The following is a 57,671-nucleotide window of genomic DNA, read 5'->3' as shown; positions in this document are numbered from 1 at the left end:
CGGCCTGCCAGCCGGCGAAGGCGGCCAGCGACACGACCTCGCGCAGCGCGGGCAGGTCCGGCCGCAGCTCGTCGACCGTGTCCAGGAACTCCTCGTCGTGGAAGAGGACCGTGGTGCCGGAGTCGCGCAGAATGTGGTGGATCTCGCCGGCGCGCAGCCGCCAGTTGACGGGGACCAGCACGGTGCCGGTCTTGGCGCAGGCGAACAGGATGTCGTAGTAGTGCTCCGACTCCTTGCCGAGGTAGGCCACCCGGTCGCCGGCCGCGATCCCGGCGCGGCGCAGGGCGTGCGCCGTCCGGTTGCTCGACCGGTGCAGCTGCGCGTAGGTGACCGTACGGTCCTCGCAGTGCACCGCCGGGTGGTCGGGCCGCTGCCCGGCGTGGAAGGCGATGACGTCGTGCACCGTCCGCAGGTGCGGGTGGTACGCCGTCACCGGCTCGTCCCGTTCGGGACGCCCAGCGTCTCCTCGAGGAACCGCACGATCGCCGGGCCGGACGCGAGGGCGGGCAGCAGGTTCGGGTCGATCTCGATGCCGAACGCGTTCTCGAGCGCCATCATGAGCTGGATCTGGCGCAGCGAGCTCCAGCCCGGCACGGTGTCCGGGTCCAACTGCTCGGGCAGTTCGTCCGGTGCGACTCCGAACACGGAGCCGATCACCTCGCGGACGCGGGTCTCCAACATTGCCACTCCTTATGCTGTCCCGCCGGAGCCGTGCTGGCCCGGGGCGAAGAAACGTTGCGTGATCCGCGAGATGGTGCGGAAGTCGTCCGTGGTGACCTCGTCGAGAGAGATCTCCGTGCCCAGCTCCGCCTCGATCAGGTAGAGCAGTTCGACGAAGTGCATCGAGTTCAGGACGCCGCTGTCCACGAGGTCCTCGTCGACCCCGACCGAGTCGACGTCCGGGCACTTGGCGCGCAGGAACGTGGTGATGAACTCGGGAACCGTGCCGGTCGGACTCATGGCGTCTCCTGGGGGCGCTTCGGTGCGGGGAGGATCTTCGTGGTGACCCGGGCCGCCGTCGGCTCGCCGGCGCACCGGTGTTCGGCCACGGTTCGCCCGACGCTCAGGCCGGTCGGAACGAGGCGGTTGGTGCACAGCGCCACGGCCGGATCGCGCAGCAGCGGGTTGGTGCCGGGTACGGTCGCGGAGAACAGCGCGAAGATCGGGTCGATGACCTTGGTCGCTCCGTCGTCGTCCTCGACCTCGACCCAGGCGTGGACCAGGTCGAGCATGCCGACCACCCAGCCGATCCGGGTGACCGCCGGGACACCGGCCCGGTCGCAGAGCTGGGCCAGGTACCGGCTCGCCGAGGCGCAGCTCGCCACCCCGCGTGTGGTGATCAGTTCGACGTCCTCCTGCATGGCTTCGGGCAGCTTGACCCACCGCAGGTTCATGGCGGCGAACTCGGCGGTGATCGCGCGCAGCTCCGGGGAGCGCAATTGGGCCTGCTCGCCACGGGTGTGCACGGTGGCGGCGACAGCGAGCCCCGGCGCGGCGCGCACGACGGTGTCACCGCCGTCGCCGTCCGGTCCGCCGTCGGCCGGGTCGATCGTCAGGTCGTCGACCGCACCGCCGGAGCGCTCCGGGCGAGGTACGGCGAGCACGCTCGTCGGCCGCGGGCCGCACGTCCCGGCGGCACAGGCGACGCGCAGCTCGAACCGGGAGGCGCGCGGGGCGAGCAGTTCCTCGGTGGACGAGCGCATCCAGCGCAGCGAGTAGGCGAAGGCCTGTTCCGGCACGGTGGTGCCGGTGCCGGAGTACAGCGCCAGGTTGAACAGGTCGCGGGAGTCGAAGTGCTCCGCGCCCGGGGCGCCGCTGGCCGGGAGCCCGCGGTCCAGCAGCATGGACAGCGTACGGTCGTCGCAGGCGAGGATCTGCTTCGCCGAGGCGCGGTCGACGTCGTCGAGGCGGTGCTCCGGCGGAACGGCGAACAGCGTGTCCACCCCGTCGCCCAGTCCGGTAGCGGTCATGACTGCTCCGGGTGGTCGCGCCACATCGTCTTGATGACGCTGCCGGTGCTGAGCACGTACTCGTCGACCGTGGTCCAGCCGAGCATCTCGTTGATCTGCACCTGTTCCGGGCCGGCCGACGTCTCCAGGTAGCCCGGCAGCCCGAGGGCCTCGGCACGCTTCTGGCCGGCGCGGATGAGGAGGTAGCCGGCGCCCACCGAATCGGTCCGGCGGCCGAGCACCGCGAACCACACGTGCGGCCGGCGGGGGCGCATCCGGTCCAGGTCGTTGGAGATCCGGACGGCGCGGACCACGGCCCGCGGCCCGGACAGCAGGCACGCCACGCCGCGCAGTGCCCATCCCCACCACGGTGTGGTGCGTTCGTCCCCGTAGAGGACGAGGACACCTTCGAGCCGGTCCCCACGGTGGGCGGCGAGGATGATGCCCGAGCTCATCAGCTTGGCGGTCAACAGCTCGGCCAGATACAGCGCGGTCAGTGCCAGCCTTCGTTGCCAACGCGGGAGTGAGCCGGCGGCGGCCCAGATGGCGCCGTCCTCGTAGGCTTCGGCCAGCAGTCGCGCGCCGGCCCACAACTGACGCCACCCGAGATCCCGGACCTCGAGTTTGGGCTCCGGGCGCGCGATTAATCTACTGTTCACATTTCACCCCACGTCCAGACGGGAGCCCGTTGACGTGGGCGAATTTATCGGCCGTGGGTAATCGCACGGTAATAGAAAGGGCTCACAGTTTCCGCCATCGAGAAGGGTGTATCGGGCCTCTGCCGGCCGGTCGGTGAGTCGTCCCGCCCGGCCCCGGGCGGTCGCCGGTCCCGGGTGGGTGGCGGGCACGGGTGACGTGCGAAGATCGACCGGTGGACGACGGTCTGACGGTGGCCATCGCGCGCGTCCGCGAGGTGTTCGCCCGGTATCCGCGTCGCGCGGTGCTCGACGGCTGCCCACACTGCCGCGGCCCGGTCACCGTCGACGAGCACGACCTGTTCTCCCTGAGCATCCGGCTCGGCAACACGGTCGGCGACCGCCACGACGTGAAGAGTCTGCTTCCGGTGCTGTTCGAGCGCCTGGTGACGGCCACGGAGCTGGACCCGGGCATCGTCCTGGGCAAGCTGCGCCGCGAGGAGTGGCGCACCTGGCCGGCGACCGAGCAGTCCGCCGTGGACGGCTACCTCGAAGCGGTGTGGAGGTCGTTGCTCGCGGAATACCCGGCCCGGCTCGGCTCGTTCCTCGACGCGTCGACCTTCCTCGGGGCCGCCAGCAGCGCCGGGGAGAGCATCGACCGGTTCCTCGCCGTCTGGGAGGCCACCCAGGGGCCGGCTGCTGATCGCCATCTCGCCGAGGCGGTCGGCGAGATGGCACGTGGGTCGGGCGCCCGTACGCCCTGGCTGCGGCGCGGGGCGGTCCGCGACCGGCTGTGCCGGGCGTTCGAGCGGGACCACGAGGAGAGCTGGGCCGACGACCTCGCCCGAGCCTACGATCTGCTCCTCCCCTGAGTCGGCCCAGCCGGCCGTCGGCGGTGCGCGGGAGCGGGTGGTCCGCTCGGCCGGCGACGCGGCGTGGGGCGGCGGATCAACACTGTCGACAGATTGACATATTGCTATGTAACGTCACGGCCGACCTATGCAACCTCGTTGATACAGGGAGCACGTGATGGATCATCTCGACTCGCCAGGGTGCTGTGGCGGCGACGGCCCCGGCCGGGCCGGCCTCGACCGCCGGACGGTGCTGCTCGGCGGTGCCGCCCTCGGCGCGGGCGCCATCGCCGGGCTGGCCGTCCCGGGCCGGGCCCTCGCCGCGCCCGTGATCTACAACCCCTTCTCCGGATACTCCATCACCGGCACCTGGCAGGACCACCTGAACCGTGGCTCCCTCGGTGGCATCGACTTCGGCATGGGAGTCGGCACCCGGCTGCCGGCCTGCGGCGCGGGCACCATCCAGAACATCCCGGACAACGGCACGGGCGGGCACACCGTCACGATCCACCACGCGGACGGGTACCGCAGCCAGTACATGCACCTGTCGCAGTTCCTGCTGGGCAACGGCACGTCCGTGTCCAGCGGCACCATCGTCGGCCTGTCCGGCGGTGCGGTCGGCGCCCCGGGGTCGGGCTCGTCCACCGGCCCGCACGTGCACTGGCACATGATCAACCCGTCCGGGGTGCGCATCAACCCACTGACCTACATCGGGCAGAACCCCGGGGGACTGCCCAAGACCTCCACCGAGCAGGACGGCATCCCCGGCCCGATCTTCTACAAGCGTATGCAGAACTGGCTGCGGCTCACCGCCGGCTACACCGGCCCGATCGACGGCGCGCCCGGCCCGAACACCTACGCCGCGCTCCAGCGGGCCATGCGGGCCTACGGCTACACCGGCCCGATCGACGGTGCTCCCGGCCCGAACACCTGGCGCGCCGTGCAGCGTCTCGCCTCCGGGTGGGGCTACACCGGGCCGATCGACGGGGTCATGGGCCCGAACTCCTGGCGCGGCTTCGCCCGTTTCCTCAACCAGGATCGGTGGGACTAGGCCGCCGCGTTCCAGAACTCGGGCTCGTCTGATCCGACGTCGGCAGGTCGGTGACCGACAATCGGCGAGGTCTCCGGTGGGTGGTTCGACGAGCAGGAGGAGCCACCACCGGAGACCTCGTGGCCGCCCGGGCGGTGACGCGGCGACGCGACCTGACCGACGGGTCAGGCTCCGGGGCGGTCGCTGGGCGGATTGACCGCGACGCTTGACGAACAGCATGTTATCGCTCACAGTCGATGCTTAGGGTCGGCGGCGCGTGGCTCACCGGGCAAGCCTGCTGGTCGACCCTCGAATCAGGCGTGCGCCAGGCCCGCGGAGACCTTGTTAGCGCTAAACCTCCTGCTGTTCGTGCCCGGTGACGCGTCGCGGTACGCCCATCTTTCGGGTGGACCATCCGGCTCTTCCACCGAGGAGGATCATGTCTGCTCTTGGTACGTCTCCATCTCTCGCACCGAGGCCGCCGCGGCGGCGCGGGTGGCTGCCGCGGGTCGTCGCCGCTGGCGTGGCCCTGGTGGTCGGTGGTGTCGCCGCGGCGGTGGCGTCGTCGGCACCCGCCGCCGCGGCGACTGTCGACACGAGCGCGTGGTACGTGTTGGTCAACCGCAACAGTGGCAAGGCCCTGGACGTGTACAACCTGGCTACGAACGACGGCGCGCGGATCGTGCAGTGGGCGCGTAACGACGGTAGCCAGCAGCAGTGGCAGTTCGTGGACTCCGGCGGTGGCTACTACCGGTTGCGGTCGCGGCTGTCCGGCAAGGTGCTGGACGTCTACAACTTCTCGACGGCCAACGGTGGCAGCATCGTGCAGTGGGCCGACAACAACTCGGTCAACCAGCAGTTCCGGTTGGCCGACTCCGCCGGTGGCTACGTCCGCCTGATCAATCGGAACAGCAGCAAGGTGGTGGAGGTGCAGGGCGCCTCGACCGCCGACGGCGGAAACGTCGTGCAGTACGACGACTGGAACGGCAACAACCAGCAGTGGCAACTCGTCCGTGTCGACGGCGGGGGCAACCCCACCACGCCGCCGCCCGGCACGTGCGCCCTGCCGTCGACGTACCGCTGGACGTCGACCGGCTCGCTGGCGAATCCGAAGGCGGGGTGGGTGTCGCTGAAGGACTTCACGTACGCCCCCTACAACGGCAGGCATCTCGTCTACGCGACGACGCACGACACCGGGACGAGATGGGGTTCGATGAACTTCGGCCTCTTCACGAACTGGTCCGACATGGCCTCGGCCAGCCAGAACACGATGTCCTTCTCCACCGTCGCGCCCACGCTGTTCTACTTCGCCCCGAGGAACATCTGGGTGCTCGCCTACCAGTGGGGTGGGACCGCCTTCTCCTACCGCACGTCGACCGACCCCACCAATCCGAACGGATGGTCGTCGGAGCAGGTGCTCTTCTCCGGCAGCATCTCCGGCTCCGGCACGGGCCCCATCGACCAGGCGGTCATCGGTGACAGCACGAACATGTACCTGTTCTTCGCCGGGGACAACGGCAAGATCTACCGGGCCAGCATGCCCATCGGCAACTTCCCGGGCAGCTTCGGCTCGACCTCGACGGTGATCATGAGCGACACGACCAACAACCTGTTCGAGGCGGTCCAGGTCTACAAGCTCCAGGGCCAGGAGCGGTATCTCATGCTCGTCGAGGCGATCGGCGCGCAGGGCCGCTACTTCCGCTCGTTCACGGCCACCAGCCTGGGCGGTACGTGGACGCCGCAGGCCGCGACCGAGAGCAATCCCTTCGCCGGCAAGGCCAACAGTGGCGCCACCTGGACCAACGACATCAGCCACGGCGAGTTGATTCGGGGCAACGCCGATCAGACCATGACCGTCGATCCCTGCAACCTGCAGTTGCTCTACCAGGGCCGTGCCCCCAACTCCGGCGGCGACTACGGCCTTTTGCCCTACCGGCCGGGTCTGCTGACACTGCAGCGCTGATGGAGTGACACGGGTCCTTCCGGTGGCCGTTGTCGGGCTGGACCTGGCGGTTCTTCCCGCAGTTCCAGTAGGGAGCGACAAGGGCCGGCCCGATCCTGTGCCGAGCGGGCCGGCCCCGTGCCCAGGCGCTGGGCCATGGTGACAGCGGGTGACGGTCTCGTCTCTGTTACGAGACCGAGACGTACGTATTTCCCGACATAGGTTGACGTTGATCTTGTGAGCGCTAACACTCACCGTGAGTGCGCCAGCGCGTTCGCGGCGTACGGAAGGGAGAAAGCTGTGCGCAGACGACTTCTGGCCGCTCTCGCTGGAGCGGCGCTCGCCATCAGCCTGTCCGCCTGCAGTGGCGAGGGCGCCGGTAGCGGTGGCGACACCGGTGGCGACCGGCCCGCTGATCTGACGATCGGCGTCTCGATGCCGACGCAGACCTCGGAACGATGGATCGCCGACGGCAACTCGGTCAAGGAGAAGCTGGAGGCGAAGGGGTACAAGGTCGACCTCCAGTACGCCGGCGACGACATCCCGACCCAGTCCCAGCAGGTCGACCAGATGATCACCCAGGGCGCGGACGTGCTGATCGTCGCGGCGATCGACGGCACCGCGCTCAGTGGTCAGCTCCAGGCGGCGGCGGACGCGAAGATCCCGGTCATCGCGTACGACCGGCTGATCCGGGACAGCCCGAACGTCGACTTCTACGTCAGCTTCGACAACTACAAGGTCGGCGTGGCCCAGGCCGAGGCACTGCTCGTCGGCCTCGGCCTGCGGACCAAGGACGGCGCGAAGGGCAACGCGACCGGGCCGTTCAACGTGGAGCTGTTCGCCGGCTCACTGGACGACAACAACGCCCACTTCTTCTTCAGCGGCGCGATGGACACCCTCAAGCCGTTCGTCGACGCCGGCACCCTGAAGGTCAAGTCCGGGCAGACGAAGATCGAGCAGGCGGCCATCCTGCGCTGGCAGCAGGAGACCGCGCAGAAGCGGATGGAGGACCTGCTCACCTCCAGCTACAACGACGGCAGCAAGGTCGACGGCGTGCTGTCGCCGTACGACGGGCTGTCGCGGGGCGTCATCACCGCGCTGCAGAACGCCGGCTACGGGGCGGCGGCCAAGAAGATGCCGGTGGTGACCGGCCAGGACGCCGAGATCGCGTCGGTCAAGCTCATCGCCGACGGCGTGCAGAGTTCCACGGTGTTCAAGGACACCCGGTTGCTGGCCGAGCAGGCCGTGGTGGCGGGCGAGGCGTTCCTGCAGGACAGGCAGCCGCAGGCCAACGACACCAAGACGTACGACAACGGGGTCAAGGTCGTCCCGTCGTTCCTGCTGCCGGTCCAGACGGTGTACAAGGACGACATCAAGCCGGTGCTCGTCGACTCCGGCTACTGGACGGCCGAGGAGGTCGCCGCCGGGCAGGCCAAGGGCTGACCCCGGCCCGCGGGCCCGGCGGTGGACGGCCACCGCCGGGCCCGCCGGCGTTGCACGTGACGGCCACGAGCAGGACGGTTCCCATGGGCGAGAACATCCTCGAAATGCGCAACATCACGAAGACCTTTCCCGGCGTGGCGGCACTGCAGGACGTCTCGCTCGCCGTGGAACGTGGCGAGATCCACGCGATCTGTGGCGAGAACGGTGCGGGCAAGTCCACCCTGATGAAGGTGCTGTCGGGGGTGTATCCGACCGGCAGCTACGACGGCGAGATCGTCTTCGACGGCGCGCCGGTCCACTTCCGGGGCATCCGGGACAGCGAGTCCCAGGGCATCGTCATCATCCACCAGGAGCTGGCGCTGGTGCCGTACCTGTCGATCGCCGAGAACATCTTCCTCGGCAACGAGCGGCGCGGGCGAAGTGGGCTGATCGACTGGAACCGGACCAACGCCGAGGCCGCCCGCCTGCTGGAGTCGGTGGGGCTGCGCGAGAACCCCGTCACCCCGGTCGTCCAGCTCGGCGTGGGCAAGCAGCAACTGGTGGAGATCGCCAAGGCGCTGTCGAAGAAGGTACGGCTGTTGATCCTGGACGAGCCGACGGCCGCGCTCAACGACGTCGACTCGGCGCACCTGCTGGACCTGATGCGCCGGCTGCGCGGCCAGGGCATCACCTGCATCATGATCTCGCACAAGCTCGGCGAGATCACGTCGATCGCCGACTCGACCACCGTCATCCGCGACGGCCGGACGGTCGAGACGCTCGACATGGCGGACAGCGCGGCCACCCAGGAGCGGATCATCCGTGGCATGGTCGGCCGGGACCTGGCCGCCTTCTACCCGGAGCGTGAGTCGACGCCGGGGGAGGAGGTGCTCCGGATCGAGGACTGGACCGTGCGGCACCCGACCCAGGACCGGCTGGTCGTCGACCGGGCCTGCCTCACCGTCCGGGCCGGCGAGGTCGTCGGCATCGCCGGGCTGATGGGCGCCGGGCGTACGGAGCTGGCGATGAGCGTGTTCGGCCGCTCGTACGGCCGGGACGTCACCGGCCGGTTGTTCGTACGCGGACGCGAGGTCCGGGCCCGCACCGTGGCGGAGGCGATCGAGAACGGCATCGCCTACGCGACCGAGGACCGAAAGCGCTACGGCCTCAACCTGATCGACGACGTCCGGGGCAACATCTCGGCCGCCGCGCTGGGCAAGCTCGCCCGCGGCGGCTGGGTGGACGGCAACGAGGAGATCAGAGTCGCCGAGCGGGGGCGGCGCGAGATGAACATCAAGACGCCGAGTGTCATGTCGGTGGTCGGCAAGCTCTCCGGCGGCAACCAGCAGAAGGTCGTCCTGTCGAAGTGGCTCTTCACGGACCCGGACGTGCTGATCCTGGACGAGCCGACCCGGGGGATCGACGTCGGCGCGAAGTTCGAGATCTACACGATCGTGAACCGCCTGGTGGGCGACGGGAAGGCCGTCGTCATCATCTCCTCCGAGCTGCCCGAACTGCTCGGCATGTGCGACCGCATCTACACCCTCGCGGCCGGCCGGATAACCGGCGAACTGCCGGCGGGTGAGGCCACCCAGGAGAACCTCATGGAACTCATGACGAAGGACAGGGACCCCGTCGGATGACCAGCACGAAACCCCCCAGCACCCCGAAGGGCGGCCCGTCCGACGTGGCCCCCGGCGCGGCCCTGCACGCCGGTACCAGCAGTCCGCGCGCGCTGATCCTCGGCAACCTGCGGCAGAGCGGGATCTACATCGCCCTCGTCGTGATCGTGGGGTTGTTCGCGGTCCTGACCGACGGCGTCTCACTCAGCCCGGGCAACATCACCAACATCGTCCTGCAGTACTCCTACATCCTGGTGCTCGCGATCGGCATGGTCATCGTGATCATCGGGGGCCACATCGACCTGTCCGTGGGATCCGTGGTCGCGCTCACCGGCGCGGTCTCGGCCGTACTCGTCATCCGGGAAGGCCTGCCCTGGTGGGCCGGCATCCTGGCCGCGCTCGCGGTGGGTGTCGCGGTGGGCGCGTGGCACGGTCTCTGGGTCGCGTACGCCGGGATCCCCGCCTTCATCGTCACCCTGGCCGGCATGCTCCTGTTCCGGGGACTCACCCTCCGGGTGCTGGACAACGTCTCGCTGTCGCCGTTCCCGGCCGAGTACCAGCAGGTCGCGGCCGGATTCCTCAACGGACTCCTCGGCGGACAGGGATTCGACGCGTTCACCCTCTTCATCGGTGTGTTCGCGGTGGCCGGCTACGCGGTGAGCGTCTTCCGGACCCGGCTGGGCCGCATCCGCCACGAGCAGCCCGTGGAGTCGTTTCCACTGTTCGTCGCGCGGGTGGCGCTGGTCGGCGCGGTGGTCATGTACTTCGCCTGGCAACTGGCCCACGCGCGGGGCCTGCCGATCGTGCTGATCGTCCTGGCCGTGCTGGTGCTCGTCTACGGCCTGCTCACCCGGCGTTCGGTCTTCGGTCGCCAGGTCTACGCCATCGGCGGCAACCTCCCGGCGGCCATGCTGTCCGGCGTCAAGGTGAAGACCGTCAACTTCTGGATCTTCGTCAACATGGGCTTCCTGTCCGCCGTCGCGGGGGTCATCTACTCGTCGCGGTCCAACGGCGCCCAGCCCGCCGCCGGCAACATGTTCGAGTTGGACGCGATCGCCGCGGCCTTCATCGGCGGCGCGGCGGTCACCGGCGGGGTCGGCACCGTCGTCGGCGCCATGGTCGGTGGCCTGATCATGGCGGTGATGAGCAACGGCATGCAGCTCATGGGCGTCGACCAGTCGATCCAGTCGGTGGTGAAGGGTCTGGTGCTCCTCGTCGCCGTGGCGTTCGACGTCTACAACAAGCGCCGCGCCGCGGGCAACCGCTGACCGACCCCGTCCCACCCCCGCGGCGGCCGGCCCGGGGGTGGGAGAGGGCACGTCCATCCGGCCGGCCGGACCACGGCTGGTGGCCGTCGGTCACGCCCGGCTCCACCGCTGGTTGGTGTTGCCGTGGCAGGACCAGAGGATGACCGTGGTGCCGTTCGCGGTGCCACCGTTGTTGACGTCCAGGCACAGGGACGGGAAGCGGACGTTGCCCACCGTGCCGTTGCCGTTGAATGTCCACTGCTGGTTCGTGCCGCCGTTGCAGTCCCAGAGCTGCACCCGGGTGCCGTTGGCGGCGGTCGTCGGGACGTCCAGGCACTTGCCGAGGACCCGCAGCGTCTGGCCGCTCTGGGTGATCTGCTGGTTGGGGTCGGCGTGGCAGTCCCAGATCAGCGTCCCGGTGCCGTTGGCGGTGTTGGAGTTGTCGACGTCGAGGCACCGCCCGGCCGATTCGCTGCGCAGCCGGAACGTGGTGGGGGGCGGTGGGTCGGTGGTGCCGCCGCCGCTGACCCGGTAGACCACCGTGCCGTGGGCGGGCACGCTCGCGGAGATGGCGCCGGTGGTCGTGGAGGTGGCGTTGGTCCACGCGTCCCGCAGCGTGAACGAGGCGCCGCTCTTGCCGATCGCCGTCGCCGTGGTGGAGACCGTCGTGGCGGAGCTGCCCTGGTTGAACAGGGCGACCGCGACGTCACCGTTGGCCAGCCGCTTGGCCAGGACCCGCCGGGTGCCGTCGTGGGACACCTGGACCGCCTGCCGGCCGAGACCGTCCTGGTTGATGGCGACCAGGTTCTGGTTGCGCAGGATGGTCAGCGTCGCCGCGCTGGCCGAGCGCAGGTCGTTGCCCATCATGAGCGGCGCCGCCATGATCGACCACAGCGCGAAGTGGCTGCGCATCTCGGTGTCCGTCATCCCGCCGTTGCCGACCTCCAGCATGTCGGGGTCGGTGAACCCGCCGGGTGCGGCGTACCCGGCGAGCGGCACGTTGACGTCGACGATGTTCTGGATGCCCATCGGGTAGCCGTTGGTCTGGCCGGTGTTCCACGCGTTGGTGATGTCCTCGGTGGTCCGCCAGAGGTTCGCCACGTCGCTCCAGTTGCGCTGTGGCCCGGTCTTCTCGTGGATGCTGTTCGGGTTGATGCTGTAGACGATCGGCCGGCCGGTGGCGGCCAGCGCGTCCCGCATGATGCCGAACCTGGCGACCTGGTCGTCGATGGTCCCGGTGGGGGAGCACCAGTCGTACTTCAGGTAGTCCACGCCCCAGGCGGCGAACTGTCGGGCGTCCTGGTACTCATGGCCGAGACTGCCGGTCGAGCCGGGAAAGGCGTCGAAGTACTGCGCGCAGGTCTGGTCCAGTGGCGCCTGGTAGAGGCCGAACAGCAGGCCACGCGAGTGCAGATGGTCGCCCAGCGCCTTCATCCCGCTCGGGAAGCGCTGCGGATGCGCCTGGAGGTTGCCCTGCGCGTCCCGGTTCGGATTGAACCAGCAGTCGTCGACGACGACGTACCGGTACCCGAGGTCGCGCAGCCCGTTGACGACGATCGCGTCGGCCATCTGGCGGATGAGCGTCTCGTTGATGTCGCAGCCGAACGTGTTCCAGGTGTTCCAACCCATCGGCGGGGTCCGGGCGACGCCGTTGTTCAGCGCCTGTGCGGGACGGGGCGCGACGGCCCCGTCCGCGACGGTCGCCGCGAGGGCCACCACCAGGACTCCCAGGGCGGCCAGCCACTGCCTCGTTCTGCGCACGCGTTTCCTCCTCGCTACGAGCGGTGAGTGGCGTCGGTGGTCGGGTGCCGGCGCGGGGTCGCGTCGCCACCATCCGTCGTCGCGTCCCCCGTTCGGCCCGGCCCGGTGGCTGTCGGGCATGCCGCGATGATGAGGGCGATGTTATCGCTTACATTCATTTCTGTAAATAACGGGCGGACGCGGATCCGTCCATGTGGCGGTCGGATGCAGGCCGGCGTCGTTCCGGTTGGCCAGCCTTCCAGCGTGCGAGGGGGAGTAGGAATCTCCGGAAGGCGGGCTCGCGTCCGGCTGTCGTCGTTGCGATCGGGAAAGCGTCAAAGAATGGAGAATGTTTTCGCTAACAATCGTTAGGCCGCGCGTCGAAGGCGGGCGATTGTCGTTCCGCGCTCCGGTGGCCCCGCTGAACCGTCAGCGGCACCCCTCCCGGGCAGCGCGCCGCAGGCGGATGGTGACCACGTGTGATGTCTCTGGTCCGGACCGTACGCTCCGCCTATCCTTCCGTTACGGAGCTGTTGCCGATCGGCGTCTTGACGACGTTGGATGTGAGCGTTAACACTATGCCGGTCATCGATCGGAGGTGGACATGAGCAGTGTGGACGGTGCGGGCGAGCGGTACGTGGTCGGAGTCGACTACGGGACCCTCTCCGGGCGGGCGCTGGTGGTGCGGGTCCGCGATGGTGCGGAGGTCGGGACCGCGGTGCACGAGTACCGCCACGGCGTGATCGAAGCCGTGCTCCCCGACGGCGGCCCGGCGTTGCCCCCCGACTGGGCCCTGCAGGACCCGGAGGACTACCGCGACGTCCTGCGACACGCCGTCCCCGCCGCCCTGGCCGAAGCCGGCGTGGACCCGTCGCAGGTCATCGGCGTCGGCACCGACTTCACCGCCTGCACGGTCCTGCCCACACTCGCCGACGGCACCCCCCTGTGCGAGGTGCCGGAGCTGCGGCACCGCCCGCACGCCTGGGTGAAGTTGTGGAAGCACCACGCCGCCCAGCCGCACGCCGACCGCATCAACGCCCTGGCCCACGAGCGGCACGAGCCGTGGATCGGGCGCTACGGCGGCAAGATCTCCGCCGAGTGGCAGTTCGCCAAGGGCCTCCAGATCCTCGAGGAGGATCCGGAGATCTACCGCCGCGCCGAGCGCTTCGTCGAAGCCGCCGACTGGATCGTGTGGCAGTTGTGCGACGAGGAGACCCGCAACGTCTGCACCGCCGGATACAAGGGCATCCGGCAGGACGGCAGGTACCCGTCGACCGACTACCTGGGCGCCCTGCACCCGGACTTCGCCGACTTCGTGACCAAATTGGATGGTCCGCTGCTGGCCCTGGGCGAGCGGGCAGGCACCCTCAGCGCCCGCGCCGCCGCCTGGACCGGGCTGCCGGCGGGCATCGCGGTCGCGGTCGGCAACGTCGACGCCCACGTCACCGCCGCGTCCGCCCAGGCACTGAGCCCCGGCCGGCTGGTGGCCATCATGGGCACCTCCACCTGCCACGTCGTCAACGGCACCCACCCCGCCGAGGTGCCCGGCATGTGCGGTGTCGTCGACGGCGGCATCAGCGCGGGCGCCTGGGGCTACGAGGCCGGGCAGAGCGGAGTCGGCGACATCTTCGGCTGGTTCGTCACGCACGCCGCGCCGGCCGGAATCGCGTCGCACGAGCGGTTGACCGAACTGGCCGCCAGCCAACCGGTCGGGGCCCATGGCCTGATCGCGTTGGACTGGTGGAACGGCAACCGGTCACCGCTGGTCAACCACGACCTCAGCGGTCTGGTCGTCGGCCTGACCCTGGCGACCCGGCCGCAGGACGTCTACCGGGCGCTGCTGGAGTCCACGGCGTTCGGCACCCGGATGATCATCGAGGCCTTCGTCGAGGCCGGGATACCGGTCACCGACCTGGTCGTCGCCGGTGGCCTCGCCGCCAACCGGCTGCTCATGCAGATCTACGCCGACGTCACCAACCGCCCGCTGGGCATCATCGGCTCCGCCCAGGGCCCGGCACTCGGCTCGGCGATCCACGCGGCCGTCGCCGCCGGGGCGTACCCGGACGTCCACCGGGCCTCGGCGGCGATGGGCCGGGTGAACGAGGGCGTGTACCAGCCGGACCCGGAGAACGCGCGGGCGTACGACGCCCTCTACGCCGAGTACCGCGCGCTGCACGACCACTTCGGCCGGGGCGGCAACGACGTCATGCTCCGCCTGCGGGCGATCAGGAACACGGCCCTGGACGCGGCTGCGGCACGGACCGACACGGTTATGGAGGCGATCGGATGAACACCGACGTGGCGCGGCAGGTGAGCGTCCTGCGGGAGACGGTTGCCCGCCTGCACGGCGAGTTGACCCGGTACGCGTTGGTGGCCTGGACCGCCGGCAACGTCTCGGCGCGGGTACCGGGCCAGGACCTCATGGTGATCAAGCCCAGCGGTGTCGACTACGACGCCCTGACGGCGGACACCATGGTCGTGTGCGACCTGAACGGGGCCGTGGTCGACGGGGACGGGGCCCCGTCCAGCGACACCGCCGCACACGCCTACGTCTACCGGGCCATGCCGGAGGTCGGTGGCGTCGTGCACACGCACAGCAGCTACGCCACCGCCTGGGCGGCCCGGGGTGAGTCCATCCCGTGCTGGTTGACCGCCCAGGCCGACGAGTTCGGCGGGGAGATCCCGGTGGGGCCGTTCGCGCTGATCGGTGGTGACGACATCGGCAAGGGGATCGTCAGCACGCTGTCCGGCCACCGCTCGCCCGCGGTGCTCATGCGCAACCACGGGGTGTTCACCATCGGAAAGGACGCCCGTGCGGCGGTCAAGGCCGCGGTGATGTGCGAGGACGTCGCCCGCACCGCGCACCTGGCCCGGGCGCTCGGGCAGCCGCTGCCGATCGCGCAGGCCGACGTCACCTCGCTGTACGACCGGTACCAGAACGTCTACGGCCAGCGCTCGCCGTCCGGCTGACCCGCAGCCCGCGAAGCTCCCGATCGGCGTCACCCATCCGGCACGCCCCCCTTCTCGTACCCACCTCACCACCACACCCGGACACAAGCTCGTGCGCCACGTGTCCGGACCACCCCACCGAGGAGAACGATGAGAACCAGGAGAACGGCACGTACCCTGATCGCAGTCGTCGCCACCGTGCTGCTCACGGGCAGCGTCGCGGCCTGCGGCAACAGCGACACCGGCGGCGGCTCCGCCGACGACGGCAAGATCACGCTGGGCTTCTCGCAGGTCGGCGCGGAAAGTGGCTGGCGGACGGCGAACACCACCTCGATCAAGGAGGCCGCCGCGGCGGCGGGGATCGAGCTCAAGTTCGACGACGCGCAGCAGAAGCAGGAGAACCAGATCAAGGCGATCCGGAACTTCATCCAGCAGAAGGTCGACGTCATCGCCTTCTCGCCGGTGGTGGAGTCCGGCTGGGACACCGTGCTCAAGGAGGCCAAGGACGCCGGCATCCCGGTGATCCTGACCGACCGCTCCGTCGACTCGGCCGACAAGTCCCTCTACAAGACGTTCCTCGGCTCGGACTTCGTCAAGGAGGGCCGGCTGGCCGGCGAGTGGCTGGTGGAACAGACCAAGAGCGCCAGCGGGCCGGTGAACATCGTCGAGCTCCAGGGCACCACCGGCTCGGCGCCGGCCAACGACCGGAAGGAAGGCTTCGCCCAGGCGATCGCGGCGAACCCGAACCTGAAGATCGTCGCCTCGCAGTCGGGCGACTTCAAGCGGGCCGACGGCAAGCAGGTCATGGAGCAGTTCCTCAAGGCCAACCCGAAGATCGACGTGCTGTTCGCGCACAACGACGACATGGGGCTGGGCGCGCTGGAGGCGATCACCGCGGCCGGCAAGGTGCCCGGCAAGGACGTCACCATCATCACCATCGACGCGGTGAAGGACGGCATGCAGGCCCTCGCGGACGGCAAGTTCAACTTCATCGCCGAGTGCAGCCCGCTGCTCGGCCCGCAACTGATGGACCTGGCGAAGAAGGTCGACGCCGGCGAGGAGGTGCCCGCCCGGATCGAGACCGAGGAGACCACCTTCACCCAGGAGCAGGCCAAGGAGGCACTGCCCAACCGCAAGTACTGACCGACGCCGGGGTCGCCGTCCGCTGACGGCGACCCCGGCTCGTCGCCTGCGCTTCTCGTACCGACACTATCCAGAAGAGGTCCGATGGGATGACGGATAGCCGTCCGGTCCTGACCATGACCGGGATCAGCAAGACCTTCCCCGGGGTGCGCGCGCTCCACAACGTCGACTTCCGGCTGTTTCCGGGCGAGGTCCACGCCCTGATGGGCGAGAACGGTGCCGGCAAGTCGACCCTGATCAAGGTGTTGACCGGCGTCTACGCCATCGACGAGGGCACCGTCGTCCTCGACGGGGAGCAGGTTGCCTTCAGCGGCCCGATGCAGGCGTCGGCCTCCGGTGTGAGCACCGTCTACCAGGAGGTCAACCTCTGCACCAACCTGTCCGTAGCGGAGAACATCTTCATCGGCCGGGAACCCCGCCGGTTCGGCGCGATCCGCTGGGGCGAGATGCGCCGGCGGGCGCGGGCACTCCTGGCCCGGCTGGACCTCGACATCGACGTCACCGCGCAGCTCGGCACGTACTCCCTGGCGGTGCAGCAGATGGTCGCCATCGCCCGGGCGATCGACGTACGGGCCCGGGTGCTGATCCTCGACGAGCCGACCTCCAGCCTGGACGCCGGTGAGGTCGCGCAACTGTTCCGGATCATGCGGCAGCTGCGCGACGAGGGCATCGGCATCCTGTTCGTGACGCACTTCCTCGACCAGGTCTACGGCATCGCCGACCGCATCACGGTGCTGCGCAACGGCGCCCTGGTGGGGGAGTACCGGACCGAGGAACTGCCCCAGCTCAGCCTCGTCGAGAAGATGATTGGCAAGGAACTCGACGTGCTGGAGCGCCTCGACGAGCACCAGAAGCGGACCGCCGCCGTCCGGTCCGACGCCGCCCCGCTGGTGGACGCGTCGGAGCTGGGCCGCAAGGGCGGGGTCGCCCCCTTCAGCCTGCGGATCCACGCCGGTGAGGTGGTCGGGCTCGCCGGCCTGCTCGGCTCCGGCCGCACCGAGGTCGCGCGGTTGCTGTTCGGCGCCGACCGCGCCGACCACGGCACCGTCGTCATCGACGGCGGCGGGACGCAGGTGCGCAACCCGGTCCAGGCCATCGGTCGCGGCGTCGGGTTCTGCTCCGAGAACCGCCGCGCGGAGGGCGTCGTCCCCGAGCTGTCGGTGCGGGAGAACATGATCCTCGCGATGCAGGCGGCGCGTGGTTGGCTGCGGCCGATTCCCCGCCGCCGGCAGGACGAGTTGGTCGAGAAGTACATCCAGGCGCTCAGCATCCGGCCCGCGAACCCGGATCTGCCGGTGCGCAACCTCTCCGGCGGCAACCAGCAGAAGGTGCTCCTGGCCCGCTGGCTCATCACCGAGCCGCGGCTGCTGATCCTCGACGAGCCCACCCGCGGGATCGACATCGGCGCGAAGGCCGAGATCCAGAAACTGGTGGTCCAGCTCTCCGACGACGGGATGGCGGTGCTGTTCATCTCCGCCGAGCTGGAGGAGGTGCTGCGGCTGAGCCACCGGGTCGCCGTGATGCGGGACCGGACGATGGTCGCCCAGCTCGACAACGACGACACCCTCGACGCCGACCGCGTCCTGCAGACCATCGCCAGCGGGACCGGCAGCGCGGAGGTGATCCGATGAACGCCGTCGCCGACCGCCTCCGCCCGCTGACCGGGCACCGCCTGTTCTGGCCGGTCCTCGTGCTGGTGGTCATGATCCTGGCCAACACGGTCTACCGGCCCGGCTTCCTCTCCGTCGAGGTCAAGAACGGGCACCTCTACGGCACCCCGGTCGACATCCTCCGGCTCAGCGCACCGTTGATCCTGGTCGCGCTGGGCATGACCCTCGTCATCGCCACCGGCGGCATCGACCTCTCCGTCGGGTCGCTCTGTGCCATCAGCGGCGCCATCGCCTGCCTCCACATCAGCGAGGCACCCGACCAGAACAGCCTCTCGACCGTGTTCACGGCGCTCGCGCTGGCCTTCGGCGCGGCGCTCGCGCTCGGCGCCTGGAACGGGGTGCTGGTCGCCGTGATCGGCATCCAGCCCATCATCGCGACGCTGATCCTCATGGTGGCCGGCCGAGGGCTCGCGCAGTTGGTCACCGAGGGTCAGATCCTCACCATCAACTCCGGTCCGTACCGGGCGATCGGGCTCGGGCACTTCCTGACCCTGCCGCTGGCCATCTTCATCGCCCTCGCGGCGGCCCTGCTCATCGCCGCCTTCACCCGGCGTACCGCGCTCGGCCTGATCGTCGAGTCGGTCGGCGGCAACGCGGAGGCGAGCCGGCTGGCCGGCATCCGGTCCAGCCGCGTCGTCTTCCTCGTGTACGTGGTGAGCGCCGCCTGCGCCGCGATCGCCGGGTTCATGATGACGGCGAACGTGTCCAGCGCCGACGGCAACGCCGCCGGCCTCTGGGTGGAACTCGACGCGATCCTCGCGGTGGTCATCGGCGGCACCTCACTCGCCGGCGGCCGGTTCTCCCTGGGCGGCACCATCCTCGGTGCGCTGATCATCCAGACCCTGACCACCTCGGTCTACGCCATGAACATCTCGCCGCAGACGGCCCTGCTGTTCAAGGCGGTCGTCGTCATCGCCGTGTGCCTCATCCAGTCACCCGCGTTCCGGGCCAGGTTCAGCCGCCGCCGTGGCGGAAGCACCCCCAGGCCCACGGCGCCCCGGCGGGAGAAGGAGCAGGTGCCGGCATGAGCAGCACGTCACTGACCACCGGCCGCGGTTGGCGCCCCGCGGTGCCCCGGCGCCACGTCCCGGTCCTGGCCACCCTCGCCCTGCTGCTGGTCATGTACGGCGTCGGGGTGTCCCAGTACCAGGCGTTCTCCAACGTCCAGGTCGTCTTCAACGTCTTCATCGACAACGGGTTCCTGCTGGTCGTCGCGGTCGGCATGACCTTCGTGATCCTCACCGGCGGCATCGACCTGTCGGTCGGCTCCGTCGTCGCGATGACCGCGATGGTGTCGGCGTCGCTGCTGCAGGCCGGGCTGCCCGCGGCCCTGGTGCTGGTCATCGCGCTGCTGATCGGCCCCACCCTGGGGTTCCTGATGGGCTGTGCGATCCACTTCTTCGAGATCCAGCCGTTCATCGTCACCCTCGCCGGGATGTTCTTCGCCCGGGGCATGTGCACGTTCATCAGCGACGCGTCCATTCCCATCACCGACGGGTTCTGGACGGCCGTGTCGCAGGAGCGCATCGGCGACCCGCGCGGGAACTTCGTGTCGGTCATCGTGCTGATCGCGTTCGCGGTGGTGCTCGTCGCCGCGTACGTGCTGGCCTACACCCGCTTCGGCCGCACCGTGTACGCGATCGGCGGCAACCCCCAGTCGGCGTTGCTGATGGGCCTGCCGGTGGGGCGTACCCGGATCGCCGTCTACACGGTCAGCGGGTTGTGCTCGGCCATCGGCGGCATCCTGCTGTCGTTCTACACGCTCTCCGGCGCGCCGCTGATCGCCGTCGGCATGGAGCTGGACGTGATCGCGGCCGTCGTGATCGGCGGCACCGTGCTCACCGGCGGGTCCGGCTACGTGTTCGGCACCGTGCTGGGCGTGCTGGTGCTGGGCGTGATCCAGACCCTGATCACCTTCGACGGGAGCCTCAACTCCTGGTGGACGAGGATCGTGATCGGTGGCCTGCTCTTCGCCTTCATCCTGCTCCAGCGCCTCATCGGCATCCGCTTCAAGTGACCGCCCATCTCGCGGAAGGCAACTGCATGGCAACGCACCCCGAACCCGAGGTCTGGTTCCTCACCGGAAGCCAGGGCCTGTACGGCGAGGACACCCTCCGGCAGGTCGCCGAGCAGTCCCGGCAGATCGCCGCGCAGCTCGACGACTCGCCGGGGATCCCCGTCCGGGTGGTCTGGAAGCCGGTCCTCACCTCCAGCACCGACATCCTCAAGGCGTGTCGGGACGCCGCCGCGCAGGGTGCCGTCGGGGTGATCGCCTGGATGCACACCTTCTCGCCGGCCAAGATGTGGATCGCCGGCCTGGACGCCCTGCAGACGCCGCTGCTGCACCTGCACACCCAGGCCAACGTCCTGCTGCCCTGGGACGAGATCGACATGGACTTCATGAACCTCAACCAGGCCGCGCACGGCGACCGCGAGTTCGGCTTCATCCAGACCCGGCTCGGCGTCGCCCGCAAGACCGTCGCCGGGCACGTCAGCGACCCCCGGGTGACCGCCCGGATCGGCGCCTGGGCCCGGGCCGCGCTCGGCTACTCGGCGATGCGGTCGCTGCGGCTGGCGCGCTTCGGCGACAACATGCGCGACGTAGCCGTGACCGAGGGCGACAAGGTCGAGGCGGAGCTGCGCTTCGGCGTGTCGGTCAACACGTACGGCGTCAACGACCTCGTCGCGGTCGTCGACCAGGTGGCCGACGCGCAGATCGACGACCTGGTCAAGGAGTACGACGACACCCTCCGGGTCGACCCGCAGCTGCGGCCCGGCGGTGCCCGACACGATTCCCTGCGCTATGCCGCGCGTCTGGAGCTGGGCCTGCGTTCGTTCCTCGACGAGGGTGGCTTCCGGGCCTTCACCACGAACTTCGAGGATCTCGGCGGTCTGCGCCAACTGCCCGGCATCGCCGTCCAGCGGCTCATGGCCGACGGCTACGGCTTCGGCGGTGAGGGCGACTGGAAGACCTCGGTGCTGGTGCACTCGCTGAAGTCGATGGCGGTCGGGGTCGAGGGTGGGACGTCCTTCATGGAGGACTACACCTACGACCTCACGCCCGGAAACGAGCTGGTCCTCGGCGCCCACATGCTCGAGGTGTGCCCGACGATCGCCGTCGACACCCCACGGGTCGAGATCCACCCGCTGGGCATCGGCGGCCGCGAGGACCCGGTCAGGCTGGTGTTCGACGCCGCGCCCGGTCCGGCGGTGGTGCTCGGCCTCGCGGACATGGGGGAGCGCTTCCGGCTGGTGGCCAACGAGGTCGACGTGGTGGCGCCGCCGCAGCCGCTGCCCCGGCTGCCGGTCGCGCGGGCCGTGTGGCGGCCCCGCCCGCACCTGGCCGGCTCGGCGGAGGCCTGGATCACCGCCGGTGCCCCGCACCACACCGTGCTGTCCCAGGCGGTGGGCGTGGAGGAGCTGCACGACCTGGCCGAGATGACCCGGACCGAACTGGTCGTCATCGACGAGCACACCGACACCCGCCGCTTCGCGAACGAGATCCGGTGGAACCAGGCCTACTACCGGCTCGCCCGGGGGCTCTGACCCGCCTGGGAGGGCAACCATCAGCGCACCCTCGACCTGGTCCGCTTGTCGATTCCGTCGGTGATCCCGGGTGGTCCTCCCGTGCCGGGGAGGGCCCCCGTCGGCGTTCCGGGTCGCTGTCCCGTCTCGTGCGTCCCGTCTTGACGAAACGTCATGTTATCGCTCACAGTCGATGGGTGGGGCGGTCGGCCTCCAAGGGCATGCCGGCCGAAGGCCGTCTCTCCGGGCTCGTGCAACTCGTGCGCGGTATGACGACGGCGTGGCTGTGAGCGATCACATTCGAGATGGGCGGTCGCCGCGGTGGCCGCTGGCGCCCGGGTGACGCTCCCCGACGGAATCCGGTTCGTGTCAGCGCTCTCGAAGGAGAATCATGGTTGCCATTGGTGAGCCCTCTGAGCCCTCGCGGGCGGCGCCGCGCCGACGCGGGTGGCTGTCGCGTCTCTCGGCCGCGGTGGTCACGGTGCTCGTGGCGGGCGGGATCGTCGCGGTGTCTCCGGGGCCGGCTTCGGCGGCGACGGTGGACACCGCCGCGTGGTACGTGTTGGTGAACCGCAACAGTGGTAAGGCGTTGGATCTGTACAACATGGCGACGACCGACGGTGCGCGGATCGTGCAGTGGCCGCGTAACGACGGGAACTGGCAGCAGTGGCAGTTCGTGGACTCCGGTGGCGGGTACTACCGCTTGCGGTCGCGGCATTCGGGCAAGGTGCTCGACGTCTCGAATTCGTCGACGGCCAACGGTGCGGGCGTCGTGCAGTGGACTGATCACAACGGGACGAACCAGCAGTTCCGGCTGGCGGACTCGGCGGGTGGATACGTGCGGTTGCTCAACCGCAACTCGAACAGGGTGGTCGAGGTGCAGAACGCCTCCACCGCCGACGGCGGCAGCATCGTGCAGTACGACGACTTCGACGGTGCTCACCAGCAGTGGCAGTTGGTCCGCGTCGGCGACACCGGCAACCCCGGGGGTGCCTTCACCAACCCGGTCGTCTGGCAGGACTTCGCCGACGTCGACATCATCCGGGTCGGCGACGTCTACTACATGTCGGCCTCCACCATGCACTACTCACCCGGCGCCCCCGTGCTGCGGTCGTGGGACCTGGTGAACTGGGAGTTCGCGGGGCACTCGGTGCCCCGGCTGGACTTCGGCACGAAGTACGACCTGACCAACGGCAGCCACGGTTACGTGGACGGCATCTGGGCCTCCACGCTGAACTACCGGCCGAGCAACCGGACCTTCTACTGGGCCGGCTGCATCGACTTCGCCCAGACGCACATCTACACCACGTCCGCCGTCGACGGCACGTGGAGCCGCCACGCCACCATCCCCCACTGCTACTACGACGCCGGGATGCTGATCGACGACAACGACACCATGTACGTCGCGTACGGCAACGGCACGATCAGCGTGGCCCAACTGTCGCCGGACGGGCGCACCCAGGTGCGGGCCCAGCAGGTGTACCAGACACCGTCGAGCATCGGCACCCTGGAGGGGGCGCGCTTCTACAAGCGCAACGGGGCGTACTACATCTGGCTCACCCGCCCGGCCAACGGCCAGTACGTGCTGAAGTCGACAAATGGCCCGTTCGGCCCGTACGAGCAGCGACAGGTGCTGCTCAACATGCCGGGCCCGATCTCCGGCGGTGGGGTGCCGCACCAGGGCGGGCTGGTGCAGACCCAGAACGGCGCCTGGCACTACATGGCGTTCACCGACGCGTACCCCGGTGGTCGGATGCCGACGCTGGCCCCCATCACCTGGACCAGCGACGGTTGGCCCCAGGTGCAGACGGTCAACGGCTCCTGGGGCGTCAACTACCCCAACCCGCTGCCGCCGCGTCCGGTCAAGCCGCTGACCGGGACCGACACCTTCGCCGGCACCACCCTCGGCGTCCAGTACGAGTGGAACCACAACCCGGACAACAGCCGGTGGTCGGTGGAGAACGGACTGCGCCTGCAGGCCGCCTCGGTGACCAACGACCTCTACCGGGCGCGCAACACGTTGACCCACCGGATCCAGGGGCCGACCTCGACGGGCACCGTCGAACTGGACTACTCCACGATGCGCGACGGCGACCGGTCCGGGTTGGCGATGCTGCGTGACACCTCGGCGTGGATCGGCGTCAAGCGAGACAACGGGGCCACGCGGGTGGTCATGACCAACGGTCTGACCATGGGGACCGACAACTGGAACACCACCGGCACCGGAACCGAGATCGCCAGCGCGCCGGTGTCCGGCGGGCGGATCTGGCTGCGCGCCAACGCCGACATCCGGCCCGGCTCAGGCCGTCAGGCGAGGTTCTCGTACAGCACCGACGGGGTCACCTTCGTCCCGCTGGGCAACGCCCTGACCCTCAACAACGCCTGGCAGTTCTTCATGGGATACCGGTTCGGCATCTTCAACTACGCCACCCAGTCGTTGGGCGGCGCGGTGACGGTGCGTCGGTTCAGCCTGACGGCACCGTGACTTCGGTCACCATCCCCGCTGTGTGGCAGCCTGAGAATCGTGCGGCGAATGACTGGGGCGGGGTGCGGAGAATCGTCTGAAACCGCCTCCGCCCCGGGACACATGCCGCCGAAAGTTCCGTTTCTCGCCGGTCCAGGCCCCACGACGCCAACTTTCGGGCACAGGGTCGAGGTTTCCGGCTGGCCCATGAATGCGAACGCCTGCCGCCAATTCGCCGGTGTCCGGCAAGGCCGTGCTGACGTGCCGGCTCAGCCGTACCCTGGCCGGCGGGACGACTGGCGTAGACTGTCGACGTTCCAACCGGTCACCCGGCACCCGTCGCCGTGGCGGAGGCAGCAGCACGATGCCGCTCCCGTCGACGTCGACGTTGACGTCGACGTGCGCGATCACCGACGGGCAGGCGGGGAAAGTGAGGTGGCCGTTGCGCAGCCCCGCGATGACGGACGTGGCCCGCCTCGCCGGAGTCTCCCACCAGACGGTGTCCCGGGTGCTCAACGGGCACCCCAACGTGCGCGAGCAGACCCGACTGCGGGTCCAGGCGGCAATCGCCGAGCTGGGCTACCGGCCCAACCGGGCCGCGCGGGCGCTGGTCACCGGCCGGTCCCAGGTGATCGGTGTGGTCGCGCAGAACACCACCCTCTTCGGCCCGGCGTCGCTGCTGACCGCCCTCGAACAGGCGGCCGCCGAGGCGGGCTTCGCGGTCAGCGTCGGCAGCGTCAGCGATCTCGACCACCAGTCCATCTCCGCGGCGGTGGAGCGGCACCTCGCGCACCGGGTCGCCGGCATCGTCGTGATCGCGCCGGTCGAGTCGGCCGGGGAGGCCCTCGAACGGCTCCCGAAGGACGTGCCCCTGGTCACCGTCGACGGTGACCCGCGGCGGCCGATCCCGCTGGTGACGGTCGACCAGGTCGCCGGTGCCCGCGCCGCCACGCAGCACCTCCTCGACGCCGGGCACCGAACGGTCTGGCACGTGTCCGGCCCGCCGGACTGGTTCGACAGCGCGGGCCGGATCGAGGGGTGGCGGGAGGCCCTGCGGTCGGCGGGCGCCGAGGCGCCGCCGTTGATCCCGGCGGACTGGTCGGCGGCAGCCGGCTACCGGTGCGGGCAGATGCTCGCCCGGATACCGGAGGTCACCGCGGTGTTCACCGCCAACGACCACCTGGCGCTGGGCGTGCTGCGGGCGTTGCACGAGCACGGCCTGCGGGTACCGGACGACATCAGCGTGGTCGGCTTCGACGACGTGCCGGAGGCGGCGTACTTCATTCCGCCGCTGACCACCGTGCGGCCCGACTTCGCCGCGGTCGCCCGGGCGAGCCTGGACCTGCTGCTCGCCCAGATCGAGTCCGACGCCGTCGGCCCGCTGCGCCGGACGATCGCACCGAGCCTGGTCGTCCGCGGCAGCGTCGGCACCCTCTCGCGCTGACCCGGCCGGCCGTCCCCGGCGACGGCTCTCCCGTCGTCGCCTGACCGGACGACGGGGTACGTGGTGCAGGGAGGGCGGGTGCGGAAAGCCAGCCGCTTGACAGGCATGAATGTTAGCGCAAACATCGTAGTCGCCTCGCCGTGCAACTCCACCGTCGTCGTCCCGATTCGCCGGTGCTTCTTCCTGCCGCGAGGGCGCCCCCTCAGTCGCCGCCCGCGGCGATGGCGCAACCCCATGGAGGACACATGCAGCCACCCCACCCACCCCACCGAGCCGCCAGCCGTGCCGGCTGCCGGGCCCCACGGCGCCTGCGGTCGGCGCTGGCCCTGATGTTGGTGATGCTCGCGGTGTCGGCCGGCCTGCCCGTGGCCGGGCCGGCGCATGCCGCGCCGTCCGTGAACTACACCAACCCGCTGGTCAACCAGCGGGCCGATCCCCACATCTTCAAGCACACCGACGGCTACTACTACATGACCGCGACGGTGCCGCAGTACGACCGGATCGTGCTGCGCCGGGCCAGCACGTTGCAGGGGCTGGCCACGGCGGCGGAGACGACGATCTGGCGCCGGCACACCAGCGGGGAGATGGGCGCCCACATCTGGGCGCCGGAGATCCATTTCATCAACAACCGGTGGTACGTCTACTTCGCCGCGGGCCGGACGGACGACGTGTGGCGGATCCGGATGTACGTGCTGGAGAGCGCGAACGCGAACCCGCTGGTCGGCACGTGGACCGAGCGCGGCCGGATCACGACCCCGTGGGACACGTTCAGCCTGGACGCCTCGACCTTCGTGGTCAACGGGGTGCGCTATCTGACCTGGGCGCAGCAGGAGCCCGGTATCTCCACCAACTCGAACGTCTACCTCGCCCGGATGGGCGCCAACCCGTGGCAGATCACGGGCACGGTGACCAGGCTCGTGGTGCCGACGTACGACTGGGAGACCCGCGGGTTCCGGGTGGCCGAGGGGCCGGCCGTCATCCAGCGCGACGGTCGCCTCTTCCTGACCTATTCGGCCAGCGCCACGGACGCGAACTACTGCCTCGGGATGCTGAGCGCCTCCGCCTCCGCCAACCTGCTCGACGCCGCCTCCTGGCGCAAGAGCCCGGTCCCGGTGTTCGCCAGCAACGCGGCCACCGGCCAGTACGGTCCCGGCCACAACTCGTTCACCGTCTCCGAGGACGGGCAGAGCGACATCCTGGTCTACCACGACCGCGACTACCGGGACATCGTGGGCGATCCGCTGAACGATCCGAACCGGCGGACCAGGATCCAGAAGCTGTACTGGAACGCCGACGGCACCCCGAACCTCGGCATCCCGGTGCCCGACGGGGCCACGCCGGTCCGGCTGCGCTCGCACGACCTGACCGCCAGCTACGTCCGACACTACGATCACCGGGCCCGCGTCGAGCCGAACGTGACCAACCTGGCCGACTCGCAGTTCCGTGTCGTCGCCGGCCTGGCGGGTGCCGGGACGGTGTCGCTGGAGTCGACCAACTTCCCGGGCTACTACCTGCGCCACCGTGACTTCGCCCTGTACGTCGAACGGGACGACGGCTCGGCCCTGTTCGACGGCGACGCGAGCTTCCACCGCCGGGCCGGCCTGGCCGCCGGCGCCGGGCTCTCGCTGGAGTCGCAGAACTTCCCGGGACGCTACGTCCGCCACCGTGCCGGCCTGCTCCACGTGGAGGCGGTCAGCTCGGACGCCGACCGGGCCTCCGCCACCTTCCACCTGGAGTAGACGACCCAGGCGCACCCCGGCGCAGCCGACCGGCTGCGCCGGGGTGGAGCGGGAGGCACCTTCGGATCTGCCCGCTCGGTCAGACGAAGCGCCAGCGCCGGTCGGCCGCCCCGCTGTCGTCGGCGAGGACGATCTGCGCACCCTGGCTGCCTGAGCCGCCGCTCACCCCGAGGACCCGACCGCCGTTGGCGCACTGGATGCGGAAGTAGCCGTTACCGCCGTACCGCAGCCGCCACCGGTGGTCGTTCGTGCCGTTGTCGGCCCACTGCACGATCCGGGCGCCGGCGGCGCTGGCAGCGCCCTCGACCCCGAGCACCTTGCCGCTGTGTGTGTTGCGCAGGCGCAGGTAGCCGCCGGTGTCCACGATCGCGGTCCACAGGTGGTCTGCGGTGCCGTTGTCGCCCCACTGGAGGACGAGGCCGCCGTCGGCGGTGGACATGTCCCGCACGCCGAGCACGAGCCCGCTGGCGAGGTTCTGGATCCGGCGGGCGCCGTTGGGCACGAACCGCCACTGGTTGTCCGGGCTGCCGTTGTCCTGGTCCTGCACCGCCTGGGCGCCCTGGGTGGTGGCGCCGCCGGAGATGGCGAGCAGCTTGCCGCTGTGCGCGTTGCGTAGCTTGTGCGTGCCGTCGCCCACGTCGACGGGCGTCCAGTTGTGGTCGGCGGTGCCGTTGTCGGCCCACTGGAGGACGCGGGCGTTGTCGGCGGTGGACATGTTCTCCACGCCGAGCACCTTGCCGCTGTTGACGTTGCGCAACCGGATCGTCGACCCGTCGACCAGGATCCGCCAGTCGTGGTCGGCGGTGCCGGTGTCGCCCCACTGGAGGGCGGGACCGCCGTCGGCCATGGACATGTCCTGGATGCCGAGCACCAGGTTGCTGGCCGCGTTGACCAGGCGGAAGCTCGCGTCGTCGCCGCCAGCGGCGCTCCAGTAGACCGTGTAGTTGTGCCCGTGCGCGTCGTGGAACGGCCCGAGGCGGACCGTGGCGCCGTTGGCGACGGCGGTGAACGCCAGGGCACTGGTGCTGGTCCGGGTGATCGAGCCGGTGCTCAGCGCGGGCAGCCCGCTCAGAGCGGTGTTGCCGTAGTCGCCGGACAGCACCACCGGCCCGTACGTGATCGCCTGCACTGCGGCGTTGTCGTTGGCGGCCGACATGACGACCCGCATCGGCAGCCGGACCGTGACCACGTCGCCGGGAGCCCAGGAGCGGGTGAGACCGGCGTAGCTGCCGGGGGTCGTGGCGACGTTCTGTGGCGTGCCGTTGACGCTGACGCTGGCTCCGCTGGTCCATCCGGGGATCCGGATCCGCATCGTCCACGATCCGCCGGCCGAGCCGGTGACGGTCAGGGTGGTGGTGTCGCCGACCGGATACGAGGTGGTCTGGGTGACCGTGATCCCGCGCTGCGTCCAGTTGAGCACCGACGGCATGAACAGGTTCACCGTCAACGTGGTGCCGTTGTGGAAGTAGATGGAGTCCATCAGCGTGGTGTTGGTCTCCAGGCCGGTGCCCTGGCAGCACCAGAACGAGTCGTAGGCGGTACTCCAGGTGCCCCCGCCCCAGGCCGGACCGACCCCGCGCCGGCCGCCCGGGTTCAACGGCGTGAAGTAGGTGACGTGGCCATGGTCGTCGGCCGGGTTCTGCTGGCCGATCATGTGGTTGAGCAGCGCCCGCTCGTAGAAGTCGAAGTAGGCGGCCCGGTTCGGGTCCAGCAGCCACAGCTCCCGGGTCAGCTTCAGCATGTTGTAGGTGTTGCACGCCTCGCAGGTGTCGGTGCGCAGGTACCCGGCGATGGCGTCGGGGGCGCGGAAGTGCTCGGCCTGGCTGTTGCCGCCGATCACGTAGCTGTGCGCGTCGACGGTGATGTTCCACGCGTTGCTGGCGATGTCCCGGTAGCGGGTGGTGCCGGTGGCCTTGAACTCCCGGGCCGCGCCGATCCACTTCGGCACCTGCGTGTTGGCGTGCAGCCCGTTGAGCTGGTCGGAGTTGGCGGCGAGCGGGTCGAACACGGCGTGGTGGTCGAACCGCTGGGCGGTGGTGAGCCAGCGGGTGGTGCCGGTCTGCTGGTACAGGTCGGTCAGGACCGCGTTCATGCCGCCGAACTCGGTGCCCAGCATGGCCTGCGTCTGGGCGGTGGTGAGCCGGGCGGTGCGCCAGTCGACCCAGCCGGCGAGCGCCAGCAGCACGTCGCGGGCCTGTGTGTTGCCGATGAGGCGCCAGACGTCGAGCAGCCCGGCGAGCGTCTTGTGGACGCAGTAGTACGGGACGTTGCCGTTGCTCAGCGTCCGTGCCTCCAGCGCGGTGAAGTCGGATTCCGGGAAGCCGGACAGGTATCCGGCGTTGAAGCCGGCGGCCGCGTTGTTGGCCTGGCACTTCGCCAGCTCCGCCACCATGCGGTTCGCCTTGTCCCGGCAGGTGGCGTCCCCGAGCACCGCCCAGGCGTGGGCCCAGGCGGTCAGGAAGTGCCCCTGCACGTGGGTGCGGAACGGAAACGTCGGCGCGTCCCAGCCGCCGGTCGGCGCGGCGCCGGCCGTGGAGAGGCGGTGGTTGGCGCGGAAGTTGTAGAGCAGCCGGTCGACGTCGACGAAGCGCAGGTAGTTCAGCGTCCGGCTCTGGTTCTCCTGCCAGCGGCTCGCGGACAGCCGGACCTGGCCGGGCTCGAACGCGTGGGCGGAGACGCCGATGTCGGGCCGGGCCGGGGGCAGGGCGGCGCGGGCCGCGCCGCTGCCGGTGACGGCGCCGAGGGCGGACCCGCCGGTGCTGGCGACGGCGACCACGCCGGCGGACCTGAGCAGGAGTCGTCGGTTGAGGAAGGGAGTGGGCATCGATGCCTCCGGGTTTGGCGGTCGGGGTGCTACGACGTGATCCGGAAGGTGGCGTCCTGCCGGTCGGTGGCGCTGGAGGAGGCGCTCAGCGGGTCGATGCGCAGCAGGTAGCCGGAGTGCCGGAGGTAGCGGTCCGGGAAGTTGTGGGAGCGGAACGACGTCCACGAGGAGTCGGCCAGGCCCGGCGTGCGGTGGAACGTCGCGTCGGCGCGGAACGTGGCGGTGTTGTTGTTCGGTTCGAGCCGGATGGCGTAGCCGCTGTGGCGCAGGAAGTTGCCGGGGCGGTTCACCGACTCGAACGACACCCCGGCGGGGTCGGCCAGGCCGGGCACCAGCCGCCACAGCTGGTCCTGGTACGGGTCGAAGGGGTACGCGTCAAGGCGTCCGACACCGTTGAGGTGCCGCACGAACCGGTCGGGGAAGTTGGTGGACTTCAGCCGTACCCAGTTCGGGGTACCCCATCGGCTGATCGCGCCGGTGTACTCGGCCTCGGTGATGCCGAGGATCGAGCCGTGCTTGCCGTTCAGCGGTGGGGTGTAGTCGCGCTGGTTCAGGACGGTCCACGCGTTGGCGGTGATGTTTCCGCTGGACCAGGCGTAGTAGTCGGCGTTCACCGGGGCGAAGGAATCGCCCCACAGGTACCAGCCGTTGCCGTCGTTGCGCTTGACCAGCAGCGGGGCCTCCATGGCGTCGCCCTGCCGCAGGGCGCTGGTGTAGGTGGTGAAGCTGTTCGGGGCGCCGGTCGACGAGCGGGCGCCGTACAGGTTTCCGTTGGCGAGGTTCTTGTAGTACAGGTAGGTGACCCCGCCGTCGACCACGATGTCGCTGTCCAGGACGCCGAAGCCGGGGCTGAAGAAGACCTGCGGGGAACCGACCGACTGGAAGTCGGACGTGTAGTTGACCAGGAACACGTCCCCGCTGCTGGTGTTGCAGGAGTAGACGATGCCGTACTGCCCGCGGTTGGCGTCCCAGAAGACCGTCGGCGCCCAGGTGTGCGCGTTGTTGTAGGTGTGCATCCGCAGCCGCCGGTACCCGGTGAAGCTGGTCAGGTTCGTCGAGTCCCACACGTGCAGGTACTGGCTGTTCACGCCGAAGTCCGTGCCGCGCAGGTCGGTCGCGATCACGATGAACGTGCCGTCCTGCTTGCGGAAGACGAACGGGTCGCGAAGCCCCAGTTGGCCGGCGGTCGGGGTGGCCACCGGGTTGTTCTGGTTGAGCGGGGTCCAGTTCAGGCCGTCGCGGCTGACGGCGAGGTGCAGGCCGTAGTCCGCGCCGACGAAGTTCGGTGACTCGGTGAAGTAGGTCATCACGTAGCCGGTGTAGGTCGCGGCGAAGGCCGCCCGGGGGGCGATCGTCAGGCCGGCGGCGGTGGCCGCGCCGGTGGCGACCGCGCCCAGGGTGAAGGCTCGTCGGGTCAGGGCCATGGGGGTGACCTTTCTCGGGTGGTGGCGCGGGGGAGCGGCGGTCGGCGGCCCGGCGACGTGACCGGCCCTCCTGGCACGACTCTTCCGAGCGCGGGACGTGGGGCTGGTCGGTGGGGGACGGGGCAGCTGTCGGCGAGCGGGCCGGGCCGGGCGCAGGGCCGGCAGGTCGGCCGGGCGACCGCCGGATGAAGCAGCGAGCAGGATCGATGTTATCGATAACATAGTTTCCGCCTGGCACCCGCGCAAGGCTCCTCCCGTCGCAGGGCCGAGGCCCCGACCGCCGCCCGCCCGTCCGCGGTACGCACAGCGCGCGACGAGGGCTGCCCTCCCGGTACACGGGAGAGCAGCCCTCGTCGGACGGTGTGCGTCAGGCCACCGAGGCGGGGAACCGTTCCCACACCCGGTGCGCGGGCAGCAACCGCGCCACGGCGGCGAGGACCTCGGCCCCGGAGTCACCCGTCACCACGCCGGGGGTGCCGGTCACCCCGGCCCGCCGCAGCACGTCGACACCTGCACCCCACGCGCCGATCGCCTTGGCGTGCCGCCAGCACTCCTCGACCAGCAGCAGCACTCGCGGATCCACGGCCACCGACTCCGCCGCCCCCGCCTTGGCGTCGCGGGCGGGCAGCGCGTCCGGGGCGGGCGCCGCAGCCCCGGCCAGCAGCAGCACGTCGAACTCGACCGAGCGGCCGGTGGCGAAGGCCCGCTGCACGGGCAGGTCGCCCACCGTGCCGCCGTGCGGGGCGATCAGGAGCGGCACCATGCCGGCGTCGAACACGGCCCGGCGCACCTGGTCGACGTCGTCCAGACCGGTGGCGGGGTCGACGACGATCCCGACCGTACGGCCATCGGCGGGCCAACTCCCGCCGACCTGCGAGAGCGCGGGGCTGGGCGCGGGATCGGCGAGCGGCACGGTCGGCTCCGGCGCGGGCAGGCCCAGCCCGGTGGCGACCTCCGCGCAGAGCACCGGGTCGATGTTGGCGAGGCACCGGAGCTGCCGTTCCCTGATCGCCTGGTGGTAGCACTTGCCCAGCTCGAAGGTGTAGGCGCGGATGATGTGTTCCTTCTCCACCGGCGACATGCTCAGCCAGAACAGGCGGGCCTGGCTGAAGTGGTCGTCGAACGAGACCGGGTTGGCGCGTACCTTGGGCGCCTCCGCCACCGTCACCGGCACGTCGACGAACGCGTTGTCGCCGTCGCCGGCCGGGAAGGGGTTGCCGCCGTCGAGCGAGTTCGGCCGGTACGGCGCGACCCCGGCGTGCACGGCCTGCTGGTGGAAGCCGTCGCGCAGCATGTCGTTGACCGGGGCGTGCGGACGGTTGATCGGGATCTGCGAGAAGTTCGGCCCGCCCAGCCGGGTGAGCTGCGTGTCCACGTACGAGAACAGCCGGCCCTGCAACAGGGGGTCGTTCGTCACGTCGATGCCCGGGGGCAGGTGCCCGGGGTGGAAGGCGACCTGCTCTGTCTCGGCGAAGAAGTTCGTCGGCGTCCGGTTGAGGGTCAGCCGCCCGACCGGCTGCACCGGCGCCAACTCCTCCGGCACGAGCTTCGTCGGGTCGAGCAGGTCGATCCCGGCGAAGGTCTCCTCGGGGGTGTCGGGGAAGACCTGCAGCCCGAGCTCCCACTCGGGGAAGGCGCCGGCCTCGATCGCGTCGTAGAGGTCCCGGCGGTGGAAGTCCGGGTCCACCCCGCCGAGCAGTTGCGCCTCCTCCCAGGTCAGGGAGTGCACGCCCAGCTTGGGCTTCCAGTGGAACTTGGCCAGCGCCGTCTCGCCGGCCGCGTTGACGAGCCGGAAGGTGTGGACGCCGAAGCCCTCCATCATGCGGTACGAGCGCGGGATACCCCGGTCGGACATGTTCCACATGGTGTGGTGCTGCGCCTCGGTGTGCAGGGAGACGAAGTCCCAGAAGGTGTCGTGCGCACTCTGCGCCTGCGGGATCTCCCGGTCGGGGTGCGGCTTGCCGGCGTGGATGATGTCGGGGAACTTGACGGCGTCCTGGATGAAGAAGACCGGCATGTTGTTGGCGACGAGGTCGAAGGTGCCCTCGTCGGTGTAGAACTTCGTCGCGAAGCCGCGGGTGTCGCGGACGGTGTCGGCCGAGCCGCGCGAGCCGAGGACGGTGGAGAACCGCACGAAGACGTTTGTCGTCCGTCCCTTGGCCAGGAAGCCGGCCCTGGTCACTCCCCCGGCGGCGCCGTAGCCCTCGAAGACGCCGTGCGCGCCGGCCCCGCGCGCGTGCACGACGCGCTCGGGGATGCGCTCGTGGTCGAAGTGGGTGATCTTCTCGCGCAGGTGGTGGTCCTGGAGCAGGACCGGGCCGCGCGGGCCGGCCTTCAGCGAGTGGTCCGTGTCGCGCAGCCGCGCCCCCTGCGACGTGGTGAGGAAGGCGCCCTGCTGACCGTTCGCGCTCGTCGGCGCGCCGGTCGTCGCGCCGGTCGGCGTACGGGTCTCCGGGGTGCCCTGTTCCTTCTTCGGCGGCAGCGGGTCGTGGGGCGTCGTCGGCTCCCCGACGGTCGGCGGGGCGCTGCCCGGCGCGCCGGGAACATCAGGGGTCAGGACGTCGGCCACCTTCCCGGCGGCAGCCTCCACGACATCCTTGACCGCCTTGGCGGGCTTGCTGGCATCCATCTGATCGATTCCTCCGGACAACGGTGGTGAGCAGGCATCTTGGCCGGTACCCCCGGGCCGGTCGGGAAAACACGGGGACGTTGGCAGCCGGTCACCGGAGGCCGTGGACGCCCGGTTCGCCCGCCGCGGCCCCACGTATCCTGCGCCGGTGAGCGCCGACCTCCTCGCGGACTTCGTGGGGGCGGATCGCGACCGCGCCCTGGGCGTTCACGGCAGCTGCGTGGACCGCGAGGGCCACCCGCCGGTGGAGCACCGCTTCCGGGCGGACGACCGGGTCAACGTGTACTCCGTCGCCAAGACGTTCACGTCCGTGGCGGTGGGGCCCGCCCTCGGCCGGGTGATCGCCCGGGTCACCGGGGCGGACCTGCGGTCGTTCCTGCTGCCGCGCCTGTTCGGGCCGCTGGACCTGCACGACCCGGCCTGGCACGCGTGCCCGCTGGGCCACCCCTTCGCCGAGAGCGACCTCTTCCTCCGCACCAGCGAGCTCGCGCGGTTCGCCCGCCTGCTGGCGCAGGAGGGCCGGTGGAACGGCCGGCAGGTCGTGCCGGCGGCGTACGTGCGGCGGATGACGGCGGAGCGGGTCGACACCAGCGCCGTCACGGACCGCGAACCCTTCACCCACGGGTACGGGCTGGGGGTGTGGATCGACCGGGGCGACACGTACCGGCTCGACGGCCGCTACGGGCAGTACGTCGTCGTCAGCCCGGCCCGCCGTGCGGCCGTCACCGTCACCGCGCACCCGGAACGGGACGAGGAACTGCTCGCCGCGGTCCACGAACTCGTCGTGGACCGGCTGGACTGACAGGTCGGGCCGACCGAGCCGACGCGCCCGGCCGGCCCGGACCGCGGGTCAGCAGCGTGGCACGCCGGGGATGAAACCATCGTGGCCGGTCAGGACGTATGCGTCGGAGACGTACCGGTTGGTGCCGATCCGGTCCCAGACGTTGGTCGTGCCGTGCGGGCCGGTCACCGTGGTGCCGACGGCCTGGCAGTAGATGCTGACGGTCGTGCCGTCGGTGACGGAACCCACGATGCCGTAGCCGGTGCCGGGCCCGGAACGCACGTTGAGGCCCAGCCCTTCGGCGTCCACCGTGCCGGAGCCGACGCCGGTCTGCTGGTTGACCAGCTGCATGTAGTAGGTCCAGTTCCAGTTCGGGCCGGGGTCGGTGTGGGTCGCCCCGGGCACCTCACTGTGGGCGATGATGTGCGCCCGGGTCTTCGGGATGCCGTACCTGTCGGCGAGGGTGCGGGTGAGCGTCGCGGACGCCCGGTACATCGAGTCGGTGAACCAGGCCGGGTTGTCGACCCAGCCCTCGTGCTCGATGCCGATGGACTGGGTGTTGTAGGTCCAGTTGCCCGCGTGCCAGGCGATGTCCTTCTCGCGGACCGACTGGGTGACCGCGCCGTCCGACGAGCGGAACGTGTAGTGCGCGCTGGTCTTGGACGCCGGGTTCTGGAACCAGCTGATCGAGCCGGCGTAGCTGCCCTGCGTCACGTGGATGACGATGTACCGCACCGGGTGGCTGGCGGGCCGGCTGGCGACGGTGTAGTTGCTGGTGCTCGCGGGTGCCCAGGCGGCTGGCCCGTAGTCGGTGCTGAGGGTCCCGACGCCGTCCGCCACCCGACCCGGTACGTCCCGCCGTGGCGCCACCGGTCGGCCGGGCACCGGCGCCAGTTCGCGGCGCCCGGTGTCGAAGCCGGTGCGGAGCAGGTCGTAGACGGCGTCGGCGTAGAGCCGGGCGAGCGAGAGGGTGGCTGCCCCGCCGTAGCGGGCCACCGGCGCGTACCACTCGTCGACGTCGTCACGCTCGGTCGGCGTCAGCCCGGCCTGGTCGGCGTAGGAGCGCAGCACGGCGGCGGCTCCGGTGATGTTCGCGGCGTCGGCGCGCAGCGCGCCACGGCTGAGCCCGGTCAGCGCCGCCGCCTCGTCGAGGGTGCGCAGCTCGGGGTTGCTGGCCAGGTGCATGAGGCCGTAACCGCCGGCCGCGCTCGGCGCGCCGCCGTGGGAGTCCAGGCGGGTCTCGGCGTAGCCGAGGGCGACGAGCAGGTCGCGGGGGACGTCGTACCGTGTGGCGGCGGTGTCGAACGCGGCAGCCAACCGGCCCGCCGCCGGTGACCCCGTGTCCGGGGCGGCTGACGCCGGTGCGGCGGCCAGTACTGATTCGGCAGACAGCAGCAGGGTCGCGGTCAGTGCGGCACTGAGCAGCCCATGTGTACGCCGGGAGGCGAGTCGCGTTCCCATCGTCACCCCTCACGATATTTGTCGACATCGATTGGTGTCGACGGGTGGCGGTAACGTACACCGCGACGGTCGACGATGTAAACGCCTTCCGCTACGGTGCGGAAAGGTGGCGAAATCCTTCATCGCCCGCCGTGCGGCAGGATGGGCGGATGAGTTTCGAGTTCCGCGCCCACCTGCTGGGCGCGATCGCCTGGGCAGCCCGCGCGCCGATGCCGGACGCGTGACCACCGCGGCCACGGGCCGGGCCCCGGCGGCGGTGGATAATGGCCGGATGCGCGATCCCGCCATGACGGACGTGGCCCGCCTCGCCGGGGTCTCCCACCAGACGGTCTCCCGGGTGCTCAACGGGCACCCCAACGTCCGTGAGGAGACCCGGGCCCGGGTGCGGGCCGCCATCGCCCAGCTCGGCTACCGGCCGAACCGGGCGGCCCGCGCGCTGGTCACCGGCCGGTCCCAGCTGATCGGCGTGGTCGCCCAGAACAGCACCCTCTACGGCCCGGCGTCGCTGCTCGCGGCGTTCGAGCAGGCCGCCGCGTCGGCGGGGTTCGCGGTCAGCGTGGGCAGCGTCAGCACGCTGGACCGGCGGTCCATCTCCGCCGTGGTGGAGCGGCACCTCGACCACCGGGTCGCCGGCATCGTGCTGATCGCGCCGGTGGCCTCGGCCGGCGAGGCGCTCGACCACCTGCCGGACGCGGTGCCTCTGGTGACCGTCGACGGCGACCCGGAACGGGCCACGGCCCTGGTCACCGTCGACCAGGTGGCCGGCGCGGGGATGGCGACGCGGCACCTGCTGGAGGCGGGTCACCGGACGGTGTGGCACGTCTCCGGCCCGGCGGACTGGTTCGACAGCGCCGGGCGGATCACGGGCTGGCGCGAGGCCCTGCACGCGGCCGGCGCCGAGGTGCCGCCGGTGATCCCGGCGGACTGGAGCGCGGCCTCCGGCTACCGGGCCGGGCAGATGCTCGCCCGGATGCCCGAGGTCACCGCGATCTTCGCTGCGAACGACCATCTGGCCCTCGGCGTGCTGCGGGCGCTGAGCGAACGCGGCCGGCGGGTGCCCGACGACGTGAGCGTGGTCGGCTTCGACGACGTGCCGGAGGCGGCGTACTTCATTCCGCCACTGACCACCGTCCGGCCGGACTTCGACGCGGTGGCCCGGGCCAGCCTGGATCTGCTGCTCGCCCAGATCGAGTCCGGCGCGGGAACGGTCGGGCGGCACACCATCGCGCCCACCCTCGTCCGGCGGGACAGCGTCGCGGCTCCGCCCGACTGAGCGCGGGGCACGTGCCGCCCGATGGGTTCAGCGGTGCGGTGCCGGCCCGGTGGACTCGCGGACCACGAGGCGGCCGGGCTGGCGGACCACGCCGGCGGCGCGGTCGCCGTCGAGGGCGGCGAAGAGATGGTTGACGGCGGTGGCGCCGAGCTGTTCGAGGTTGAGGTCAACGGTGGTCAGCGGCGGGCGGCAGTCGGCGGCGAAGAACTCCCAGTTGTCGTAGCCGACGATGGCCACGTCGTCCGGGATCCGCCGGCCCAGGTCGCGTAGCGTGTCGGCGACCCCGGCCGCGATCTGGTCGTTGCCGCAGAAGACCGCGTCGACCTCGGGCCGGGCGGCCAGCAGCAGCCGCGCGGCGTGCCGGCCCCACCGCTGCGACCACTCGCCGTACAGCGGGTCGCCGGCCAGGGACAGCCCCGCCTCGGCCAGCACCGCGCGCAGCCCGGTGGCCCGGTCGCGGGCCGCGCGGTAGGTCTCCGGCCCGGTGATGTGGCCGATCCACCGCCGCCCGTGCGACACCAGGTGCTCGGCGGCGAGGCGGGCGCCGCCCTCGTCGTCGGCGAGGACGGAGAGGTCGCCCGGATCCGTCGACTCGCCGTACGCGTAGACCACCGGCACCGGGATGTCCCGGGTCAGCGACGGCCGCAGGTCGTTGCTGTCGCCCACGATGATGAACCCGTCGACCTGCCGGGCGAGCAGGGTGCGGATGTAGTGCTGGCGGCGGATGGCGTCGCCGCGGGCGTCGCACAGCAGCACGGACATCTGCTCGTTGCCGAGCGCGTTCTCGGCGCCCAGCAGGATGGGGATCGCGAACCGGCCGGCCAGCTCGTCGGTGAGCAACCCGACCGTCCGGGTGCGCCCGGAGATCAGGCCACGGGCCAGCACGTTCGGCTGGAACGACAGCTCGGACGCCGCGCGCAGCACCCGCTCCCGGGTGGCCGGGGCCACCTCGGCCCGCGAGTTCAGCGCCTTGGACGCGGTGGAAACCGAGACGCCGGCGCGATCCGCCACGTCCCGCAGGGTCACGGACCGGGAGCGCAGCCGACCCACCGAAATCCTTCCTGTCGTTTTCGGGGCGAGGGGGAGCGTGGCGCCGCCCTTCGCGCGACCACCAGCGTAGCTGTCCATTGAGATTGGAGGAAGACGGCGGTGACCGAGGAATGTCGCCCGGGTTTTACCGTCCGGACATCTTGTCGAAAACGTTTTCGTGCGGCAGGGTGACGGCAGGTCGTGATCTGAGTCACCTTCAGGGAGGGTCCATGCCGTCCACACCCCTCGGAGCCGACCCCACCGGCGGTCGTCCCGTCGTGCCGTCCCGTGGGCGTCGGCGACCCCTCGGGCTGGCGGAGGTCCGGATCGACGGCGGGTTCTGGGGGAGCCGGCAGGCCACCAACGGCGGGGCCACCCTGGAGCACGCCCGGGCGTGGATGGACAAGCTGGGCTGGACCGGGAACTTCACCACCGCCGAGACCGGTCACGGGTCTCCGGACCGGCGCGGCCGGGAGTTCTCCGACTCCGAGGTCTACAAGCTCATGGAGGCCGTCGCCTGGGAGCTCGGCCGACGCCCGGACGCCGGCCGCGAGGCCGAACTACGCGAGCTGACCCGGGCGGTGCGGGCGGCGCAGGCGCCCGACGGCTACCTGCACACCGCGTACGGCCGGCCGGGGCAGCGACCCCGGTACAGCGACCTGGCCTTCGGCCACGAGCTGTACTGCACGGGGCACCTCGTGCAGGCGGCCGTCGCCCGGGCCCGCGTCGCCGGCGCCGACGAGCTGCTGGACGTCGCCCGGCGGGCCGCCGACCACGTCTGCGACACGTTCGGCCCCGACGGCGTGTGGGGCGTCTGCGGGCACCCCGAGATCGAGCCGGCGCTCGTCGAGCTGGCCCGGGTGACGGGGGAGCAGCGCTACCTGGAGCAGGCGTCGCTGTTCGTCGAGCGGCGCGGCCACCGCAGCATCCCCCAGCACCACGTCGGCTGGGCGTACTTCAGCGACGAGCAGCCGGTGCGCGCCGCGCGGGTGCTGCGCGGGCACGCGGTCCGGGCGCTCTACCTGGCCAGCGGCGCGGTGGACGTGGCCGTCGAGACCGGCGACGACGAGTTGCTGGAGGCGGTCGCCGCGCAGTTCGACCGCACCCTGGCCCGGCGCACCTACCTGACCGGCGGGATGGGCGCCCGCCACGCCGACGAGGCGTTCGGCGACGACTTCGTGCTGCCGGCCGACCGGGCGTACGCGGAGACCTGCGCGGGCGTCGCGGCGGTCATGCTCGCCTGGCGGCTGCTGCTGGCCACCGGGCAGCCGCGCTACGCCGACGTCATCGAACGGATCCTCTACAACGTGGTGGCGACGTCGGTCTCCGACGACGGCCGGTCCTTCTTCTACGCGAACACCCTGCACCAGCGCACCCCGACTCCGACGGTGCCGGCCGACCGTGAGCAGCTCGGCTTCGGCGGCGGGCCCCGGGCGCCGTGGTTCGAGGTGTCCTGCTGCCTGCCCAACGTGGCCCGGCTGCTGGCCAGCCTCGCCGGCTACCTGGTCACCGCCGACGACGGCGGCCTCCAGGTGCACCAGTTCGCCGACGCGGAGGTCGACACCCGGCTGGCCGACGGCCGCGCGGTCGGCCTGCGGATGCGCACCGACTACCCCGCCGGGGGCGACGTGACGGTGCGGGTCACCGCCGCCGACGGCCCGTGGACGCTGGCCCTGCGGGTGCCGCCGTGGGCGGCCGGGGCGACCGTCACCGACCGGGCCGGCCGGCGGTCGGTACCACCCGGCGAGCCGGCGCTGTTCCCGGACCTGGCCGTGGGCGACGAGATCCGCCTGGCGCTGCCGATGCGGCCGCGCTGGACCGTACCGGATCCCCGGATCGACGCGGTGCGTGGCTGCGTGGCCGTCGAGCGCGGCCCCGTCGTGCTCTGCGCCGAGTCCGTCGACCAGGCCGGCGACGACCTCGACGCCCTGCGGGTCGACACCCGCACGCCACCGGGGCCGGACGGCGACGGCGCGACCGTGACCGGCGGCATCGGCACCCCGCCGGACGGGCCCTGGCCGTACGCCGACGAGCAGCCCGCGACCGTGACGCACCCGGCGGCGGTCCGGCTCGTGCCGTACCACCGTTGGGCCCGGCGGGGCCCGTCCACCATGCGGGTCTGGCTCCCGACCGCCTGACCCGGACCACACCGAGATGCCCACCACCCGCTGTTGCGGAGGGAGAGACCAGTGAGAGCCATGATCGGCCACCGGCCGGTGGCGGTCCTCGCGGCCGCGCTGCTCGCCGTGAGCCTGGCGGCCTGCGGCGCCGACGAGGACCAGGGCGCGACGACGGCGGCGCAGGTCGACGACGGGGCGACGCTGACCCTGTGGACCCGCGCCGCCACCGAGTCCGTCTCCAAGGCGTACGCCGAGGCGTACAACCGGACGCACCGCAACCAGGTGCGGGTGACCGCCTACCCGAACGAGGAGTACCCCGCGAAGCTCGCCTCGGCGGCCGGGGCGAAGGCGCTGCCGGACCTGTTCGCCGCGGACGTGGTCTTCGCGCCGCAGTACGCCTCGCAGGGGCTGTGGCGCGACGTCACCGACCGGTTCGCCGCGCTGCCCGTGCGGGACCGGGTGGCCCCCGCGCACGTGCGGGCCGGCAGCCACGAGGGCCGCAACTTCGCCGTGCCGCACACCATCGACATGTCGGTGCTGCTCTACAACAAGGCGCTGTACAAGCGGGCCGGCCTCGACCCGGAGCGGCCGCCGCGCACCCTGCGCGAGTTCGCCGAGCACGCGCGGGCCGTCGACCGGCTCGGCGGCGGCGTCGACGGCACCTACTTCGGCGGCAACTGCGGCGGCTGCGTCGAGTTCACCTTCTGGCCCTCGGTCTGGGCGGCCGGCGGCGACGTGCTCGACGACAAGGGCACCGCCGCGTCGGTCGACTCCCCGCAGATGGCGGAGGTCTTCGCCCTGTACCGCGCGCTCTACGAGGAGGGCGTGGCGGCCCCGGCGTCCCGGGACGAGGCCGGCCCGACCTGGCTCGGCGCGCTCAAGGGCGGCAAGGTCGGCATCGCGCCGGGGCCCTCGGTGTGGCTGGGCCTGATCGAGGAGGCCGGGGTCGAGATGGGCGTCGCGCCGATTCCGGGGATGACCGGCGGCGAGTCCACCTTCGTCGGCGGCGACGCCATCGGCATCGGCGCGACCAGCGACAAGGCCGCCCAGGCGTGGGACTTCCTGGCCTGGACGATGTCGGACGAGGCGCAGGTGGAGGTCGTCGCGAAGAACAAGGGCGTGCCCACCCGCACCGATCTGGCCGAGAACAGGTACTCCTCGGCCGACCCGCGCGTGGTGACCGTCAACCGGCTGATGGCCAAGGGCCGCACGCCGTACGCCCGCAACTTCAACGCCTCGTTCAACGACCCGCAGAGCCCGTGGCTGGCCACGGTGCGGGGGGCGCTGTTCGGCGACGCCGCCGAGGCGCTGCGTTCCGGCAACGCCGCGATCACCAGGTCGTTGCGGCAGAGCTGACACCGACCGGTGGCCCGCCTGCGCCTCGGCGGGCGGGCCACCCTCTCACCGGAGGGGCCGATGCCCACGACCACCCTGACGCCGCCGGAGGCCACCGGCACGGGTCCGGCCGGCACGGGGATTCCGCCGCGCCGCCGGAGCAGCCCGTCGCGCCGCCGCCGGGCCCTGCTCGGCCTGGCGTACGCCACCCCGACGGCCCTGGTGGTGGGCGTGTTCTTCCTGGTGCCGCTCGCGCTGGTCGGCTGGATGTCGCTGCACCGGTGGCCGCTGCTCGGCGCCCCCGAGCTGAACGCGCCGGACAACTACGCGGGCATCGCCGACAACGAGCTGGTGCGGGGCGCGGCGGTCTTCACCGTGAAGTACACCGTGGTCATGACGGTGCTGCTCTTCGCCGTCGCGTTCGGGCTCGCGCTGCTCGTGCAGCGCCGGCGCCCGGGGGTGGGCTTCTTCCGGACGGCGTTCTTCCTGCCGATGGCGGTCGGCTTCGCCAGCGCCTCGCTGCTCTTCCTCGGCCTGCTCAGCGACGAGATCGGCCCGGTGCGGCCGATCCTGTCCGGCCTCGGGCTGGTCGACGGCTACACCTCGTGGACCAGCGGCAGCGCGAACTCCGCGCTGGCCTCGGCCGTGACGCTGGTGCTGTGGCGCTTCGCCGGCTTCAACATGCTCATCCTGCTGACCGGCCTCCAGGCGATCCCGACCGAGGTGTACGAGGCGGCGCGGACGGACGGGGCCAACCGCTGGCAGACCTTCCGGCTGATCACCCTGCCGCTGATGCGCCCGACGATCGCCCTGGTGCTCACCATGATGGTCACCGGTTCGCTGCTGGCGTTCGACCAGTTCTGGATCCTGACCCGCGGCGGGCCGGACAACAGCACCACGTCCCTGGTCATGGTGATCTACCGGGAGGCGTTCGTCCGGCTCGACCTCGGCTCCGCCGCCGGCGTCTCGGTGGCGCTGCTGGCCGTGCTCGTCGTCTTCAGCGTCATCCAGCTCGGCGTCCTGCGACGCCGCGGGCAGTGAGGGGAACGCGATGACCGGCTCCGGCACCGCCTCCCGGTGGGGCTTCTACGTCACCGGCACGGCGCTCGCCATCCTCTTCCTCTTCCCGCTGCTCTGGAGCGGCTGGGCGTCGGTACGCACCGACACCGGCTTCGGCCTGGTCAACTACGAGCGGCTGTTCACCTCCGACAACGGCGTCCGGCCCCGGCACGTGCTCAACAGCGTCACGGTCAGCGCGCTGACCGTCGGCGGCACGCTGCTGGTCGCCACGCTGGGCGGCTACGCCTTCGGCCGGTTCCGGTTCCCGGGCCGCGACGTGCTGTTCCTGCTCACCCTGTCGATCCTGATGGTCCCGTACGCCACCATCCTGATCGCGCTGTACGTGCTGCTCGGCTGGCTGGGGCTGGAGGACTCGCTGCTCGGGCTGAGCCTCGTGCTGATCATGTTCCAGCTGCCGTTCTCGGTGTTCATGATGCGCAACTCGTTCGAGGCGGTGCCGCGCGAGCTGGAGGAGTCGGGCCAGGTGGACGGCTGCACCAGCCTCGGGGTGCTGTGGCGGATCCTGCTGCCGGCGGTCCGCCCGGGCCTGGTCACGGTCGCCCTGTTCGCGTTCCTCACCTCGTGGAGCGAGTTCTTCGCCCCGCTGATTCTGCTCAACTCGACCGAGAAGTTCACCACCACGCTCGCCGTGGTGAACATGCGCACGGCCAGCCACGGGTCGGTCGACTACGCGGCGCTGGAGGCCGGCGTGGTGTTCATGGCCGTGCCGTGCCTGCTGCTGTTCGCGTTCCTGCAACGCAGCTACGTGCGCGGCTTCACCTCGGGGGCGCTGAAGGGCTGACCTGGGCCGGGTGCCCGGCGGAACCGGGCCGAGTCCGCACCAAGATATCTATGAGTTCCCATCTATCGATCGGAGGAACGGAATGAAGTGGATCCGAACGGTGGGGACGGCCGTCGCGGCCCTGTCCCTGCTGGCGTCCGGCTCGCTCGTCGCCGGTCCGGCGCAGGCGGCACCCGGCGACAACCTGGCCTGGACGGCCACCGCGTCGGCCTCGTACACCTCGCCCTGGGAGAGCGTGGCGGCGGTCAACGACGGCATCGACCCGCCACGCTCCAACGACACCACCAACCGCCGGTGGGGCACCTGGCCGCAGACCGGCACCCAGTGGGTCGACCTGACCTGGACCTCGACCCAGACCGTACGCGCGGTGGACGTCTACTTCTTCGACGACAACGGTGGCGTGCGGCTGCCCGCCGCCTGGCGGGTGCAGTCCTTCAACGGCAGCGGCTACGTCGACGTGGCGGGCGCCAGCGGCTACCCGGTGGCGGTCGACCGGTACAACCGGGTGACCTTCACCGCCGTCAGCACCAGCCGGCTGCGGGTGCTGCTCACCAGCGGCGCCGCCTCGGTGGGAGTGCTGGAGGTCAAGGCGCACACCAACCCGCCCGTCGACCCGCCGCCGACGAGCGGCTGGAACCCGCCGGCCAACCTCGTCACCCCGCTCAACGAGGTCTGGCAGCACTACGAGCAGACGTACCCGCAGCTGCACACCTTCCGCAACTACGGCTGGGACCAGGTGATGGCCAACCGTGGCTACCTGAACTACTGCGTCCGGTGGGACTCGCCGGCCCCCGTCTCGGCGGCGCTGCGCGACCAGATCCACGCCGCGCTGGCCCGGCAGGTCAAGAAGTGGACCGACGTCATGGTCGGGCACAACGCCTGGCCGTACGGGGACGTGCCGGTGCGGGTGGTCGGCTGGGCCGTACGCGACCGCAACCAGTTGCAGTGGAGCGACAACTCCGTCGACATCTACGTCAACGACATTCGGGAGAACGCGCCGCAGTGCGCCGAGCCGTGCGGCCGGTTCTTCAACCAGAACGGCACCTACCCGAACTGCCCGGGCGGCGTCGCCCGGCACTACGACATGTCGCTGTGGCTCACCGCCGGCATGGGCGGCGGCGCCGGCGGCGACTGGGGCCAACGCGTCGGCAGCGAGTACTTCGTCAACAACATCAACGCCGCCGACATGCACATCGTGCTGCACGAGATCGGGCACAGCTTCGGCCTCGACGACTTCTACGACTGGACGCCCACCGGCGTGGGCGGGTTCCTGATGAAGGCCGGCAGCGCGGCGCAGATCACCGAGTTCGACAGGTGGATGTTCCGCGACTGGTGGCGCCACCTGAAGGGCCGCTACGGCTACTGACCGGCCGACCGTCGGTCAGTGCACCACCGCCGGTTCCGGGGCACCGGCGGCCGTCCCGTTCCGTCCGTACCGACAGGAGACCCCGTGCGACGACGACCCCTGTTCCGGAGCCTGGCGGCCGGCTGCGCCGCGACGCTCGCCGCGAGCCTGGCCGTGGCGCTGCCCGCCTCCGCCGCCAACCCGATCATCACCACCATCTACACCGCCGACCCCGCGCCGCTGGTGGTCGGCAACACGATGTACGTCTACGCCGGCCGCGACGAGGCGCCCACCGGCACCAACAACTTCGTCATGCGCGAGTGGCACGTGCTGTCCACCACCGACGCCGCGAACTGGACGCACCACGGCGCCCGGGCGAACATCGGCACCTTCGGCTGGGCGGGCGCGGACGCCTGGGCCAGCGAGGTCGAGCAGCGCAACGGCAGGTACTACTGGTACACCTCCGTCAACGGCAACGGGCCGGGCTGGATGAACATCGGCGTGGCGGTCGCCGACAGCCCGCTCGGCCCGTTCACCGACGCCAAGGGCGGCCCGCTGATCAGCGACAGCACGCCGAACTCCGCGCCGCTGAACATCGACCCCACCGTCTTCGTCGACGACGACGGCCAGGCGTACCTCTACTGGGGCGGCTACTGGGGGGCGCGGGCCGTGCGGTTGGCCGGCAACATGGTCGACACCGTGGGGGAGGTGGTCACCCCGCAGGGGCTGACCCACTTCTGGGAGGCCCCGAACATGTTCAAGCGCAACGGCCTCTACTACCTGCTGTACGCGGCCAACGACACCCAGGGCTGCGTCACCTCGTCGAGCTACGCCTGCCAGCGCTACGCCACCGCCACCAGCCCGCTCGGGCCGTGGACCCACCGGGGCGTGGTGCTCGGCCAGGTGTCGTCGACCACCAACCACGCGGGCGTGGCCCAGCTCAACGGCCAGTGGTACATGGTCTACCACAACGCCAACGCGCCCGGCGGCGGCAACTTCCGCCGGTCCGTCGCGGTGGACCGGATGTTCTTCAACGCCGACGGCACGATCCAGCCGGTCACCCAGACCAGCACGGGCCCGCCGCCCAACCCCGGCGGTGGGGGCCAGCCGCCGGCCGGCACCAACCTGGCGCCCGCCGCCACCGCGTCCACCTCCCACGTGTCCGCCTGGGAGAGCCTGGCCGCGCTCAACAACGGCGGCGTGCCGGCCAGCTCCGCCGACCGGAGCAACCTGGCGTACGGCAACTGGCCCCAGCAGGGCACCCAGTGGGTCGAGTACACCTGGCCGAGCGCCCGCACCGTCGGCCGGACGGCCGCCTACTGGTTCGACGACGACCAGGGCATCGACCTGCCCGCCTCCTGCCGGGTGCAGTACTGGAACGGCACCGCCTACGTCGACGTGCCCAACCAGACGGCCTGCGGCACGGCCGGTCACACCTACAACGTGACCACCTTCAGCCCGGTCAGCACGACCCGGCTGCGACTGTCCATCACCTCCCGCACCGGCTACTCCACAGGTGTCCTGGAATGGATGGCGTTCCCGTCATGAGCAGACTCCGCCCCGCACGCGCGGGCCTGGCCGCGCTCGTCACGGCGACCCTGGTCGCCAGTGTCCTCCAGGTCGCCACCGGGCCGGCGCGGGCCGCCCAGACCATCGGCTATCCCACCTTCTCCGGACCGGCCGTGCCGGCGCCGCCGGTCGGCTACCAGACCGGCGACACCATGCGGGCCATCTACGACGCCGAGCGCGCCGGCACCGACTTCTGGATGGACCGGCTGCTGGCCCGCCCGGGCAACGACCCGGCCGGGCCCTGGCTGATGAGCCGGGGTCGCGGCCTGTTCATGTACACCCACAACCCGGCGGTCGTCGGCTTCGGCGGCAGCGCGGCGTACTGGGACAACATCAGCGGCCAGAACGCCTACGCGATCACCGCCAGCACCGGCGCCCTGACCGAACAGGTGGCGCAGCGCTGGCAGGCCCCCAGCCACTGGCGCAGCGTGCACACCGGCGGGTCGCTGCGCGTCGACGTCACGAAGTTCATCACCCACCAGAACGTCGCGGTGACCAACCTGACCGTGACCAACACCGGCTCCGCGAGCAGCACCGTGCAGCTACGGGTCACCTCGCCGTACGCCACCACCGGCAGCGGCGCCGAGCTGACCGGCAGCCGGGCGGTGAAGAACAACCTGACCACCGTCCGCCCCCGGCTCTCCGGCGACGGCTTCACGGTCGCCAGCGGCGGCCTGAACCGCTCGGTCACCCTCGGCGCGGGGCAGAGCGTCACCACCAAGGTCCAGATGGGCTTCCTGACCGACGAGATCCCCGAGTCGGCGACCGAGTACGCCAGCTACCGGGCCGCCACCCCGGCCACCGCGTTCGCCACCCACGTGCGCGACTACCACCGCTGGTGGGCCGAGAACGTGCCCTACATCGACGTGCCGGACCCGGCCATCAAGAAGAACATCTACTACCGCTGGTGGCTGATGCGCTTCAACCACCTCGACGTCGACATCCCCGGCCAGGACTTCCAGTTCCCCACCTCGATCGAGGGGGTGACCGGGTACAACAACGCCATCGTGCTGACCCAGCCCATGCACATCGACGACCTGAAGTACCTGCGTGACCCGGTCCACTCGTACGGGCCGTGGCTGTCGGTCGGGCAGTCGTCGGCCAACGGCCGGTTCATGGACAACCCGGGCGACCCGGAGAACTGGTCCAACAGCTACACCCAGTACGTCTCCGAGGCCGCCTGGCGGGCGTACCAGCTGCACGGCGGGCAGCCGGCCATGCTGCGCAACCTCGCCCGCTACGCCGAGATGGACGTCAAGGGCCAGCTCGCCACCTACGACACCGACGACAACGGGGTCATCGAGTACGACTGGGGCGCGATGACCGGCAACGACGCCGACGCGGTCTCGTTCCACTGGCGCGCGGGCAACCTGGACCGCGCCGAGGGCGCCTACGTCTACAGCAACGCCCTGGCCGCCGCCCAGGCGTACGCGGTCCTCGGCGACACCGCCAAGGCGAACGAGATGCAGGCCCTCGCCAACCGGGTCCGCGACGGGATCGTCAACGTGCTGTGGAACCCCGCCCGGCAACTCATCGAGCACCGGCACGTCGCGACGAACACCCACGTGCCGTGGAAGGAGATCAACAACTACTACCCGTACGCGGTGGGCCTGATGCCGAACACCGCCACCTACCGGCAGGCGCTGCGCCTGTTCGACGATCCCGCCGAGTACCCGATCTTCCCGTTCTACACCGCCAACCAGCGCGACAAGGCCGCGGCGGCCGCCGCCGGCCACCCCGGCAGCAACAACTTCTCCACCATCAACTCGACAGTGCAGTTCCGCCTCTACTCGTCGGTGCTGCGCAACTACCCCAACCAGTGGATGACCGCCGAGCACTACAAGAAGCTGCTGTACTGGAACACCTGGGCGCAGTACGTCAACGGCAACACCCAGTGGCCGGACGCCAACGAGTTCTGGTCCAACTGGAACGGCTCGGCCATCACCTACCGGTCCTGGATCCACCACAACATCCTGGGCAGCAGCAACTGGACGGTGATCGAGGACGTGGCCGGCCTGCGACCGCGTACCGACACCACCGTCGAGCTGTCGCCCATCGGCATCGGCTGGTCGCACTTCGCGGTCAACAACCTGCGCTACCGCAACGCGAACCTCAGCATCGTCTGGGACGACCCCGCCGACGGCGTCACCCGCTATCCGGGCGTGCCGCAGGGCTACTCGCTCTACCTCGACGGCAACCGGGTCGCCACCGTGGACCGCCTGACCCGGCTGCTCTACGACCCGGCCACCGGCACGGTCACCCTGCCGGCCGGCGGCACCACCACCTTCAGCGCCGCCTTCCCCGGCCTGCGGCTGCCCCAGCAGGTCGAGCAGAGCAGCGCCCGGATGGTCGACATGTTCGGCAAGGCCGGCGTCGACCTCACGTCTACCACCCCGAACCTGGCCCAGGGCGCCGGCACCTCGGCGTCGTACACCGCCGCCGGCACGTCGACGGCGGCGGCGGTGGACGGCTTCCCCACCAACGCGCCGCTGTGGGGCAGCTCCGGCTCACCGAACGCCACCGACACGTTCGACATCGACCTGGGTCAGGCGCGGACGGTCGACGACGTCTGGCTGCACTTCCGCGACGACCGCGCCGGCAACCGCTACCGGGCGCCGGCCTCGTACACCGTGCAGTACCACAACGGCAGCACGTGGGTCGACGCGGCGGCGCAGGCGAGGACCCCCGCGACGCCGCGCGCGAACCACAACCGGGTCCGGTTCACCCCGGTCAGCACCACCCGGCTGCGGGTACGGCTCACCCACACGGCCGGCTTCCGGACCGGGCTGACCGAGGTGAAGGCGTACGGCCGGGGCGGCGGACCCCCGCCGGCACAGAACCTGGCCCGTACGGCCACGGCGTCGGCGTCGTACACCTCACCCTGGGAGTCGGTCGCGGCGGTCAACGACGGCATCGACCCGCCGCTGTCGAACGACACCGTGAACCCGCGCTGGGGCACCTGGCCCAATACGGGTGAGCAGTGGGCGGAGCTGACCTGGTCGGCCCCGCAGTCGGTGCGGTCGGCCGACGTCTACTTCTTCGACGACGGCGGCGGCGTGCGGCTGCCGGCGTCCTGGCGGTTGCAGTACTGGACCGGCAGCGCGTACGCGGACGTGCCCGGCGTCGGCGGCTACCCGACGGCGGCCGACGCCTACAACCGGGTGACGTTCCCGGCCGTCAGCACGACCCGGCTGCGGGTGGTGCTGACCAGCGGCGCCGCCTCGGTGGGCCTGCTGGAGGTCAAGGCGTTCGGCTGACCGACCCCGACCCGGGTGTCCGGGCGGGTGCCACGTGCGGCACCCGCCCGGACACCGGCTTCGTGGCCCGCCGGGACGACCGGGTAAGGGTGTGACAGCCCGCTGCCCACCCCGGTATGCTCCCCGGCGATGATGACTCCGTCTCTCCGCAGATTGGGGGCCCGGTTCTCGCAAGGTGAGTGCTGATGCGCTCCCCGGCCGCGAATCCGGAACTCCGTTCGTCCTACTGGCTGCGCGTGCGCGAGTTCGCCGTGCCGCCGTCCATGATCGAGGTCGCCGCCGCCCGTCGGGCCGTCGGGGACTGGGCCGGGGCGTGCGCCGCCGCCCGTGTCGACGTCGACGTCGAGCCGCGCTCCGTGGCCAGCACCCATGGTCGGGAACTCGCCGACCGGCTCCGGGCCGATCTTCGCCACCTGGCGCCGGACCTGCTGCGCTGGCACCTGCCGAGGATCGCGCCTGACGGGCTGCTGCGGCCCGGTCTGACCATCGCCCTGGCCCGGTACGAGCCGGCCGGAGGCGGTGGCGACGCGGTGCACCTCGTGGTCCGGACGCCGCCGGCCTGGGCGGACGCCGGCCAACGGTTCAGCCTGGCGCTCTGGGACGGGTCCCGCTCCGGGGCCGACTCCCGTCATCCGCACCCGCACCCCGACGACCGGTTCCGCCTCGACCTGCACCGTCACCTGTGGGACGCCCGGCGGGCCGGTGAGCTGCGGACCCGCTCGGGGGCCGGCCACCCACCCGCCGGCAGCCGACCCGCCGACGATCCGGATCCACTGGCGACGGCGGGGCGGCGACAGGGTTGGGCGGTGGACCGGTGGGCGGCCGAGGCGGCCATCCTGCTCCACGCCGAGGGACGCCCCGGCGACACGGTCGCCGTGCGGGTCCGGGCCCGGCGTCGGCTCCTGCTGAAGCTGATCCCGGGCGGGGACGGCCCCGGGCCACCCGGGGCGCGGATCTTCTGGTCTCCCCCGCAGGGCCGCCCCGGCGCGCGGCGGCCCTCGCCGGGACCGGACCGACCCGTGCCGGTGCTGCCGGACGCGGCGACCTGGGTGTCACCCGACCTGGAGCTGCTCCGCGCCGGGCTGATCGAGCCCGACCGGCTGCACCCGCTGGTCGCGTCGGCACTGGCCCCCGACCGGCCGGCGGCCACGGCACCTTCGACGACGTGTGCGGTGGGGCAGCCCTGGCGCGTGCGGTGCCGGGGAGTCTGGCACCGGATCGGCCTGGTCGACGGGGTGCTCGTCGCCCTGGACCACGACCCGGCCGAGATCCGCCGGGAGGAACTCCTCGCCGCGCTGACCGGCACCCCGCTGCCCTGCCTGCGGACGATCGACGAGGCGCACCGCCACCCGGAGTGCCTCCCCGAGGTCCGGGCCCGCCTGGACCACGGCGACACCACCGGCGCGCTCGCCGTCGTCGAGGCCCTGCTCGGGCCCGACGCGGTGCTGCGCGCCGGGGCGCTCCGGGACGAACTGGAGACGGCCGCCCTGCGGCGGATCGAGTACGGACTGTTCCGGGCCGGACTTGCCGGGCCCGGCCGGGGCCCCACCGCCCCGGGGCACCGCCGTACCCGCGACCGCCGCGCGTACCCGCGCCACACCATCGCCCGCTGACCGGGGACGTCCCCGCTCCGCTCCCATCCGCACCGCCACGAGAGACACAGGTGATTCCATGACCGTTGCCGCCGTCCTGCCCGCCGACCAGGCCCACACCTCGCAGCTCGACGTCGCCGCCGAACTGCTCGCGCTGCTGCGCGACACCAGCACCGAACCCCGCCCCGACACGCAGCTGGAGGCGCTGACCCTGGCCGTGGCCGCCGACCTCCCCGTGCTGCTGTGGGGCGAACCGGGAATCGGCAAGACCGCCGCCCTGACGCAGCTCGCGACGGAACTGGGCCTGCCGCTGACGACCGTCGTCGCCAGCGTCCACGAGCCGTCCGACTTCTCGGGACTGCCGATCGTCGGTGACGACCCGGCGGCACAGGGCGTCCCGATGGCGCCGCCGGACTGGGCCGTACGCCTGGTCCGGGCCGGTCGTGGGTTGCTGTTCCTCGACGAGTTGTCCACCGCCCCGCCGGCCGTCCAGGCCGCCCTGCTCCGCCTCGTGCTCGAACGGCGGGTGGGCGCGCTGCGGCTGCCGGCCGGCATCCGGATCGTGGCCGCCGCGAACCCGCGATCCTCGGCGGCCGACGGCTGGGAGCTGAGCCCACCCCTGGCCAACCGCTTCGTCCACCTCCAGTGGGTGCACGACCACGAGGTCGTGGTGCGCGGCCTGGGCGGCACCTGGCCCCGCGCGGATCTGCCCCGGCTGCGCCCGGAGCGGTTGCCGGAGGCCGTCACCTTCGCCCGCCGCGCGGTGTGCGGGCTGCTGGCCGCCCGCCCCGCGCTCGTACACCGGCTGCCCGGCACCGAGACCCGCCGGGGTGGCCCGTGGCCCTCGCCCCGCAGTTGGGAGATGACCCTGCGGCTGATCGCCTTCGCGACCGCGGCGGGCACCTCCCGGGAGGTGCTGTCGATGCTGGTCCGGGGCGCGGTCGGCGACGGCCCGGGGCTGGAGCTGCTGGCCAGCATGGACCGGATGGACCTGCCCGACCCCGAGACGCTGCTGGCCGATCCGGCGACCGCCGCTCTGCCGGAGCGCGGCGACCTGCGGCAGGCCGTCCTGGACGGGGTGGTGGAAGCGGTCCGCGGTCGCCCGGACAGGGCCCGCTGGGACGCGGCCTGGGCGCTGCTGGTCCGGGCGCTGGAGACCGGGCCCCCGGATCTCGTGGTCGTCCCCGCGAGCACGCTTGCCGCCCTGCGGCAGGAGGACTGGGACGTGCCGGCGGCGATCGAGCGGCTCGCGGGCGCGGTGTCGGTGTCCCGCCGCGCCGACCAGGCGCGTGTCGCCGCCGCCGCGGGGGCCGGCCGGTGATTCCGGGTACGGGGACCCTGGACCGGGAGAAGCTCTTCGCCGCCCGGCTGCACGCCGCCCGGGTCCGGCCCTACCTGGCGTCGGCGCTGTTCGCCCTGCACGTGGTGGAGTCGCGCCTGGTGCCGACGATGGCGGTGGACCGGCACTGGCGGTGCTACGTCTCGCCGGTGTTCGTGGACCGCACGCCCGTGGAGGAACTCGCCGGGGTGTGGGTGCACGAGGTTTCACACCTGCTGCGCGACCACCACGGGCGCAGCGACCGGGTCGCGCGGGAGCGGGGGCTGACCGGGCCGGGGGAGCGGCTACGGATGAACATCGCGGCGGACTGCGAGATCAACGACGACGCCTTCGGTGACGGGCTGACCCGACCCGAGGGCGTCGTCGACCCGGCGTTGCTGGGGTTGCCGGAGGGGGAGCTGATGGAGGACTACCTGCGTCAGTTCCGGCTCGGCCCGCGTACGCAGGGACTGGTCTGGCTGGACTGCGGCAGCGGCGCGGACGGGCTGGACCGTGAGTGGGACCTGGGGCCGGACGGCGCGTACGGCCTCAGCCCGCAGGAACGCGACGCGGTACGGTTCCGGGTGGCCGAGGGCATCACCGGCCGCCCCGGCGACGTCCCGAAGGGCTGGCGGAGGTGGGCGCAGGAGGCGTTCCACCCGCCCCAGCCGTGGCGGGACCTGCTGGGGGCGGCGATCCGCTCGGCGGCCTCCGGCGCGGGCGCGGGCCAGGACTACACGTACGGCCGGCCGGCGCGGCGTTCCGCCGGGGTGCCCGGTGTCGTCCTGCCGAGCCTGCGGCGCAGGCCCCCACGGGTATGCGTGGTCGTCGACACCTCCGGGTCGGTAAGCGACGCCGAGTTGGGCAGTGCGCTGCTGGAGGTCGCGGCCATCTCCCGCGCCGTCGGCGGCCGGCGTGACCTGGTCACCGTGCTGTCGTGCGACGCGGCGGCCCAGCGGGTGCACCCGTTGTGCCGCGCCGAGGAGATCCCGCTGGTGGGCGGGGGCGGGACGGACCTGCGGACCGGCTTCGCCCGGGCGCTGCGGAGCCGGCCCCGACCGGACGTCGTCGTGGTCCTGACCGACGGGCAGACGCCCTGGCCGGTCTCCCCACCGCCCTGCCGCACGGTGGTCGGGCTGTTTCCCCGCGAGCGCTCGTACCGGGGATCGTGGGACGAGGACGACCCCGAGTACGTGCCGGACACGCCACCGGAGTGGGCGCGGGTCGTGGTGATCGGCGGGGGCGTCGGCACGCCCGACGGCGTCACGACTCCTGGACGCGGGGGGTGACCGGACGGACCCGCACCGGGGCGCCCGGCCCGCCGCCCGCGCGCGACCGGTATTCCGGGACGCCCACGCAGGTGAAGAGCAGCGCCGCGAGGTCGGCCGGCTCGCCCAGCAGCCCCGGGACCTCCGAGTCGACGAACGTCATGCCGGAGGCGCTCGCGCCCAGGGCGTACGCCGCCAGGTGCAGCCGGCCCTCGACGAGCCCGGCGGCGAGCTGGGCGTCGCGGTAGCCGCGGTCGTCCAGGGTGGACAGCGGCGTCGCGGCGATGACGACGAAGGCCGCGTCGCCGGCGAGCCCCTGGCCCAGGCAGACCCGGAGCAACTCGTCGCGCAGGTCACCCGCGCGCAGCGGCGTCGACAGGTCGGGCCACCGGTAGAGGCCGGGCGCCACGTCGTCGACGCCGTGCACGGCGACCCAGTGCGGCACCGTCACGCCGCGCAGGGCGGCGGCCAGCGACCACTCCAGCAGGTGGCGCGGCAGCGTCCGGGACCGGTCCATCCGCCGTTGCGACCCGCGCCGGCGCACGACCTCGTCGAGCGGGTCGGACGGCGGATGGACCGGCAGCGCGGCCGGCTGCGGCCAGGGAGCCCCGAGGGCGTCCCGTTCGCCGGCGCGCTGCGCGGTCGTGCAGAGCGGCAGCTCGACCGGTGGCAGTTCCCCGGGGACCGCCGGCCCGGTGGGCCCGGTCGCGGGCTCGCCGTCGCCGAGCGACAGCAGGGCCAGCGGGTACTCGTGCACGCCGTCGGCACCGACGAGGGCGCGTACGGCGGCGTCGGGGAACAGCGACCGCAGTCGCGGGGCCAGGCCGGCGCTTGCCGCAGCCGCCGACAACTGGGACAGCAGCGTGCCGGCGTCCCAGTAGAGGTGCCGCCACCCGCGCTCGGCGTAGCGCCAGCCCGTCCGCCAGGGCACGCCCGTCACCACGAGCGTCGTGGCCGTGCCGGTGGCGGCGGGGCCCACCTGGACGAGCGCGTGCCGGCGCGCGTCGTACCAGTGCACGCCGTCCGGGACCCCCGCGACGCCGCGCGTGCTCGCGTAGACCTCCAGCGGGAACCGTGCCCCCGCCGAGCCGGCGGCGCGGTAGAGGACCGGGCGGCCGTTGCGCTCCGCGGTGCGGACGACGCCGGCGCCGAGGAAGAGCACGCGACCGAGCTGCGCCGCGTCGAGCGGCTGCCCGGCGTCGAGGGGGCGCGCCGTGGCCGGGACGCCCGCCAGCACGGCCGTCGCGGCCACGTCGGGGGCGGGCAGGTCGCGCGGCAGGGCCAGGACGGGCGGGCCGTCCGGATAGTGCTTCATGGGCGGCGGCAGGGTCTCGAGGTCGTTCGGCACGAGGTCGTGCCGGACGCGGGGGTCGTCCACGGGCACGTCCCACTCGCGGTCCGGGACGTAGGACGTCAGCCGGTGCAGCAGCCCGGCGCCGGTGTCGAGGTCCATCCGGTCATCCTGCCAGTCGCGGCGGCGGGTGGTGGTGCCTCTTCTCGGTCGCCGCCGCCCGGCGGGGCAGATCCGGGCGGGCGCCGGCGGAAATAATGGCGCGACGCCGACCGGGGTGCTCCCTTGTGCACCCCGGTCCCCGCTGCCCGACGAGGAGCCGAGATGACCGAAGGACCCCCTCCCGTTCCCCGGTCCCACGTCCACCCCGCCGCGCCGTTCCCGCCACCGGGACCCCACGCGGCCCCCGGGTCGTACGGCCCGCCAGGCACCTACGGCCCGCCAGCGCCCCCGTCGCCGCGCGGCGGGCGGTCCCGGCGTGGCCTGTGGATAGGCCTCGGCGCGGCGCTGCTGGTGCTGGTGCTCTGTGCCGGCGCGGCCTTCGGGGCGCGGGGCCACCTGGCCGACTGGGTCGGGACGACGACCGGCGCCGACGGGGAGCACGACGAGACGACGGAGATCGACAGCCTGCTGGCCGGGCACACCAGGGCGCTCAAGGAGCGGGACCTGGCCGCGTTCGTGGCCCCGTTCGACGCGGCGGACGCCGACCTGGTCGCCCGGCAGACCAGCCTGTTCCACAACCTGGTCAAACTGCCGCTGGCCGAGAGCCGGTACGAGCGGCTCACCAGGAGCGCCGCCAGGCCCGCCGGGGCCGGGACCACGTTCGACCTCACGGTGTCGTTCGTGCACCAGCTCGACGGGTACGACCTCGCGCCCGTCGCGGAGCTCTACACCTGGACGGTCGTCCGCACCGGGGAGGACGCCCCGCTGAAGGTGACCGCGGTCGGCGGCCTCGCCCAGGACCGGGCGCGCGGCGGCGTCGCCTACTACCCGGCGCCGTGGGACAAGTGGCGCAGCGTCCACGTCGAGCGGACCCCGCACACGCTGCTGATCGTCGACGGGTCGCTGCGGGCGCAGGCCCAGCGGTACGCGCCGCTGGCCGAGCAGGCCGCGGTGGACGACCTCGCCGCGTGGCGGGCCGGCGGGGTGACCGCCGAGATTCCGAAGGGCTTCGTCATCTCCATGGTCAAGGGCAAGAAGGAGCTGGGTTCGCTCTACCGGAGCACGACGCAGACCCCCGCCGAGTCCGGCCTGTCGATCGCGGTGCCGCCGCACGGGTCGATCGACGGTGCGGACGGCGCGGGGCCCGGCGTCGGCGGCAGCCGGGTGGTGATCGACGTGACCGACCGGTACTACTTCACCGAGGGCGGCCGGGACCGGCAGTTGAAGCTCTTCCGGCACGAGCTGGCCCACTCGCTCGTCAACAGCCTCACCGAGCGCGGGCCGGACGCCGCCGCCGGAGACGAGCAGGAGAAGTGGGTGGTCGAGGGGTTCGCCGAGTACCTGGGGTACGGCCGGAAACCGTGGCCGACCAGCGAGCGCACGGCCTCGTCCCGGGCGATCCTGAGGTCCCTCGACGGCGATCCGGCCCTGCCGACCAACGCCACCTGGAACTCACCTGGGCGGGCGGGCCACCACTACTGGCTGGGTCACTCGGCGATCGGTTACATCGCCGAACGGTACGGCGAGCGCAAGCTCTTCCAGTTCGTCGCCGCCCACTACCGGGGGGCGAGGGTCGGTGCGGCCACGCGGGAGGTGCTGGGCGTCTCGTACGCGGACTTCGCCGACGCGTGGGGCGGGTACGTCACGGCCAGGGTGGGCTGATCATGCCCGCCCGCATCGCCCCGCTCGTCGCCGACCGGCTGCTGGCCCCCGACATGTTCAGCGGCTGGGGGGTCCGCACCCTGTCCTCGGCCCACCCG

General features: G+C 71.6%; 41 protein-coding genes (1 of these 41 running past the window's edge). 29 read left to right on the top strand and 12 right to left on the bottom strand.

The genetic code is table 11. From position 1 onward, the window contains the following. The 5 genes in view from ABZ809_RS23845 to ABZ809_RS23825 are tightly spaced (at most 9 nt apart) and all read right to left on the bottom strand, a layout consistent with a single transcriptional unit that may run on beyond the window. A protein-coding gene (locus ABZ809_RS23845; protein ID WP_357564790.1) for a long-chain-fatty-acid--CoA ligase crosses the window boundary here: on the bottom strand, positions 1 to 433 show its beginning. It extends 1,121 nt beyond the left edge of the window; 433 of the gene's 1,554 nt are visible here — the first part of the coding sequence; it begins with the start codon at positions 431 to 433; its stop codon lies off the left edge, out of view. After that, the gene (locus tag ABZ809_RS23840) at positions 430 to 681 is read right to left on the bottom strand and encodes an acyl carrier protein (protein WP_357564789.1); all 252 of its coding nucleotides are present in this window, start codon (positions 679 to 681) and stop codon (positions 430 to 432) included. The genes ABZ809_RS23845 and ABZ809_RS23840 overlap by 4 nt, the downstream gene beginning before the upstream one ends. A gap of 9 nt (positions 682 to 690) precedes the next feature. Continuing rightward, complete coding sequence (locus tag ABZ809_RS23835; protein WP_357564788.1) at positions 691 to 960, bottom strand: phosphopantetheine-binding protein; 270 nt, start codon at positions 958 to 960, stop codon at positions 691 to 693. After that, positions 957 to 1,970, bottom strand: coding sequence for a hypothetical protein (locus tag ABZ809_RS23830; RefSeq protein ID WP_357564787.1), 1,014 nt, complete (start codon positions 1,968 to 1,970; stop codon positions 957 to 959). The genes ABZ809_RS23835 and ABZ809_RS23830 overlap by 4 nt, the downstream gene beginning before the upstream one ends. Next, entirely contained in the window at positions 1,967 to 2,608 is a 642-nt protein-coding gene (locus ABZ809_RS23825; RefSeq protein ID WP_357564786.1) for a hypothetical protein, read from the bottom strand. The genes ABZ809_RS23830 and ABZ809_RS23825 overlap by 4 nt, the downstream gene beginning before the upstream one ends. 212 nt (positions 2,609 to 2,820) lie before the next feature. On the opposite strand from ABZ809_RS23825, the gene ABZ809_RS23820 reads away from it, so the two are divergent. The 6 genes from ABZ809_RS23820 (at position 2,821) to mmsB (ending at position 10,719) form a co-directional block, all read left to right on the top strand. Further along, the gene (locus ABZ809_RS23820) at positions 2,821 to 3,456 is read left to right on the top strand and encodes a hypothetical protein (protein WP_357564785.1); all 636 of its coding nucleotides are present in this window, start codon (positions 2,821 to 2,823) and stop codon (positions 3,454 to 3,456) included. 157 nt (positions 3,457 to 3,613) lie between these two features. Beyond that, the gene (locus tag ABZ809_RS23815; RefSeq protein WP_357564784.1) at positions 3,614 to 4,486 is read left to right on the top strand and encodes a peptidoglycan DD-metalloendopeptidase family protein; all 873 of its coding nucleotides are present in this window, start codon (positions 3,614 to 3,616) and stop codon (positions 4,484 to 4,486) included. Positions 4,487 to 4,904: 418 nt separating this feature from the next. Further along, on the top strand, positions 4,905 to 6,428 hold the full coding sequence (locus ABZ809_RS23810; RefSeq protein ID WP_357564783.1) for a non-reducing end alpha-L-arabinofuranosidase family hydrolase: 1,524 nt from the start codon (positions 4,905 to 4,907) through the stop codon (positions 6,426 to 6,428). A 279-nt stretch (positions 6,429 to 6,707) separates the two neighbouring features. Further along, positions 6,708 to 7,850, top strand: coding sequence for a multiple monosaccharide ABC transporter substrate-binding protein (chvE, locus tag ABZ809_RS23805; protein WP_357564782.1), 1,143 nt, complete (start codon positions 6,708 to 6,710; stop codon positions 7,848 to 7,850). Between the two features lie 83 nt (positions 7,851 to 7,933). Beyond that, positions 7,934 to 9,472 (top strand): multiple monosaccharide ABC transporter ATP-binding protein, encoded by a 1,539-nt coding sequence (mmsA, locus tag ABZ809_RS23800; RefSeq protein ID WP_357564781.1) that lies wholly within the window; start codon positions 7,934 to 7,936, stop codon positions 9,470 to 9,472. Continuing rightward, on the top strand, positions 9,469 to 10,719 hold the full coding sequence (mmsB, locus tag ABZ809_RS23795) for a multiple monosaccharide ABC transporter permease (protein WP_357564780.1): 1,251 nt from the start codon (positions 9,469 to 9,471) through the stop codon (positions 10,717 to 10,719). The genes mmsA and mmsB overlap by 4 nt, the downstream gene beginning before the upstream one ends. Positions 10,720 to 10,809: 90 nt before the next feature. Here the strand turns inward: mmsB and ABZ809_RS23790 are convergent, their stop codons facing one another. After that, complete coding sequence (locus tag ABZ809_RS23790) at positions 10,810 to 12,459, bottom strand: ricin-type beta-trefoil lectin domain protein (RefSeq protein ID WP_357564779.1); 1,650 nt, start codon at positions 12,457 to 12,459, stop codon at positions 10,810 to 10,812. Positions 12,460 to 13,042: 583 nt separating this feature from the next. Here ABZ809_RS23790 and araB point away from each other — a divergent pair. The 10 genes from araB to ABZ809_RS23740 all read left to right on the top strand — a co-directional run bounded on the left by araB (position 13,043) and on the right by ABZ809_RS23740 (position 27,372). After that, positions 13,043 to 14,728, top strand: a complete 1,686-nt coding sequence (gene araB, locus ABZ809_RS23785) for a ribulokinase (RefSeq protein WP_357564778.1) — start codon at positions 13,043 to 13,045, stop codon at positions 14,726 to 14,728. Further along, positions 14,725 to 15,408 carry an L-ribulose-5-phosphate 4-epimerase gene (locus tag ABZ809_RS23780; protein WP_357564777.1) on the top strand — a complete coding sequence of 228 codons (684 nt, stop codon included), beginning with the start codon at positions 14,725 to 14,727 and terminating at the stop codon, positions 15,406 to 15,408. The genes araB and ABZ809_RS23780 overlap by 4 nt, the downstream gene beginning before the upstream one ends. Before the next feature lie 129 nt (positions 15,409 to 15,537). Further along, positions 15,538 to 16,530 (top strand): ABC transporter substrate-binding protein, encoded by a 993-nt coding sequence (locus ABZ809_RS23775; protein ID WP_357564776.1) that lies wholly within the window; start codon positions 15,538 to 15,540, stop codon positions 16,528 to 16,530. 89 nt (positions 16,531 to 16,619) lie between these two features. Then, complete coding sequence (locus tag ABZ809_RS23770) at positions 16,620 to 18,161, top strand: sugar ABC transporter ATP-binding protein (protein ID WP_357564775.1); 1,542 nt, start codon at positions 16,620 to 16,622, stop codon at positions 18,159 to 18,161. Beyond that, complete coding sequence (locus ABZ809_RS23765) at positions 18,158 to 19,228, top strand: ABC transporter permease (protein ID WP_357564774.1); 1,071 nt, start codon at positions 18,158 to 18,160, stop codon at positions 19,226 to 19,228. Before ABZ809_RS23770 ends, ABZ809_RS23765 begins: the two co-directional genes overlap by 4 nt. Further along, positions 19,225 to 20,217: a galactofuranose ABC transporter, permease protein YjfF gene (yjfF, locus tag ABZ809_RS23760; RefSeq protein ID WP_357564773.1), complete on the top strand. Its 993-nt coding sequence runs from the start codon at positions 19,225 to 19,227 to the stop codon at positions 20,215 to 20,217. The genes ABZ809_RS23765 and yjfF overlap by 4 nt, the downstream gene beginning before the upstream one ends. Positions 20,218 to 20,243: 26 nt before the next feature. Beyond that, the gene (gene araA, locus ABZ809_RS23755; RefSeq protein WP_357564772.1) at positions 20,244 to 21,746 is read left to right on the top strand and encodes an L-arabinose isomerase; all 1,503 of its coding nucleotides are present in this window, start codon (positions 20,244 to 20,246) and stop codon (positions 21,744 to 21,746) included. A 370-nt stretch (positions 21,747 to 22,116) separates the two neighbouring features. Beyond that, positions 22,117 to 24,210 carry an RICIN domain-containing protein gene (locus ABZ809_RS23750; RefSeq protein WP_357564771.1) on the top strand — a complete coding sequence of 698 codons (2,094 nt, stop codon included), beginning with the start codon at positions 22,117 to 22,119 and terminating at the stop codon, positions 24,208 to 24,210. A gap of 436 nt (positions 24,211 to 24,646) precedes the next feature. Next, positions 24,647 to 25,633: a LacI family DNA-binding transcriptional regulator gene (locus tag ABZ809_RS23745; RefSeq protein WP_357564808.1), complete on the top strand. Its 987-nt coding sequence runs from the start codon at positions 24,647 to 24,649 to the stop codon at positions 25,631 to 25,633. Between the two features lie 245 nt (positions 25,634 to 25,878). Further along, positions 25,879 to 27,372, top strand: a complete 1,494-nt coding sequence (locus tag ABZ809_RS23740; RefSeq protein ID WP_357564770.1) for a family 43 glycosylhydrolase — start codon at positions 25,879 to 25,881, stop codon at positions 27,370 to 27,372. A 79-nt stretch (positions 27,373 to 27,451) separates the two neighbouring features. On the opposite strand, the gene ABZ809_RS23735 is transcribed toward ABZ809_RS23740, so the two are convergent. The 3 genes from ABZ809_RS23735 to ABZ809_RS23725 form a co-directional block, all read right to left on the bottom strand. Next, entirely contained in the window at positions 27,452 to 30,196 is a 2,745-nt protein-coding gene (locus ABZ809_RS23735; RefSeq protein WP_357564769.1) for a beta-L-arabinofuranosidase domain-containing protein, read from the bottom strand. Positions 30,197 to 30,225: 29 nt separating this feature from the next. Further along, positions 30,226 to 31,620, bottom strand: coding sequence for a glycoside hydrolase family 43 protein (locus ABZ809_RS23730; RefSeq protein ID WP_357564768.1), 1,395 nt, complete (start codon positions 31,618 to 31,620; stop codon positions 30,226 to 30,228). 367 nt (positions 31,621 to 31,987) lie between these two features. Beyond that, complete coding sequence (locus ABZ809_RS23725; RefSeq protein WP_357564767.1) at positions 31,988 to 34,249, bottom strand: catalase; 2,262 nt, start codon at positions 34,247 to 34,249, stop codon at positions 31,988 to 31,990. A 148-nt stretch (positions 34,250 to 34,397) separates the two neighbouring features. Between ABZ809_RS23725 and ABZ809_RS23720 the strand changes: the two genes are divergently transcribed. Further along, positions 34,398 to 35,051 carry a serine hydrolase gene (locus tag ABZ809_RS23720; RefSeq protein ID WP_357564766.1) on the top strand — a complete coding sequence of 218 codons (654 nt, stop codon included), beginning with the start codon at positions 34,398 to 34,400 and terminating at the stop codon, positions 35,049 to 35,051. Positions 35,052 to 35,099: 48 nt separating this feature from the next. Here ABZ809_RS23720 and ABZ809_RS23715 read toward each other — a convergent pair whose 3' ends face one another. Further along, positions 35,100 to 36,491: an N-acetylmuramoyl-L-alanine amidase gene (locus ABZ809_RS23715; RefSeq protein ID WP_357564765.1), complete on the bottom strand. Its 1,392-nt coding sequence runs from the start codon at positions 36,489 to 36,491 to the stop codon at positions 35,100 to 35,102. Between the two features lie 271 nt (positions 36,492 to 36,762). On the opposite strand from ABZ809_RS23715, the gene ABZ809_RS23710 reads away from it, so the two are divergent. After that, positions 36,763 to 37,764, top strand: coding sequence for a LacI family DNA-binding transcriptional regulator (locus ABZ809_RS23710; RefSeq protein WP_357564764.1), 1,002 nt, complete (start codon positions 36,763 to 36,765; stop codon positions 37,762 to 37,764). Between the two features lie 27 nt (positions 37,765 to 37,791). Here ABZ809_RS23710 and ABZ809_RS23705 read toward each other — a convergent pair whose 3' ends face one another. Continuing rightward, entirely contained in the window at positions 37,792 to 38,814 is a 1,023-nt protein-coding gene (locus tag ABZ809_RS23705; protein ID WP_357564763.1) for a LacI family DNA-binding transcriptional regulator, read from the bottom strand. Between the two features lie 209 nt (positions 38,815 to 39,023). Between ABZ809_RS23705 and ABZ809_RS23700 the strand changes: the two genes are divergently transcribed. The 10 genes from ABZ809_RS23700 to ABZ809_RS23655 all read left to right on the top strand — a co-directional run bounded on the left by ABZ809_RS23700 (position 39,024) and on the right by ABZ809_RS23655 (position 54,479). Further along, positions 39,024 to 40,931, top strand: coding sequence for a beta-L-arabinofuranosidase domain-containing protein (locus tag ABZ809_RS23700; RefSeq protein WP_357564762.1), 1,908 nt, complete (start codon positions 39,024 to 39,026; stop codon positions 40,929 to 40,931). Positions 40,932 to 40,991: 60 nt separating this feature from the next. Beyond that, positions 40,992 to 42,269: a sugar ABC transporter substrate-binding protein gene (locus ABZ809_RS23695; RefSeq protein ID WP_357564807.1), complete on the top strand. Its 1,278-nt coding sequence runs from the start codon at positions 40,992 to 40,994 to the stop codon at positions 42,267 to 42,269. A gap of 60 nt (positions 42,270 to 42,329) precedes the next feature. Further along, the gene (locus tag ABZ809_RS23690; protein WP_357564761.1) at positions 42,330 to 43,289 is read left to right on the top strand and encodes a sugar ABC transporter permease; all 960 of its coding nucleotides are present in this window, start codon (positions 42,330 to 42,332) and stop codon (positions 43,287 to 43,289) included. 10 nt (positions 43,290 to 43,299) lie between these two features. Then, complete coding sequence (locus ABZ809_RS23685; RefSeq protein ID WP_357564760.1) at positions 43,300 to 44,109, top strand: carbohydrate ABC transporter permease; 810 nt, start codon at positions 43,300 to 43,302, stop codon at positions 44,107 to 44,109. Between the two features lie 82 nt (positions 44,110 to 44,191). Continuing rightward, the gene (locus ABZ809_RS23680) at positions 44,192 to 45,475 is read left to right on the top strand and encodes a cellulose-binding protein (protein ID WP_357564759.1); all 1,284 of its coding nucleotides are present in this window, start codon (positions 44,192 to 44,194) and stop codon (positions 45,473 to 45,475) included. An 84-nt stretch (positions 45,476 to 45,559) separates the two neighbouring features. Further along, positions 45,560 to 47,002 (top strand): family 43 glycosylhydrolase, encoded by a 1,443-nt coding sequence (locus ABZ809_RS23675; RefSeq protein ID WP_357564758.1) that lies wholly within the window; start codon positions 45,560 to 45,562, stop codon positions 47,000 to 47,002. Further along, entirely contained in the window at positions 46,999 to 50,280 is a 3,282-nt protein-coding gene (locus tag ABZ809_RS23670) for a discoidin domain-containing protein (protein WP_357564757.1), read from the top strand. Before ABZ809_RS23675 ends, ABZ809_RS23670 begins: the two co-directional genes overlap by 4 nt. 185 nt (positions 50,281 to 50,465) lie before the next feature. Further along, on the top strand, positions 50,466 to 51,893 hold the full coding sequence (locus ABZ809_RS23665) for a hypothetical protein (RefSeq protein WP_357564756.1): 1,428 nt from the start codon (positions 50,466 to 50,468) through the stop codon (positions 51,891 to 51,893). A 58-nt stretch (positions 51,894 to 51,951) separates the two neighbouring features. Continuing rightward, the gene (locus tag ABZ809_RS23660) at positions 51,952 to 53,193 is read left to right on the top strand and encodes a MoxR family ATPase (RefSeq protein WP_357564755.1); all 1,242 of its coding nucleotides are present in this window, start codon (positions 51,952 to 51,954) and stop codon (positions 53,191 to 53,193) included. Further along, positions 53,193 to 54,479, top strand: coding sequence for a VWA-like domain-containing protein (locus tag ABZ809_RS23655; RefSeq protein ID WP_357564806.1), 1,287 nt, complete (start codon positions 53,193 to 53,195; stop codon positions 54,477 to 54,479). Before ABZ809_RS23660 ends, ABZ809_RS23655 begins: the two co-directional genes overlap by 1 nt. On the opposite strand, the gene ABZ809_RS23650 is transcribed toward ABZ809_RS23655, so the two are convergent. Beyond that, positions 54,454 to 55,911: a hypothetical protein gene (locus ABZ809_RS23650; RefSeq protein WP_357564754.1), complete on the bottom strand. Its 1,458-nt coding sequence runs from the start codon at positions 55,909 to 55,911 to the stop codon at positions 54,454 to 54,456. The two genes, ABZ809_RS23655 and ABZ809_RS23650, sit on opposite strands and share 26 nt — an antisense overlap. Before the next feature lie 162 nt (positions 55,912 to 56,073). Between ABZ809_RS23650 and ABZ809_RS23645 the strand changes: the two genes are divergently transcribed. Beyond that, the gene (locus ABZ809_RS23645; protein WP_357564753.1) at positions 56,074 to 57,573 is read left to right on the top strand and encodes a hypothetical protein; all 1,500 of its coding nucleotides are present in this window, start codon (positions 56,074 to 56,076) and stop codon (positions 57,571 to 57,573) included. Positions 57,574 to 57,671: the final 98 nt, after the last annotated feature.

Origin of the sequence: Micromonospora sp. NPDC047074 (genome assembly GCF_040643815.1) — a bacterium.
Taxonomy (GTDB): domain Bacteria; phylum Actinomycetota; class Actinomycetes; order Mycobacteriales; family Micromonosporaceae; genus Micromonospora.
The sequence above is the reverse complement of the archived record's forward strand: the minus strand, read 5'-3'. Positions and strand labels throughout refer to the sequence as shown.

What these genes read in the sequence shown, in the direction of transcription:
- ABZ809_RS23725 (WP_357564767.1), bottom strand. Translation starts at nt 34,249, where the DNA reads ATGGATGCCAGCAAGCCCGCCAAGGCGGTCAAGGATGTCGTGGAGGCT.
- ABZ809_RS23765 (WP_357564774.1), top strand. Translation starts at nt 18,158, where the DNA reads ATGAACGCCGTCGCCGACCGCCTCCGCCCGCTGACCGGGCACCGCCTG.
- ABZ809_RS23680 (WP_357564759.1), top strand. Translation starts at nt 44,192, where the DNA reads ATGAAGTGGATCCGAACGGTGGGGACGGCCGTCGCGGCCCTGTCCCTG.
- ABZ809_RS23750 (WP_357564771.1), top strand. Translation starts at nt 22,117, where the DNA reads ATGGTTGCCATTGGTGAGCCCTCTGAGCCCTCGCGGGCGGCGCCGCGC.
- ABZ809_RS23695 (WP_357564807.1), top strand. Translation starts at nt 40,992, where the DNA reads ATGATCGGCCACCGGCCGGTGGCGGTCCTCGCGGCCGCGCTGCTCGCC.
- ABZ809_RS23650 (WP_357564754.1), bottom strand. Translation starts at nt 55,911, where the DNA reads ATGGACCTCGACACCGGCGCCGGGCTGCTGCACCGGCTGACGTCCTAC.
- ABZ809_RS23780 (WP_357564777.1), top strand. Translation starts at nt 14,725, where the DNA reads ATGAACACCGACGTGGCGCGGCAGGTGAGCGTCCTGCGGGAGACGGTT.
- ABZ809_RS23730 (WP_357564768.1), bottom strand. Translation starts at nt 31,620, where the DNA reads ATGGCCCTGACCCGACGAGCCTTCACCCTGGGCGCGGTCGCCACCGGC.
- araB (WP_357564778.1), top strand. Translation starts at nt 13,043, where the DNA reads ATGAGCAGTGTGGACGGTGCGGGCGAGCGGTACGTGGTCGGAGTCGAC.
- ABZ809_RS23700 (WP_357564762.1), top strand. Translation starts at nt 39,024, where the DNA reads ATGCCGTCCACACCCCTCGGAGCCGACCCCACCGGCGGTCGTCCCGTC.
- mmsA (WP_357564781.1), top strand. Translation starts at nt 7,934, where the DNA reads ATGGGCGAGAACATCCTCGAAATGCGCAACATCACGAAGACCTTTCCC.
- ABZ809_RS23745 (WP_357564808.1), top strand. Translation starts at nt 24,647, where the DNA reads ATGACGGACGTGGCCCGCCTCGCCGGAGTCTCCCACCAGACGGTGTCC.
- ABZ809_RS23840 (WP_357564789.1), bottom strand. Translation starts at nt 681, where the DNA reads ATGTTGGAGACCCGCGTCCGCGAGGTGATCGGCTCCGTGTTCGGAGTC.
- ABZ809_RS23685 (WP_357564760.1), top strand. Translation starts at nt 43,300, where the DNA reads ATGACCGGCTCCGGCACCGCCTCCCGGTGGGGCTTCTACGTCACCGGC.
- ABZ809_RS23815 (WP_357564784.1), top strand. Translation starts at nt 3,614, where the DNA reads ATGGATCATCTCGACTCGCCAGGGTGCTGTGGCGGCGACGGCCCCGGC.
- araA (WP_357564772.1), top strand. Translation starts at nt 20,244, where the DNA reads ATGGCAACGCACCCCGAACCCGAGGTCTGGTTCCTCACCGGAAGCCAG.
- ABZ809_RS23660 (WP_357564755.1), top strand. Translation starts at nt 51,952, where the DNA reads ATGACCGTTGCCGCCGTCCTGCCCGCCGACCAGGCCCACACCTCGCAG.
- ABZ809_RS23735 (WP_357564769.1), bottom strand. Translation starts at nt 30,196, where the DNA reads ATGCCCACTCCCTTCCTCAACCGACGACTCCTGCTCAGGTCCGCCGGC.
- yjfF (WP_357564773.1), top strand. Translation starts at nt 19,225, where the DNA reads ATGAGCAGCACGTCACTGACCACCGGCCGCGGTTGGCGCCCCGCGGTG.
- ABZ809_RS23645 (WP_357564753.1), top strand. Translation starts at nt 56,074, where the DNA reads ATGACCGAAGGACCCCCTCCCGTTCCCCGGTCCCACGTCCACCCCGCC.
- mmsB (WP_357564780.1), top strand. Translation starts at nt 9,469, where the DNA reads ATGACCAGCACGAAACCCCCCAGCACCCCGAAGGGCGGCCCGTCCGAC.
- ABZ809_RS23710 (WP_357564764.1), top strand. Translation starts at nt 36,763, where the DNA reads ATGCGCGATCCCGCCATGACGGACGTGGCCCGCCTCGCCGGGGTCTCC.
- ABZ809_RS23835 (WP_357564788.1), bottom strand. Translation starts at nt 960, where the DNA reads ATGAGTCCGACCGGCACGGTTCCCGAGTTCATCACCACGTTCCTGCGC.
- ABZ809_RS23690 (WP_357564761.1), top strand. Translation starts at nt 42,330, where the DNA reads ATGCCCACGACCACCCTGACGCCGCCGGAGGCCACCGGCACGGGTCCG.
- ABZ809_RS23775 (WP_357564776.1), top strand. Translation starts at nt 15,538, where the DNA reads ATGAGAACCAGGAGAACGGCACGTACCCTGATCGCAGTCGTCGCCACC.
- ABZ809_RS23740 (WP_357564770.1), top strand. Translation starts at nt 25,879, where the DNA reads ATGCAGCCACCCCACCCACCCCACCGAGCCGCCAGCCGTGCCGGCTGC.
- ABZ809_RS23810 (WP_357564783.1), top strand. Translation starts at nt 4,905, where the DNA reads ATGTCTGCTCTTGGTACGTCTCCATCTCTCGCACCGAGGCCGCCGCGG.
- ABZ809_RS23715 (WP_357564765.1), bottom strand. Translation starts at nt 36,491, where the DNA reads ATGGGAACGCGACTCGCCTCCCGGCGTACACATGGGCTGCTCAGTGCC.
- ABZ809_RS23670 (WP_357564757.1), top strand. Translation starts at nt 46,999, where the DNA reads ATGAGCAGACTCCGCCCCGCACGCGCGGGCCTGGCCGCGCTCGTCACG.
- ABZ809_RS23830 (WP_357564787.1), bottom strand. Translation starts at nt 1,970, where the DNA reads ATGACCGCTACCGGACTGGGCGACGGGGTGGACACGCTGTTCGCCGTT.
- ABZ809_RS23665 (WP_357564756.1), top strand. Translation starts at nt 50,466, where the DNA reads ATGCGCTCCCCGGCCGCGAATCCGGAACTCCGTTCGTCCTACTGGCTG.
- ABZ809_RS23770 (WP_357564775.1), top strand. Translation starts at nt 16,620, where the DNA reads ATGACGGATAGCCGTCCGGTCCTGACCATGACCGGGATCAGCAAGACC.